The organism is Bradyrhizobium sp. SRS-191 (genome assembly GCF_024586915.1).
GTDB lineage: Bacteria > Pseudomonadota > Alphaproteobacteria > Rhizobiales > Xanthobacteraceae > Bradyrhizobium.
Genome location: NZ_JANBVS010000032.1, coordinates 1 through 45,160, shown reverse-complemented (window position 1 = coordinate 45,160; position 45,160 = coordinate 1). Strand labels below are relative to the sequence as shown.

32 protein-coding genes are annotated in these 45,160 nt (G+C 66.5%); 11 read left to right on the top strand and 21 right to left on the bottom strand.

Annotation, left to right across the window (positions count from 1 at the left end; translation table 11 throughout):
* Positions 1–1,132: 1,132 nt before the first annotated feature.
* Both NLR35_RS32965 and NLR35_RS32960 read right to left on the bottom strand, forming a co-directional pair.
* A complete protein-coding gene (locus NLR35_RS32965) occupies positions 1,133–3,583 on the bottom strand; it encodes an adenylate/guanylate cyclase domain-containing protein (RefSeq protein WP_257170722.1) in 2,451 nt (816 codons plus the stop codon).
* Between the two features lie 252 nt (positions 3,584–3,835).
* On the bottom strand, positions 3,836–5,947 hold the full coding sequence (locus NLR35_RS32960) for an AsmA family protein (protein WP_257170721.1): 2,112 nt from the start codon (positions 5,945–5,947) through the stop codon (positions 3,836–3,838).
* 212 nt (positions 5,948–6,159) lie between these two features.
* On the opposite strand from NLR35_RS32960, the gene NLR35_RS32955 reads away from it, so the two are divergent.
* Together NLR35_RS32955 and NLR35_RS32950 are read left to right on the top strand one after the other, a co-directional pair.
* Positions 6,160–6,834, top strand: coding sequence for a Crp/Fnr family transcriptional regulator (locus NLR35_RS32955; RefSeq protein ID WP_257170720.1), 675 nt, complete (start codon positions 6,160–6,162; stop codon positions 6,832–6,834).
* Positions 6,835–7,172: 338 nt separating this feature from the next.
* Positions 7,173–8,807, top strand: a complete 1,635-nt coding sequence (locus NLR35_RS32950) for a glycosyltransferase family 39 protein (RefSeq protein WP_257170719.1) — start codon at positions 7,173–7,175, stop codon at positions 8,805–8,807.
* A 39-nt stretch (positions 8,808–8,846) separates the two neighbouring features.
* On the opposite strand, the gene NLR35_RS32945 is transcribed toward NLR35_RS32950, so the two are convergent.
* From NLR35_RS32945 to NLR35_RS32930, 4 genes are all read right to left on the bottom strand, one after another.
* Positions 8,847–11,969, bottom strand: a complete 3,123-nt coding sequence (locus NLR35_RS32945) for an efflux RND transporter permease subunit (protein ID WP_257170718.1) — start codon at positions 11,967–11,969, stop codon at positions 8,847–8,849.
* Positions 11,969–12,895 (bottom strand): efflux RND transporter periplasmic adaptor subunit, encoded by a 927-nt coding sequence (locus tag NLR35_RS32940; protein ID WP_257170716.1) that lies wholly within the window; start codon positions 12,893–12,895, stop codon positions 11,969–11,971. Before NLR35_RS32940 ends, NLR35_RS32945 begins: the two co-directional genes overlap by 1 nt.
* 173 nt (positions 12,896–13,068) lie before the next feature.
* The gene (locus tag NLR35_RS32935) at positions 13,069–13,746 is read right to left on the bottom strand and encodes an OmpA family protein (protein WP_257170715.1); all 678 of its coding nucleotides are present in this window, start codon (positions 13,744–13,746) and stop codon (positions 13,069–13,071) included.
* A gap of 142 nt (positions 13,747–13,888) precedes the next feature.
* On the bottom strand, positions 13,889–15,385 hold the full coding sequence (locus NLR35_RS32930; protein WP_257170723.1) for a caspase family protein: 1,497 nt from the start codon (positions 15,383–15,385) through the stop codon (positions 13,889–13,891).
* Positions 15,386–15,706: 321 nt separating this feature from the next.
* Between NLR35_RS32930 and NLR35_RS32925 the strand changes: the two genes are divergently transcribed.
* Entirely contained in the window at positions 15,707–16,510 is an 804-nt protein-coding gene (locus tag NLR35_RS32925) for an N-acyl homoserine lactonase family protein (RefSeq protein ID WP_257170714.1), read from the top strand.
* A 687-nt stretch (positions 16,511–17,197) separates the two neighbouring features.
* Here the strand turns inward: NLR35_RS32925 and NLR35_RS32920 are convergent.
* Positions 17,198–18,175 (bottom strand): L,D-transpeptidase family protein, encoded by a 978-nt coding sequence (locus NLR35_RS32920; protein ID WP_257170713.1) that lies wholly within the window; start codon positions 18,173–18,175, stop codon positions 17,198–17,200.
* 201 nt (positions 18,176–18,376) lie between these two features.
* Between NLR35_RS32920 and NLR35_RS32915 the strand changes: the two genes are divergently transcribed.
* Positions 18,377–19,252, top strand: a complete 876-nt coding sequence (locus NLR35_RS32915; protein WP_257170712.1) for an efflux RND transporter periplasmic adaptor subunit — start codon at positions 18,377–18,379, stop codon at positions 19,250–19,252.
* A 361-nt stretch (positions 19,253–19,613) separates the two neighbouring features.
* Here the strand turns inward: NLR35_RS32915 and NLR35_RS32910 are convergent, their stop codons facing one another.
* Positions 19,614–20,477, bottom strand: coding sequence for a caspase family protein (locus NLR35_RS32910; protein ID WP_257170711.1), 864 nt, complete (start codon positions 20,475–20,477; stop codon positions 19,614–19,616).
* Between the two features lie 441 nt (positions 20,478–20,918).
* Between NLR35_RS32910 and NLR35_RS32905 the strand changes: the two genes are divergently transcribed.
* The 4 genes from NLR35_RS32905 (at position 20,919) to NLR35_RS32890 (ending at position 27,242) form a co-directional block, all read left to right on the top strand.
* A complete protein-coding gene (locus tag NLR35_RS32905; protein WP_257170710.1) occupies positions 20,919–22,643 on the top strand; it encodes a hypothetical protein in 1,725 nt (574 codons plus the stop codon).
* A gap of 388 nt (positions 22,644–23,031) precedes the next feature.
* Positions 23,032–23,757 (top strand): thermonuclease family protein, encoded by a 726-nt coding sequence (locus NLR35_RS32900; protein WP_257170709.1) that lies wholly within the window; start codon positions 23,032–23,034, stop codon positions 23,755–23,757.
* A 189-nt stretch (positions 23,758–23,946) separates the two neighbouring features.
* Positions 23,947–25,134: an alanine--glyoxylate aminotransferase family protein gene (locus NLR35_RS32895; RefSeq protein ID WP_257170708.1), complete on the top strand. Its 1,188-nt coding sequence runs from the start codon at positions 23,947–23,949 to the stop codon at positions 25,132–25,134.
* Positions 25,135–25,142: 8 nt separating this feature from the next.
* The gene (locus tag NLR35_RS32890; protein WP_257170707.1) at positions 25,143–27,242 is read left to right on the top strand and encodes a S9 family peptidase; all 2,100 of its coding nucleotides are present in this window, start codon (positions 25,143–25,145) and stop codon (positions 27,240–27,242) included.
* Between the two features lie 247 nt (positions 27,243–27,489).
* Here NLR35_RS32890 and NLR35_RS32885 read toward each other — a convergent pair whose 3' ends face one another.
* The 5 genes from NLR35_RS32885 to NLR35_RS32865 form a co-directional block, all read right to left on the bottom strand.
* Positions 27,490–28,209, bottom strand: a complete 720-nt coding sequence (locus NLR35_RS32885; protein ID WP_257170706.1) for a ribonuclease activity regulator RraA — start codon at positions 28,207–28,209, stop codon at positions 27,490–27,492.
* 101 nt (positions 28,210–28,310) lie between these two features.
* Positions 28,311–30,047, bottom strand: a complete 1,737-nt coding sequence (araD, locus tag NLR35_RS32880; protein ID WP_257170705.1) for an L-arabinonate dehydratase — start codon at positions 30,045–30,047, stop codon at positions 28,311–28,313.
* Positions 30,044–30,904: an ABC transporter permease gene (locus NLR35_RS32875; protein ID WP_257170703.1), complete on the bottom strand. Its 861-nt coding sequence runs from the start codon at positions 30,902–30,904 to the stop codon at positions 30,044–30,046. Before NLR35_RS32875 ends, araD begins: the two co-directional genes overlap by 4 nt.
* 12 nt (positions 30,905–30,916) lie before the next feature.
* Positions 30,917–31,681 carry an ABC transporter ATP-binding protein gene (locus NLR35_RS32870; protein WP_257170702.1) on the bottom strand — a complete coding sequence of 255 codons (765 nt, stop codon included), beginning with the start codon at positions 31,679–31,681 and terminating at the stop codon, positions 30,917–30,919.
* Entirely contained in the window at positions 31,681–32,712 is a 1,032-nt protein-coding gene (locus tag NLR35_RS32865; protein WP_257170701.1) for an ABC transporter substrate-binding protein, read from the bottom strand. Before NLR35_RS32865 ends, NLR35_RS32870 begins: the two co-directional genes overlap by 1 nt.
* A gap of 124 nt (positions 32,713–32,836) precedes the next feature.
* On the opposite strand from NLR35_RS32865, the gene NLR35_RS32860 reads away from it, so the two are divergent.
* Complete coding sequence (locus tag NLR35_RS32860) at positions 32,837–33,547, top strand: GntR family transcriptional regulator (RefSeq protein ID WP_257170700.1); 711 nt, start codon at positions 32,837–32,839, stop codon at positions 33,545–33,547.
* Positions 33,548–33,575: 28 nt separating this feature from the next.
* Here the strand turns inward: NLR35_RS32860 and NLR35_RS32855 are convergent, their stop codons facing one another.
* Positions 33,576–35,771 (bottom strand): methyl-accepting chemotaxis protein, encoded by a 2,196-nt coding sequence (locus NLR35_RS32855; RefSeq protein WP_257170699.1) that lies wholly within the window; start codon positions 35,769–35,771, stop codon positions 33,576–33,578.
* 459 nt (positions 35,772–36,230) lie between these two features.
* On the opposite strand from NLR35_RS32855, the gene NLR35_RS32850 reads away from it, so the two are divergent.
* Positions 36,231–36,665, top strand: coding sequence for a response regulator (locus NLR35_RS32850; protein WP_257170698.1), 435 nt, complete (start codon positions 36,231–36,233; stop codon positions 36,663–36,665).
* Entirely contained in the window at positions 36,646–40,257 is a 3,612-nt protein-coding gene (locus tag NLR35_RS32845) for a PAS domain S-box protein (RefSeq protein WP_257170697.1), read from the top strand. The genes NLR35_RS32850 and NLR35_RS32845 overlap by 20 nt, the downstream gene beginning before the upstream one ends.
* A 52-nt stretch (positions 40,258–40,309) precedes the next feature.
* Here NLR35_RS32845 and NLR35_RS32840 read toward each other — a convergent pair whose 3' ends face one another.
* The 7 genes from NLR35_RS32840 to NLR35_RS32810 form a co-directional block, all read right to left on the bottom strand.
* Positions 40,310–40,945: a response regulator transcription factor gene (locus NLR35_RS32840; protein WP_006612093.1), complete on the bottom strand. Its 636-nt coding sequence runs from the start codon at positions 40,943–40,945 to the stop codon at positions 40,310–40,312.
* 455 nt (positions 40,946–41,400) lie between these two features.
* Positions 41,401–41,910 (bottom strand): response regulator, encoded by a 510-nt coding sequence (locus NLR35_RS32835; RefSeq protein ID WP_257170696.1) that lies wholly within the window; start codon positions 41,908–41,910, stop codon positions 41,401–41,403.
* A 196-nt stretch (positions 41,911–42,106) separates the two neighbouring features.
* Positions 42,107–42,430 carry a PilZ domain-containing protein gene (locus NLR35_RS32830; protein ID WP_257170695.1) on the bottom strand — a complete coding sequence of 108 codons (324 nt, stop codon included), beginning with the start codon at positions 42,428–42,430 and terminating at the stop codon, positions 42,107–42,109.
* A 35-nt stretch (positions 42,431–42,465) separates the two neighbouring features.
* Entirely contained in the window at positions 42,466–43,329 is an 864-nt protein-coding gene (locus tag NLR35_RS32825) for a protein-glutamate O-methyltransferase CheR (protein WP_257170694.1), read from the bottom strand.
* Positions 43,330–43,359: 30 nt separating this feature from the next.
* Positions 43,360–43,749 carry a PleD family two-component system response regulator gene (locus tag NLR35_RS32820; RefSeq protein WP_257170693.1) on the bottom strand — a complete coding sequence of 130 codons (390 nt, stop codon included), beginning with the start codon at positions 43,747–43,749 and terminating at the stop codon, positions 43,360–43,362.
* A gap of 30 nt (positions 43,750–43,779) precedes the next feature.
* Complete coding sequence (locus NLR35_RS32815) at positions 43,780–44,253, bottom strand: chemotaxis protein CheW (protein ID WP_257170692.1); 474 nt, start codon at positions 44,251–44,253, stop codon at positions 43,780–43,782.
* Between the two features lie 24 nt (positions 44,254–44,277).
* Positions 44,278–45,160, bottom strand: an 883-nt coding sequence (locus tag NLR35_RS32810; protein WP_257170691.1) for a hybrid sensor histidine kinase/response regulator, incomplete at its 5' end; no start/stop codon positions are given.

Here is a 45,160-nt window from a genome sequence, read left to right as displayed (position 1 = left end):
ATCTCTCCGGGAGTGAGACGTGTGGAGAGATACCCCTCACCCAACCGAGCTTGCTGCACTGTCCTACATGCCCTCTCCCGCAAGGGGAGAGGGCGCTGCATTGAACAGCGCATCGACACACTCCGCTGTCATCCCGGCGCACGCCGGGATCCATAACCACAGGGAGCCGTTTGAGGCAGGCGCGTGGTTGGCATCTCGGGTCTCATAATGGCTGCGGAGTATGTGTCCCGGATCAGCGCTGCGATGCGCTACGCGCGTCGCGGCTTGTCCGGGACGACGGTGGAGCGAGAGGACGGATTCACGGTTCAAACAGCTGCGGCGGAGTTGGGACATGCCGGCGCACTCTCGCGGCCATCAAGCCCGAGTCATGCGATCAGTTCGTCCCTCGCAAATCGTGCAGAGGGCGCAGGGAATGCCGGGTGAAGGCCTCACCCATGGCCCGCCTGCGAAAAAGAATGCAGGCGGCAGGTACCACAGGCAAAGCCGAACACGCCGGCATTCCCTGCGCGACGGGTTGACGGCTGCTTCGCGATCTCCCCGGTGCGCCGGCTTGTTGGCCACCGTATCGCGACAATGCGCTTGCACGCATTGCGCGGACCTCAGCTTCGGGAGGCCAGGACCACGCGACTTGACCGTCCGTGACAGCTCGTTCGTCCGCACGTCACAAGGACATGCTGCGAGCTATCGCGGCCATCGCATCCCCGCCTCGCGTGTCGTGACGATCGCGCGCAACGCCCCTTCTGCGGTGAGGCGGGATGGGTGGAGATAATCATGATTTCCGAAAAATAGCAAGATGATTATTTTTTACGGAATTCAACGCGCCGACCCGCGGCTGCTTCTCCTCACCCTGAGGAGCCCGCCGCAGGCGGGCGTCGCGAACGGCGAGGCCACCGGCTGGACCTCATGGTTCGAGACGCGCCGCGAACGAATATCTTGCCCCAGCACGGCAGGAGGGGCGCGGCGATCCTCACCATGAGGTTCTGGCACCCAAGGGGGTCCTGCACACCGACCATGAACACGCCGGTCGGCGTGTTCATGGATATGTTAAGCGCTGTAGCGGGCTCTGCACATGGAGAGGGTTTGTCAGTTGACCGCGCACATGGAGCATCGGCCCGCGCGGGGAAGCTGCACCTCACGTCACCGCCGACCGGCGCGGCTCCGTTATGGCATCCACGGCCTCGGCGCCCTCGCCGCGCCAGTGCAGGATCTCCATCGCCAGGACCGGATGGTTGAAGCCCTTGAGGTGCAGATCGTCGATCGGCCTGGCGTCGACCTGGTGCTCGACCACGCCGTAGACACGGCGCGACGCGATCACCTGGCCGGCCTTGGCGGCGTCGCAAAGGCGCGAGGCGAGGTTGGTGACGCTGCCGATGGCGGCATATTCCAGCCGGTTCTCGAAGCCGACCTGGCCGAGCGTGGCGTAGCCCACGGCGATGCCGACGCCGAAGCCCAGGCTGTGGCCGCGGTTCTTCCAGCGCTCGGTCAGCCCGCCGATCTCCTCGCGCATCTCAAGCGCCATCTTCACCGCGCGCGTGGTGTGGTCCTCGAACGGGATCGGCGCGTTGAACAGGATCATCACGCCGTCGCCGGCGTAGCGGTCGAGCGTGCCTTCATATTTGAAGATCAGCTTGCCGAGCGCGGCGTGATATTCGCGCAGCACGTTCATCGCCTCTTCGGGCTCGGTCGTCTCGGTGAACGCGGTGAAGCCGCGCAGGTCGCAGAACACGACCGTGACCTCGCGGCGATGGCTTTCGAGCAGTGCATCGTGGCCGTCGGACGACGCGATGATCTGCGCGACCTGCGGCGCCAGGAAACGCTCGAGCCTGCGGATGCGCTCGATCTCGGCGAGCTGCGTCTCGACGCGGTCCTCCAGCGACTTGTTCCATTCGCGCAGCTGCTCGGTCTGCTCGGTGAGCTTCTCCGCCTGCTGCTGGACGGTGGCGTGGGTCAGCGCCAGCTCGCGGCCCTTCTGGTCGACTTCGGTGAACAACCGCGCATTGCGCATCGCCAGCACCGCCTGGTTGGCAAAGGTGCGCATCAGGCCGATCAGGTTCGGCGGGAAGGCGCCGGCGGATCGCCGGAGCACGACGAGCGCACCGAGCACGCCCTGCTGGTCGACCAACGGCGTGAACAGCACGGCATGGAAGCCGGCGGCCACCGCCACCGCGCGCAGCGGATGCTCCGGCGCAGTTTCGAGCTCGGCGATCGCGATCGGCTCACCGCTGCGCACGGACTCCGACAGCAGGCTGGTCTGCTCGTCGAGCACCTGATGCGCGCCGTCCTGGTCGACGCCCTTCGCCTCCACCAGCTTGAAGCGGCGTTCGGCGGCATCATAGGAATAGATCAGCACGGCGTCGGCCGTGGTGATCTCCAGCGCGCGGGCCGCCACGGTCGGCAGCACGGAATTGAGATCGAGCGAGGACGCGACCGCGCGGCCGACCTCCTCGAGCACCTTCAGCTCGTTGATCGATTGCGCGAGATCGCGCGTGCGCTCCTCGACCTTCGCCTCCAGCTCGGCATAGGACTGCGCGAGCTGGCCGGCCATGCTGTTGAACTGATCAGCCAGCTCCTCCAGCTCGTCATGGGTCTTCACCTCGATGCGCTGACCGAAATCTCCGGCGCCGAGCCGGCGCGCGCCGGCGCGCAGCGCCGTGATCGGCACGAGCATGCGCCGCGCCAGCAGCGAGCCCGCGAAGATCGCCACCGCCAGACCGAGCGCGATCAGGAGCGCGCCGCGCAACAACTGATCGCGGATCGGGGCCAGCGCGTGCGCGGTGGATTGCTCGAAGACCACGACCCAGCCGAGCTTCGGCAACGTCGCCGCCGCCGTCAGGACGGAGTGCCCGGTGCTGTCCGTGCCGGACGCCAGCGGCTGGCCGTCCGGCGTCAGCATGGCGGCGACCTGCGGCAGCTTGGAAAGATCCTGTCCCACAGGCGGCCCCTTGGCGGAGCTCGCCAGCACCTGGCCCTTGGGATCGACGACATAGGCGATGCCGACCTTGCCGACCTGCGCCTCGGTCATGAAGTCTTCGAGGAAGTCGAGATCGATGTCGGCCACCGTGACGCCGGCATTGAAGCCGGAATGCGCGACCGAAATCGACATCATCGGCTGCGCGCCCTTGAAGGTGACGGCCGAGAAATTGCTGCCATGGGTGACGGTGTCGGTGAAGCGCAGATCGCGGGAGAGATCATTGCCCGAGGAGAACGAGATCGAGGTGCGCGACACCCGGAGCTGCTCATGGCCCTGGCCGTCGAGCTGATAGAGCTGCCGCACCGCCGGCGCCTGGCTCAACAGCTGCACGTAGTCGGCGCGGCGCAGCTCCAGCGTATTGGCGCTCGCCCGCGTCACCCAGCTGATCTGGCGCTGCAGGTCCGACAGCGCCTGGTCGATGCGCCGGGCGCTGGCATCGGCCTTTTCGGCCATCGCGGCGGTGAGGCTCGCCTTGGTGGACTGATAGCTGATCCAGGTTTCGGTCGCGCCGTTCACCGCCAGGACGAACACGACGAGCCCGACCAGCGACACGACATATTTGGCGAACAGGCCCTGCCGCAGCGACCAGCCTCTGTTCTCGACCCCGTTCATCCGGACCCCTCGCGCGGCATCGCCGAGGTGAGACCCCCGGATGAGCGCGTCCGCCGCCATCCCTACGGCAGCGACACATCAGAAACGGGCCTCTCATGCGCTGAGCTGCTCCGCCACTGACATCCGTCTAGCACAGAATGCGGTGCAATACGGCTCAGATGCGGGAGCCACCCACATCAGGCGATGATGGCTCAAATGGCGGCCGACATCCTCCTCCAAATGGAGGAGGCGAGCCAGATAACAGGTCTTATTTTACCGATTGAAGATGCGCTTCAGCACATCGTTCATCGGCTGACTGTCCGCCGCGCTGTCCTGCGGGCCTGCGGGATTCCCGCCCGCAGAGGGCCCCTGGCCGGCATCAGTCGGAGATGGCGCCGGCGTGGCCTGGGGAGCCTGCAGCAGCGGAGCCGCGCTTTCGTTCGGGTTGAGCGTCCGACCACGGCTTCGCGCCGCCGGCTGTGTGCCCTGCTGCAGCCCTTGCTGGATCAGACTGCCGATGGCCGCGCCGAGGTCGCCGCCGAGCAGGTCGGACTGGCCGGCAGCCGGCGCCTGCGGGTTGGATGTCGAAGGCGCAGTGCCGGGACTTGCGCCTCCGCTCCCCGGCGTCGCGCTTCCGATCAGGCCGCCGATGCCGTTGATCAGGTTGTTGAGCCCGGCGCCGTCCTTGCCGAACAGGCCCTGCCCCATCTGCTTGAGCTTGGCATAGGCCGCCTCGGGATTGTCGAGGATGCCGGCCATGTCCGGATAGAACCGCGGCTGGCTCCAGGGGCCGTCGATGACGACGGGAATGCCGAGACCCACGGGATCGGCGGTGCGGCCCTGCCCTTCGGTGGTCATCACCAGCTTCGGCTCGACCCGCAGCGCCAGCGCGCGGTTGCCGAGGTCGATCGTGCCGGCGCCCGTGACCTTCACCAAAGGCCCGACCAAGGTGAGATCGCTCGTCACCGCCTGCCCGCGCTCGACCTGGAACGAAGCCGAGAGCTGGGTGAGATCGGTGGTCAGCTCCTTGGAGTCCTGCCAGCCGGACAGCGGGTTGGTGGTCAGCGAGCGGATCATCTGGGCGACGTTGATGCCGCGGATCGCGCCATCCTGGAACAGCAGGAAGGCCGAGCCGCTGAGATTGCTCATGATCGCCTGCTGGCTGGCGCCGCTGGAGCGCAGCGCGAGCTTGCCCTGCAGCCGCGCCGCGAGCTTGTCGAAATCCGCGATGCTCGTGAGCAGCGGCAGCGCCTGAAGCCCGGTGAGGTCACAGTGCATCGCATAGGCCGGATTGCCGGTGGAGGCGTCGACCACGACCTCGCCGCTGACCTGGCCGCCATAGGCGCCGAGATTGGCGACCGTCGCCTTCAGCAGGCCGCCGGCCAGCGAGGCCTCGAGATCGAGCGGCCCGAGCCGGGCGCCGGCGAGACCGACATCGGTCGCCGACAGCTTCACCCGTGCGTCCAGATAGTTCAGGCCGCGCAGATCGATCGCTGCCGTGCTCCATCCGGACGCCCGCGACGAGGTCTGCGCGGCGGGGCTCGCCAGGTCCAGCCGGCGGACGTCGAGGTCGACCTTCACCAGCGGCTTGCTGGCGAGGTCGACCGAGGCCCAGCCGTTGAAATCGCCATCACCGAGCGTGCCGCTGAGGCCGTTGATCATCACCAGCGGCCCGTTCAACCTGATGTCGGCACGACCGGCCAGAACGCCGGAGAATGCGCTGGCCATACCGATCTTGAAATCGACCGGCACGGTCTGGCGATCGACCGGCAGCGACGGGGCAGCCGCGGTGAGGTCGAAGGTGACCGGACGATCGCCGGCCCGCGCCGTGCCGTCGATCCTGATCTTGCCGTCGTCGTTCAGCGACGCCGTCGCGGCGATCGCTTCGAGACGGTTCTCGACCCGGTCGCGCGGGTTGGAGAGAATGACGGCGCCGTCCTTGACGGTGACGCTGGTGATCCGGACCGGCGGCGCGGCGTCCGACTTGGCCGCGGCGCGGGTGCGCGGCGCATTGTCGCGCAGGCGCTCACGCAGCAGCGGCAGATAGAGCGTCGGTCTGTCGATGACGATCTCGCCGATCTCGGGCCGGCCCGACCACAGGCTCGACAGCGCCATGCCGGCCTGCAGCCTGGCGATCGCCAGCCGGTTGTTGCCGTCCTTGTCCTTCGGATCCTGCAAGGTGACGTCGCTCAGCGTCGCCTGCAGCGACGGCCACAGGCTGACGCTCGCCGAGCCCGCAATGGTCAATTTATAGCCGGTGTCGCGCTCGACGCGGTCCTGGATCGCCACCGTCAGGAAGCTCGCCGGAAGTCCGAAGGCGAGCGCGAGTGCGAGCACGACGATGACGGCGCCAAGCAGAACGCCTGCGATCTTCACTGCTTTCATGTCGATGTCCCAAGCGCTGCGGCCGAGCGGTCTCCACGGGTTAGCATGCGGCAACGCCGACCCGGTTCAATCTGAATTTTCCCGGAACGAAGATCGCCCTGAGAGCGACCAACCTAGTCGTAAGCCCATGCGCCGTTATGTGACTTGTGACACACTTCCGCCAGCGCGGATTTTGTAACTGGGGCCCTGAAACCACCGCCGAAGGTATAGTGATGAGCAAGCAGGCCGAATTTGCGGTCATTCTGAAGATGAACCCGATGTTCGCGGATCTCGGATCCGACGAGCTGCAGCGCATTTCGAACCTGTGCCACACCCAGCATCTGTCGTCGGGCGAGGTGTTGTTCCAGAAGGGTGATCCCGGCAATGCGCTGTTCGGCGTCCGCCGTGGCCAGATCCGCATCGAGACCGGCGCCACCGACGGCTCGCGCTTGACGCTCAACTTCATGGGCCCCGGCGATCTGTTCGGCGAAGTCGCCGTGCTCGACGGCCAGGAGCGCACCGCTGACGCCACCGCGGGTGAGACCACCGAGCTGTTCGTGTTACGGCGCGAGGATTTTCTCAGCTTCCTCGAGCGCGAGCCCAAGGTCGCGATCAAGATCATCCAGCTGTTGTGCCAGCGCATCCGCTGGCAGAGCGAGCGGATGGAGGAATCGGTGCTGCAGCCGCTGCCGATCCGGCTGGCGCGGCGGCTGTGCGCGCTGGCGGAGGATTTCGGCTCCGAAGTGCACATCTCGCAAGAGCAGCTCGGCGTGTTCGTCGGCGCCGCCCGCGAGAGCGTCAACCGTCAGCTCCAGTCCTGGCGCAAGGACAAGATCCTCGACCTGCAGCGCGGCCGCATCCTGCTGCATGACCTCACCAGGCTCAACACGATCGCCCGCAACGAATAGGCGGCGAGCCACGTCGCCAAGCGCGCCCGCCGGCGTCCCGCCTCGGTTCCGTCGCCCCGCACCAAAGCCCATCGCTTCGCGCCGACCGTCGCCCCGCCCCAATCTTGGCCAATCCGGGTCCGCCGCAGGGCGAGACCTGCGGGTCGTGCATCGTTTCGTATCGACGTCGGCCAAACATGATCGCAATTGGGCCACCGCACCTCACAATTTGCGACATGAACTGTTTTTAACAATTCTAACAGAGTGAGTTCGGCAATCGAAGCGCCGTCTGCCTGCGCGCGTGTCGCGTGCGGGACGTGGCTCGTCGTGCCGGAGCAACGTCGGTTGGAAGCGAATTCATGAGTCTTGCGTTACCGGCGATCGGGATCGAGACGAGCGGCTCGATGGCCCGCTGGCGTCGAGGTCTGGCGATCTGGATCGATGCCGTCGAGGACGGTTGGGCGGTGCCGTTGCTGATCGCGAGCTTCGTCGCGATCTGGATGGTGTATTTCTCCATCGCCTATATCGACGGCGATCTGCATCAGGACGTGATCGAGACCTGGTCGCTCGGCCGCAGCTTCGACTGGGGCTCGACCAAGCATCCGCCATTGATGGGCTGGGCCGCGCGGGCCTGGACCATCGTGTTTCCGCTGACGAACTGGTCGTTCAACCTGCTGGCGCTGACCAATGCGGCAGTCGGATTGTGGGCGGTCGACCGCATCACGCGGCACTTCGCGCGCGGTGACAAGCGCATCATCGTGCTGCTGTTGCTGATGCTGCTGCCGATCTATCAGCTGCACGCGCAACGCTTCAACGCCAATGCGGTGCTGCTGTCGAGCTGGCCGCTCGCGACCTGGTGCTTCCTGCGCTCCTTTGAGACCCGTCGCGCCGGCTGGGCCGTCGCCGCAGGCCTGACCGCCGCGCTCGCCATGCTCGGCAAGTACTATTCGATCTTCCTGATCGCGAGCTTCGCGGTCGCCGCGCTGTGTCACCCCGAGCGAAAGCGCTATTTCACCTCGCAGGCGCCGTGGATCGCCGCGCTGACGGGGCTCGTCGCGCTGGCGCCGCACCTGGTCTGGCTGGCAACGACCGGCGCGCAGCCGTTCTCGCACGCGATCGAGCATCACACCGGCAAGACCAGTGCTGCCGCGCTGATCGAAGGCGGCGGCTTCCTGCTCGCGATGTCGGGGATCGCCGGCATCCCCGGCCTGATCTGGCTGGCCATGGCGCGGCCGCGTCCCGCCCGCGTGCTGAACGACGCACTCAGCCTTGCGCGGGGACTGCGTCTGCTGGCGGTGATCAGCATCGGCACCGTGGTCTTCCCGGCGCTGACCTCTGCGATCTTCGGCACCGACATGCCGCCGCTGTGGGGCCTGCAGGGTGTGTTCCTGTTCGTGGTGGTGATCGTGTGCGGCGCCAGCTACCAGGCTCCGCGGGAGCTGACGGTCAACCTCGCTGCCATCGCCATCGCCATCGCGGCGTTCGCGGCCGTCATCGTGGCGCCGTTGCATGCGCTGTACCGCAACTACGTCCCGCTGAATGAAGGCCGCAACTTCTATCAGCCGGCCGTAACCGAGCTCGACCGGCTCTGGCGGAACGCAACCGATAGCCCGCTCCGGGCGGTCGGCGGCGACGACGGCCTCGCTTTCGCGGCCGCGTTCTACGGCACCGATCATCCGCAATATGACATGGGCCTCGTGCATCCGCGTGAGCTGCAGCCCACCGGCGACGTGCGGCGCCCGGAGGGCTGGGCGGCGCTGTGCTACGACGCCGACATCTCGTGCGTTGCCGGCATGGAGGCCGCAGCCGCGCGGGCGGGACATTCGGTCCGCGTCGACTTCACGCTGCGAACCAATTTGTTCGGCTGGCAGGGCGCCAGCCAGGGCTTCGTCGCCCTGATCGTGCCGCCCGAGGCCAGCCCGCCGGCACCGACCACGCCGGGCGTCGCCGACGATCTCAGCGCGCGGCGGCGGCTGCCTTCGCAGGCGAACTGAATCCGCCAATTTCGGTTGTGCGCAGCGATGATCGCTGCGCTACGGCTTCGGCTCATGCACCGCGCCCGGCACGTGGTCGGCATGCGGCACGTCCTCGGCATCGCCGGATGAGACGATCAGCCTGCGGCCGAGCCGCGCGGACAGCGAGCCGACATCGTCCATCACCAGGAACATCGCCGGCACGAACAGCAACGACAGCACGGTGGAGAACACCAGGCCGCCGATCACCGCGAGCGCCATGGGCGAGCGGAATTCGCCGCCGGCGCCGACCGCGAGCGCACTCGGCATCATGCCGGCGACCATCGCGATGGTGGTCATCACGATCGGCCGCGCCCGCTTCATGCCGGCATCGATGATCGCCTCGTCGCGCCTGACGCCGGCATGGATCGCCTCGATCGCGAATTCGACCAGCATGATCGCGTTCTTGGTGACGATGCCCATCAGCATCATCATGCCGATATAGACGGGAATGGTCAGCTGCTTGCCGGTCAGCATCAGCGCGCCGATCGCGCCGCCGATCGACAGCGGCAGCGAGAACAGGATGGTGATCGGCTGCAGGAAGGTGCCGAACAGGAGCACCAGCACCGCATAGACGATCATCAGGCCGGCGGTTATCGCCGTGATGAATCCCGAGGCCAGCTCGTTCAGGCTCTCGGCATCGTCAGACGGGATCAGCTTGACGCTGGCCGGCATCGTCTTTCGCACCGGCAGATCGTCGATCAGCTTGGTCGCGTCGCCGAGCGCAGCCAATCCGACGAGATCGGCCGAGACGGTCGCCTGGCGGCCGCGATCGTAACGGCTGATGCTGGTCGGGCCCTGGTCGAGCTTGATGTCGGCGACCACAGCCAGCGGCACACCGCCCTTCTCGCCGAACTGGCCGAGCGGCACCCGCAGCTGCTCGAGGATCTTCACGTCGCTGCGCGCGGCATCTTCGAGCTGCACCCTGATCGGAACAAGGCGGCCGCCGACATCGTACTTGGCCAGCGCCGGCCCGACGTCACCGATGGTGGCGACGCGGATCGTCTGCGACAGGCTCTCCGTGGAGACGCCGAGCCGCGCGGCGAGATCGGCACGCGGCTGCACGCGCAATTCCGGCCGGTCGAGCGAGGTGTCGGACACCACGTTGGAGATGATCGAAATCCGCTTCATCTGCGACGCCAGCTCGCTGGCGACATTGTCGACCAGCTTGGGATCCGAGCCGGTCAGAACCAGCTTGATCGGGCGCAGGCCGTTCTCGTCGGTGAACCAGAAGCGGATGTCGGGGATCGTCTCGAGATCCTTGGAGATTGCGAGCTCCAGCTCCTTCTGGGTGATCTTGCGCTCGGTCTTCGGCGTGTAGTTGACGATCATGCCGGCGCGGCGGACCTCCATGGCGCCCTGCAGGCGGCCGCCATCGACGAACACGCTGCGCACCTCGGGCCGCTTGCGCAGCTGCGCTACGATGTCCTCGGTGACCTTCTCTGTGTAGGCGAGCTGCGCACCGGGCGGCAGCTCGATCGCGAGCAGCGACCGCGCCGCGTCCTGCGCCGGCAGGAAGCCTTTCGAGAGCAGCGTCGTGCTCCAGATCGACGCGGCGAAGATGCCTACGCCGAGCAGGATCGTGATGTAGTAGTGCTTCACCGACCAGGTCACGATGCGATGATACGCCCGCAGGATGAAGCCCGGCGGCGGATCGTCGTGGTCGTGATGCTTGAGGAAATACGCGGCCAGCATCGGCGTGACGAAGCGTGCCGCCAGCAGCGAGAAGAACACCTGCACCGAGACGGTGATGCCGAACTGCTTGAAGAACTGGCCGGCGATGCCGGACATGAAGCTCGCGGGCGCGAAGATCGCGATGATGGTCAGGCTGATCGCGATGACGGCCAGTCCGATCTCGTCGGCGGCATCGAGCGCCGCGCGGTAGGGCGACTTGCCCATCCGCATGTGGCGCACGATGTTCTCGATCTCGACGATGGCGTCGTCGACGAGGATGCCGGTCGACAGCGTGATCGCCAGGAATGACACCATGTTGAGCGAGAAGCCGAGGATGTCCATCGCCCAGAACGCGGGGAAGATCGACAGCGGCAGCGAGATTGCAGCGATGATCGTCGCGCGGAGATCACGCAGGAACAAGAGCACGATGATGACGGCGAGGATCGCGCCCTCGAACAAGGTCGAGATCGCGGCGTCGTAATTGCCCTTGGTGAACTCCACCGACGTATCGATCAGCTTCAGCTCGACATCGGGATGTGCGGCCTTGACCTGATCGATGCGTTTCTGCACGGCGGCCGCGACGACCACGTCGCTGGCGCCCTTGGCGCGCTTGATGCCGAGCGCCACCACCGGCTCGCCGTTGAAGCGCGCGAAGGTGCGGCGATCGGCGATGGTGTCGGTGACCGTGCCGAGATCGGCGAGCCGGACCTCGCCGCCGCCGAACAGCGGGATCATCGTGTTGGACAGCTCGTTCAGCGTCTTCGCGCCGGCCAGTGTGCGGATCGCCTGGTCGTTCTTGCCGATCTCGGCGCGGCCGCCGGCGACGTCGACATTGGTGCCGCGCAGGCTCTGGCTGACATTGACGGCCGTGAGGCCCATCGCCTGCAGACGATCGGGATCGAGCGAGACCAGGATCTCGCGCTCGACGCCACCGATGCGCTCGACCTGGCTGACGCCGCGCACGCCCTGCAGCTCACGCTTGACCACGTCGTCGACGAAGAACGACAGCTGCTCCGGCGTCTTGCCCGGCGAGATCGCGGCATAGGTGACGATCGGCAGGCCGATCTTGTCGACGCGCGAGATCAGGGGCTCGGTGACGTTCTGCGGCAGGTCGGAGCGCACCCGCGTCACGGCGTCCTTGACGTCGTTGATGGCGCGGTCGGTGTTGGTCTCCAGTGCGAAGGTGATGGTGGTGACCGACAGGCCGTCGGTGATCAGCGACTGGATGTGGCGGGCACCCTCGACGCCGGAGACGCCGTCCTCGATGATCTTGGTGACCTGCGATTCAAGCTCGGACGGCGCGGCGCCGAACTGCGCCACCGCGACCGAGATCACCGGGATGTCGGCGTTCGGCAGCCGCGTCACCGCGAGCTTGGTGAAGCTCATCCATCCCAGCACCAGCAGGATGATCGAGAAGAGGATCGAGGGCAGCGGGTTCCGGATCGACCATGCCGAGATATTCAGTGCCATCAGCGTACCCGCGTGCGATCGATGTCTTCGGCGAACATGGTCTTGATCTGGTCGCCGTCATGCAGCGAGCTGCCGGCGTCGGCCACGACGACCTCGCCCTCGGCCAGACCTTCGAGAATTTCGGTCGACGTATCGGACACCAGGCCGACCCGGACCCGGCGGGTCTCGACCACATCGCCCTTCACGACCTGGACGGTGAGATGGTCGATCGCCGTGTTGGGAATGGCGACACCGCAGCTGCGCCGGGCATCGATATTGGCGCGCGCGAACATGCCGGGCTTGAGCGTCGGAGTGCTGGACAGCGCGATACGGACGTGGCCGAGCTGCGTGGTGCGGTCGACCTGGGGCGACACCACCCGGACCCGGCCATTGAGATCAGGCGTGTTGTCGCGGCTGATCCGCGCGGGAACGCCCGGCGCGAGCTTCAGCAGATGGACGCTCGGCACCTCGGCATCGAGCTCGAGCTCGTTGTTGACGGCAATGCGGAACATCGGGCCGGCCTGCGGCGAGGCCGGCGCGCCGACGATGGTGCGGACCTCGGTGACCAGACCGGACGCGGGCGCCCGCAGCGATACCGGCCGTCCGGCCGCAGCCGCCGGTGCGCCCGGTTGCGGCGGCGGCGGGGTCAGCCGCGCGAGCTCCTGGTTCTCGGTGACGGTGTCGCCTTCCTTCACCAGGACGTCGGTGACGCGCGATCCCTCCTGGTCGGCGCCGACCACCGCCTCGCGGCGCGGCACGACGAAGCCGGTAACCCGGACGAGATCCGAGAAGCAGGCCTTGCCCGCCTTGGTGACGAGCACCTGGGCCTGCATGCGCGGCTCCTCGGCCGCCTCATGCGGGCGGTGCTCGTACCAGTAATAGCCCGCGAACAGGGCCACGAAGACGATCGCGGTGGCTGCGGTCTTGAGGGATTTCGGCAGCTTCATCGGCAGGCAGATCCGGTCGGCGCGAGGTGCGGTGTGACGATGGGGCGGATGTTCCGACGGAGACGGCGATGACCTGCCCGACAAGACGATGCGCCCCGCAGGCCTGCGAGACGCATCCGGTCAGTTCGATCTCCTGCCACGCGGCCCCCGACGGCGGTTGTGCAGAGGCGGAGCTACTTGGCCGCCGCCGTCTTGCTCTGCATGTTGACGACCTGCACGCGGCGGTTCACCTCGGCCAGCGGCTGGGCCGGATCCTTCAGCTTGCTCTTGCCGTAGCCCACGGTGACGAGGTCGCTGCCTGCGATGCCGAACTTGTCGACCAGATAGCGCTTGATCGCATCGGCGCGGCGCTCCGACAGGTCCTGATTATAGGCGTCCGCGCCCGCGGCATCGGTGTGGCCGGCGACGACGAAGGTCGATCCCTTCAGCTCGGGGCTGGTCAGCGCGCGGCCGAGCGCCTGCACCGAGGCCATCGACTTCTGGCTGATATTGGCCGAGTTGTAGTCGAAGGTGATCTCGAGATCGATGTTCGGCTTGGTCTGGGCGACCGCGGCGATCTCCTCGCGCTCCGCCGTCGACAGCGATCGCGTCGCGCGGCCCCGGATGCTCTGCAGGAACTTGTCCTGCGCCGGCGTGACCGCAGGCACAGCCTCCGCCGGCGGCGACATCGACAGGCCGCGGGTCAGCGGCTTCTTCGGACCGGCCAGCGCGCGGACGATCTGATCCTCGGTCACGTCCTCGGCCGCGAACGCCGTGGTGACGCTCAGCGTGGCCGCCGCGGTCAGCATCGCGGCAACCAGGAGGCCGGTCAGCCCGGCGGCCTTGCTCGGATTCGTGTTCGGTGCGGTCATTGCCAATCCCTCCTCGCGCGCAAACTCACGCGAACTCATGTCCCGCCTCATCGCGAACGCCCGCTCACGATGTCGGCTGTTCGCGTTTATGTCGGCCCGGCGCGCCCGATGGTTCGAGGCGGCCGGCTCGCTGCGCCAAAAATCAGCGGACGCCGTAGCTTTCGAACTCGCGGACGACGTTCGGATCGATCGCCTTGGCATTGGCGATGTCGAGTGCGCCCTCCTGCGCCGCGCCATTGCGCTGCTTGGCGAGGCCGCGCCCATACAGCGACGACGTCAGCCGCGGATTGACCTTCAGCGCGGCATCGAAATCGGCGATCGCATTCTTGACCGCGCCGCTCTTGAGATTGACCAGACCGCGGCTATCGAGCGCATCGACGAAATTCGGCCGCAGCCGCAGTGCCTCGTTGCAATCCCGCAGCGCCGGCTGCAGCTCGCCGACCACGGTGCGGGCCCAGCAGCGATTGTTCAGCGCCTCGACATCCTTCGGATTGATCCGGATGGTCTCGTCGAAGTCGCGGATCGCCTGCGCATAGGCGCCCTTGCTGGCATAGACTTGGCCGCGCTTGTACAGCGCTGCCGCGTCGTCCGGATTGGCTGCGATCTTGGCCGTCAGGCTCTTGATGGTCGGATCGTCAGCCAGCGGATCCGCCGGCCCATTGGCGGTGGGGGAATTGGCCGGCGCGGGCGTCGGCACGGGCGGCAGCGGCGTCGGGATCGGCGGCAGCGGCGGCGCCAGCTCCGTCTTTGGCGGCGGAGGTGGGGGTGGCGGTGGCGGCGCTGGTGTCGGCGACGGAGTTGGCGCCGACGTCGGTGTGGGCATCGGCGTGGGAGTCGGCTGCGGCAGCGGCGTGTTGTCCGCCGTGACGGTTGGACGCGCACCGCCGGTCCCCGGCACGAACGAGAAATCCTCCGCGAGCGACGACGAGATCCACGGCACCTGCTCGCTGCGCGAGGCGCGCGTCACGCCGACGCGTGTCCTGTTCAGCGTCTCCTCGGCGGTGAGGTCGGGAACACGGATCTCCTTCAACAGCTCCTGCACGAACAGGCTGCGGTCGCGGCCGGTGTCGGAGACGACTGTGGAGAGCGCGGCAGAGTACATGACCAGAGTACCGCTCGGCGCGATCACCGGCGCAAGTCCGGACGATGCGGTGCGGAAGCGGCGCTCATAGGGATTGCGGCGGGAGGCATCGAGCAGCGCGATCTTCACGCCGGCGCCGCGGCTGTTGATCTCCTGCAGCACCTGCTCGAGGCTGATGCCGTCGCGCCGCACATCGGCCTCCTGCCAGATCTGCGCATCGACCGGAATCATGTAGCTGGTGCGGCTCGACTGGATGCCGTAGCCGGAGAAGAACAAGAGCGCGACCGAGCCCGGCTTGATCTTGCCGTAAAGCCGATCGAGGCCGCGGCGCATCGCATCGCCAGTGGCATTCTCCAGCGTATCGACGGTGAAGCCGTCGCGCTTCAGCTCGTCGGTGAGGTCGCGCGCGTCGTTGACGGGTTCCTTCAACGGCGTTTCGGCATCGGGGTACTTCGCATTGCCGATGACGAGGGCGAAGCGGTCGCCGGCCGCGCGAGCGGGGCCAGACCACGCGACTGAGAACATCAAACCGAGCAGCAGCAGCAGGCGAAGCGTCATCACGATGGCGGTCCAGCGGTCCAGCAAACAGGCGCCGTCCAGCTTGCGCCGCGGCGAACATATCCCACGCGTCAGGCATTATCAAATCGCCGTGACGACACGTCAACCGCTTGCCGCAGTTGAAGAATCGCCAGAGCGGGCGGATGTCGCCGCCGTCCTTCGATCGCCACGCCGGAAACAGTGCCAGGGGAGCAGAGGGTCGGCGGTGAGCTGCCTCACACTGTGTCGGCGGGGGCCGCGATCCGGTTCGCTCCACGGCGATTGACCGCAGCGCGCGGCGATGGCTCGATATGGTCGGACCGCGAACAACGAGAACCGCTCATGGAGAATGCCGAGATCTACGCGCTGCGCTATGCGACGATGTCGCAGCGCACGCTGCACATGAACTTCCTGCAGCCCGATCCGCACGACACCGCGGCGCAGGACCTCGATTATTTCGTCTGGCTGATTCGCAGCGACGGCCGCGACATCCTGGTCGACACCGGCTTCAATGCCGCAGAGGCCGCGGCGCGCAGCCGCAAGCTGCGCTGCAACCCGGTCGACGCGCTCGACGCCTTCGGCGTCAAGGCGGCCGACATCCGCGACGTCATCGTCACGCATCTGCATTACGACCACGCCGGCAATCTCGACCGCTTCCCGAACGCGCGCTTCCATTTGCAGGAGCGCGAGATGGCCTATGCGACGGGACGCTGCATGTGCAACGGCCTGCTGCGGCATCCGTTCTCGGTCGAGCACGTCACCACCATGGTGCGCCACGTCTATGGTGAGCGCGTCACCTTCCACAATGGAGACGGCGAGATCGCGCCCGGGATCACCGTGCACCGGGTCGGCGGCCATTCCGACGGCCTGCAGGTGGTGCGCGTCGAAACCGCCCGCGGCCCGGTCGTGCTCGCTTCCGACGCCGCGCATTACTACGCCAATCTGCAGCGCAAGAGCCCGTTTCCGATCGTCTATAATATCGGCGACATGGCAAAGGGCTGGGACACCATCGAGCGCCTCGCGGGCCATCCGGATCGTTTCATTCCGGGGCATGATCCTCTGGTGACGGAGCTCTATCCGCGCGTCAGCGAGGCGGCGGATGCCTATGCGCTGCACGTGGCGCCGAAGCGGTCGTTTGCGAAATAGCGGCGCGTCTGAGTTCGAATCTCGATGAGCCCACAGCTGCTCATCACATCCTCGAACTTGTAGGGTGGGCAAAGGCGCGTTGCGCGCCATCGCAGCGGGCACATTCTTAAGCGCGCCGTGCCCACCATCGGCATCACGGATGTGAATGGTGGGCGCGGCGCGCGATATGTTTGCCGCTCAACTAACAGCATCGGGCGCGCCTTTTGAATGCGAGCAGCAAGCGCGTTGCTAGATACAGCGCCCTCTCCCCTTGCGGGAGAGGGCATGTTCGGCCGGTCCGCACACGCGGTTGGGTGAGGGGTCTCTCTCCGCGAACGACGCTCGTGGAGAGATACCCCTCACCCAAGTGAGTTTGTTGCTCTAGCGTGCATGCCCTCTCCCACAAGGGGAGAGGGCACATTCATGCGCACCGCACTGTATGCCGCACCGTTAGTAATTCACCCACCGCGTCGTCCCGGGCCAGTCACGATGCGCGATCGCGCGGCGTGGCACCGACCTAGGACCCATACTAAGCGGCGGTTGTGGGGAGCGGAATGCAACGGCGCGCCTGCCTCAAACTCTTCCCTGGGGTTATGGGTCCCGGCTCGAGGCCGGGACGACGGCGGAGGTTGGCGAGGCGGCTGGGCTCCGTTGAAGCGGTTTGGCTTCATTGAAGGGTGGTGGGCATCGCAGCAACAATCGCTGCGCTCACCGCAGCTCCACCACCGCCTTCTTCGACAGATGCTGGCCGAGGAAGGTCACGTCCCAATTGGTGAGGCGGACGCAGCCGTGGGATTCGGTCTTGCCGACCTTGGAGGGCTCGGCGGTGCCGTGGATGCCGTAGCCGTTGCCGATGGAGAGGCCGATCCAATAGGACCCGACGGGGTTGTTGGGGCCGGGCTTGATGTCGAACGGCTTGCGCGCCTTGACGCCCTTGAACTTGTAGTCGGGGTTGTAGCGGTAGTTCGGGTTGGCATCGATCGAATCGACCTTGAAGCTGCCGACCGGCGTCGGCTTGTCGTCGCTGCCGACGGTGGCGGGAAACACCGCGACCGGCTTGCCGTCCTTGTCGAAGGCCTGCACCGTCTCAGTCGTCTTGTCGATGTCGAGCCGGGTGATTTCCGGCACCTTCTCATCCGGCTTGATGACGTTGGCGACGGCGATCTCCTCGCCCTCCTTGTCGAAACTGCTCTTGGGATTGAGCGCCTTGAGCAGCGCCTCGCTCATGTGGAATTTTTCCGCCAGCGCCTCGCGCGGCGAGGTGTAGCCGATCCGCGGCAGGTCCTTCATGTCCTCCATGCGCTTCGGCAGCTTTTCGAGGAACGGCCCCTTCACATCGTTGCGGGTGATCTTGTAGGTGACGATCGCCGGGGCCTGATCGCCCTGGCGCAGCGCGTCCCACAGCTCCGGCGTCAGCTTCGATCCGCTCGGCTGCCCCTTGGCGCGGGCAAAGGCGGCGAGCGCGTTGCGGGCGTTGTCGCCGAAGCGGCCGTCGATCTCGCCCGGCGAAACATGGGCGCGGTCGAGCAGCACCTGGGCGCGGATCGCCACCGGGTCCATCTTCTCCTCGGCCGGCGGCCGCTTGCGCAGCTCGGCATTGTTGACCGCGTCTGCGGTCAGCTCCGCAGCACGCGCGGGCATCGCGAGCGCAACGAGGAGCAGGAGCGGTATCCAAGGCCGAAGCATGATTCGTGATCCTATCAGGCGGGAAACGGCATCAACGTGGCGGCCGGGGATAAGTTCGCACCCGATGAGCGCGGGCGCTGAACGTCGTCAGGGGCTGCCGCGACTATGCAAGGAGACGGGTCTGCTGGCCCGGCGGCCGCGCGTCTGCTATCTGCGCCCAGGGCCTGCTCGACGAATGGCGTTGCAAGGAATCGGTGTCGCATGGGGAAGTCCGGATTGGCTGTCACGGCATTTGGCATCTCGGTACTCGCCGTCATGGCGCTGGCGCAGGCGGCGGCCGCAGCTGACAACACCGATGCGCCGAAAGGGGCCGCGGTGAGCGTGCTCAAGGCCAGCAAGGCCTGCTTCGACAATACGGTCGAGGTGTCCGGCCTCGTGCTCGCCCGCGACGAGACCTCGGTCAGACCGGACCGTCCGGGGCTCAAGGTGGCGGAGGTGATGGTCGATGCCGGCGACACCGTCACCGCCGGACAGAATCTGGCGCGGCTGACGCCGCCCGAGGGCGGCGCGATCATGATCCAGGCGCCAGTCGCCGGCACCATCCTGACATCGACCGCCACGATCGGCGCCTTCGCCTCGGGCCGCGGCGAGGCGCTGTTCTCGATCATCGCCCGCAACGAATATGACCTGGTCGGCCTGGTGCCGTCAGCGCAGATCGGCAAGCTCGCGGTCAACCAGACGGCGCGGATCCGCATCGTCGGCGCCGGCGAGCTCGACGGCAAGATCCGCCGCGTCGCGCCGACCGTCGAGCCGAACAGCCAGCTCGGCCAGGCCTTCATCGGCATCACCGGCAATGCGAAGCTGCTGGCCAATTCGTTCGGCCGCGCGATCATCAAGATCGGCCAGAGCTGCGGCGTCGCGGTGCCGCTGACCGCCATTCTCTACGACGCCGATGGCACCGTCGTGCAGGTGGTGCGCGCCCAGCGCATCGAGACCAAGCGCGTCGAGATCGGCCTGATGGCCGGCGGCCAGGTCGAGATCAAGGACGGCCTCGCCGAAGGCGATGTCGTCGTCTCCCGGGCCGGCGCATTGCTGCGCGAAGGTGACCCGGTGCGGCCGGTGATGGCGAGCAATTGAGGGGAGCGGCAAGGACGGTGCGCTCCCTCTCCCCGTTCTTACGGGGAGAGGGTCGGGGTGAGGGGCAGCCACACGAGTGGTGCAGCGGTCCGCGCGCCCAATCACCTTGGAGCCATCGTGCCCGTCCGATGGAGTTCAGATCTGGATTGCGCTCGTGCCATGCCCCTCACCCGGATTGCTGCGCAATCCGACCTCTCCCCGCAAAGAGCGGGGAGAGGTTTGCACCGGCCCTGAACGGCTCGGGCGGTCGGCACCTCTCGGCGCTTGGCAGCGAGCAAGCCGCACGGCCTGCGCGCCACAACTAACAAGAGCGCGAGTCGAGATATTGCAGAGACGATGAGAGGGACTGCGTGGCCGCCGCTCAGCTGCCCGCGTTCGCCACGTCGGCGCTGAGGCGGACGTCCTCGACCAGCGAGGACGACACCATCGGCACCTGCTCGCCATCCGTGCTGCGGGCGATGGCGTTGCGGGTCTTGGTGAAGACGGCCTCCGCACTCGGGCTGCGGCCGATCTGGTTGAGCAGTTCGGAGACCAGCATGCTGTTGCTGCGATCCCGGGGATCGTCGAGCACCTTGCCCGGCGTCGCCGACGACAGGATCAGCGCGTTGGCGGGCGCGTTGATCGGGGCAAGGCCGTGCGAATAGGAACGGAAGCGGCGCTCATAGGGATTGCGGCGGGAGGCGTCGACCACGACCAGCTTGGCGCGGGCGCCCTGCTCGCGAACGGCGTCGAGCAGACCCTCGATGCTGGTGCCTTCGCGGCGCACGTCGGATTCGCGCCAGATCTTGGCGTCGACCGGGATCATGTAGCTCTCGCGTCCGGCCTGGATGGCGTAGCCGCCGAAGAACAGCATCACCACCGAGTCCGGCCTGATGCGCGAGGTCAGGCGCGCGACCGCGCGCGCCATGTCCTCCTTGGTCGCGTCCTCGACGACGTCGACGTCGAAGCCGTCGCGGCGCAGCGCGCCGGTGAGCGCGCGGGCATCGTTGATCGGCTGGGCGAGCGGCGCATTGGCGTCGGGATAATGCGCATTGCCGACGACGAGCGCCAGGCGCGCGCCGTTGCCGGTCGTGCCGGTGCTCTGCTCGGTCGCAGCCGCCTTGCCGCCGTCGGGCACGCGCTTGTTCAGGGCAGCGTGCGCGCCAAGCGCGAGCGACACCGTGCACAGAAGCGCGGCGGCGATCACGGCCGAACGGCGAGAGAGAGAAGTCTGCCCTGCGGTCATCACGTCAATCCTGGTCCGAGCCGATCCAGTCGGTCCAAAGGGTCGCACCCTTTGGTCGCGCCGGCGCCTCTGAGGTTTGAGGGGTTGCGAGACGATGTGTCGTCGAATTGCGCGCAATTTGCGGCGCCGCAACGAAGAAAGGCTTAACCCGATCACGCCACGAGGGCAACATCGGAACACCATTGACTTATCAAACACTTGGAAATTAAGGCGAATTTAACCATGGCGCTGATCTCCAAAGGACCCCGGCAGGACCGTCCGGCGGCCACATTGCCGCCAAATCCACAGCCGCTGCAGTGATGCCGGTCACGTTGTCTTTGGCCGCGCCGCATGTCAGTTTGAACGTCCGTTTCATCGGTGCATGCGCGTGACGAGCCGTTTGCCGGGCGTTTCGAGCAAGCACAGGCCGTCTGCCCCCGCCCCGAACCGCGAGTCCCGACGTTGAGTTTGCAATATTTCGCCGGAGCGGCCTGTCGCGCGCTCACGGCCCGGAAGGACGGCCCCTCGCTATACGAGGTCTGCGATCCCATCCTGCGCCAGCCCGGCAACGGCGACCCGCACCTGTCGAAATTCTACCGGACCGCGCTCGGCAATCCCGCGCTGCGGACCCTGCTGCGCCGCGCCGGCCTGCCGGAGTTGAACGATCCCGCCCGCCTCAATGCGCTGCGCGAGGCGCTGGTTCATGCCCGCGACAATCCGACGCCGGATTGGGAGGCGGCCGGCCGTCCGGTTGCCGAACTGGTCGACAGCGTGGCGTTGAGCCACCCTGCCCCGCCGCGCCGGACCGGCACCGTGACGATGCCGCCGGCCGGCGAGATCGACCGGGTGATCCGCGCCTGCGGCGCCGACCTGCTGGGCTCGTTCCGCCGCAACGGCTTCATCCCGACCTATGCCGCGTTCAACCTGATCGGCGATCCCGATATGACGGGGCGCGACGTGCTTTTGGCCCTGCAAGGGCTCGATGCGCGCGGTTACAAGAACTCGACCTTGCTGTTCAACCTCGCCCGCGTGTTCATCGCCCGCTCGCCGGCGGCCGCGGTGATCAACCCGCCCTGGCGCGGCATCGCCGAGCCGATGTGGGAGCCGGTCCAGATCCGGCATCGCTCGGCCTATTACGACGCGTTCTTCACCGAGGCGCTGCTGAGCTATCTGGAGACCGGGCTCGCCTCGTCCGAACAGACGAGCGCGGCGCGCGGCGCGGTATCGGCGATGGTCGAGTTCTGCCTCAAGACCAGCCGCGAGGAGGTGCGGGGCGCCGACGGCAACAGCTACAATGTCGTGACCGCGCTGGCGCCGCACCCGCATCCGCGGTTCTCGCGCTTCTTCACCCAGATCAAGCAGGACCTTGGCTTCGGCGTCTACGTGCCGGATTGCGACACCACGGCGTGCTCGTTCTCGGCGGCGACGCAGGCCGGCTCCGACGATCCGATCCTGGCCCAGCCGCTGGTCGATTTCTATGCGGGCTATCAGGTGCGGGCGGGAAGCAACGAGCCGCGCGTGACCGTGCCGATCAACGACAACATCGATTATGACGGCGGCGTCGCGACCTGGATCGACAGCATGGCCGGTGAGCGGCCGTACGGCAACGATCTCGATCCGACCTTGAATCTCGACGTGCTCGAGGTCTCGTTCCGCAACCTCGGGCGCTGGCAGATCCTGGAGACGCAGGCCCGGCTGGACTTCATCAGGCGCGTCATCGGCTTCCAGCTGCGGCTGGTCACGAGCGGCGCCTTCGCCGATCCGCGCTCGCACATCTATTATCTGCCGGAGCTGTACTGCGCCTATTTCGGCCGCTGCTACCACGCCTTCATGGCGCTGCCACCGGCCGCGCGCCAGGCGATCGATCCGGACGGCGCTTTCGAGCTCATACGGCTGCGCGTGCTCGCTTATGTCGAGGACGAACTGGTCGGCCGCGAGATGAACCCGTTCGACGCCGCGCTGGCGCTGATCGCGCTCGGCCATCTCGGCGGCAACCCAGCGAGCTTCGCGCCGGCGGCGCATTGCATCGTGACGAGCTTCGGCGAAGGCGGCCGGCGGCATCCTTATCGCGCCTATGAGTGGAACAAGATGAAGACCCCGACCCGGATCCTCGTCGGCGGCCCCGAGGTGACGTCGGCGTTCGTGCTGATGGGGCTGGCGCTGGCGCGGCGCGTGGTGGTGCGGTGAGGCGAGCCTGCAGCCACAACGGCGGTCGGCTCCCCTCCCCCTTGCGGGGAGGGGTCGGGGGTGGGGGTCCACGAGTCCCGCTTTCAATGAGATGCGTGGTCCTGCTGAGCGCGCGACCGTCGAATCGGGGCCGTTAGGAAGCTCGTTAAATTTCGTATACGGCAGAGCTCCGCGCCCGCGGACCCCACCCCGGCCCCCTCCCCGCAAGGGGGAGGGGAGCACACCGTCGTCGCGACGACAGCTCCCCCTCGAACTTTAAATGTAGATCCAGCCTCAGCCCCGCATCGCGCGAAGTTGAGCAAATCAGGCAATCACGGCGCTGGAACCGGGAGCCGATCCACAGCACAATTGCTGGCATTGCCCATCCCAAGGACGACCGCGCCCGTTCATGCCCATGAAACCCGCTCTCCTCGCGCTGCTCCTGCTGCTGCCGTCCGTTGCATCCGCCGCCGACATCACCGGGGTCGCCAAGGTCCGCGAGGCGGACAACGTGCTGATCGGCACCACCCGCATCCGGCTCGGCGGCATCGACGCGCCGTCGGTCGACCAGCTCTGTCTCAACCCGCACGGCGAACGCTGGACCTGCGGCGTGGCGGCGCGGGACGAACTGATCAAGCATGCCGACGGCAAGAGCTGGGTGTGTCACCCCCGGTCGATCGACCGCCGCGGCCGCCAGGTGGCGCGCTGCGACGTCGACGGCGAGGATATCCAGAAATGGCTGGTGCGTAGCGGCTGGGCGCTGGCCTACCGCACCGTGTCGCACGACTACGAGCCGGACGAGGCCGAGGCGCGCGCGGCCAAGGCCGGCATGTGGCAGGGCGCGTTCATCGCGCCGTGGGATTGGCGGGTGCGCAACAAGAAGACCACCATCCTCGGCGCGACCAAGCCGCCGGAGGGCGCCAAGGCCATCCTGCTTGCGTCGGCATCGGGTCCGGTGGCGCCCTCGCCCGACTGCACCATCAAGGGCAACGTCAACGGCGCCGGCGAGTGCATCTATCATACGCCCACCAGCCGCTGGTACGCGCAGATCAAGATGCACGTCGCCAAGGGCACGCGCTGGTTCTGCTCGGTCGAGGAGGCCGAGGCCGCCGGCTGCCGCGAGACCCGGCGCTAGGCGAGGCGCACCGGCCGGGCGCACTGGCCGGCCGGGGCATGCCAGCCCCCCGGCTTCCCCGGCTTTTCATTCGCAGCCGCGCCACGTAAAACCAGCTTGAAACGATCTTGGGCCCGCCGCGTGCGAGGGCCCGTCACACCCCAATCGCAAGACCGCATCGCCCAAATCACATTGCCAAGGACACTGACAATGACCGTTCGCGCGGGCCGGGAGTTTCTGGCCATCCCGGGACCCACCACGATGCCCGACGAGGTGCTGCAGGCCATGCACCGCCCGGCACTCGACATCTACTCCAAGCAGATGGTCGAGCTGACCGACGGCATCCTGTCCGACCTGGGCCGGCTGTTCGCCACCAAGGGCAAGACCTACATCTACATCGCCAACGGCCATGGCGCCTGGGAGGCCGTGCTCTCCAACGTGCTGTCGCGCGGCGACAAGGTGCTGGTGCTCGAAAGCGGCCGCTTCGCGATCGGCTGGGGCCATGCGGCCAAGGCGATGGGCGCCGAGGTCGAGGTGCTCCGCGGCGATTGGCGCCGCGCGGTGCGCCCGGCGGAGGTCGAGGCGCGGCTGCGCGCCGACAAGGAGCACACCATCAAGGCGATCGTGGTTGCGCAGATCGACACCGCCTCGGGCGTCGTCAACGACGTCGAGGCAATCGGCCGCGCCGTCAAGGCCTCGGGCCACCCGGCCCTCTACATGGTCGACACCGTCGCTTCGCTCGGCTGCATGCCGTTCGAGATGGATGCCTGGCACATCGACGTCGCGATGTCCGGCTCGCAGAAGGGCCTGATGACGCCGCCCGGCCTCGGCTTCGTCGCGGCCAATGACCGTGCACTGGAGGCGCACAAGCGCGCCAACATGCGCACGCCCTATTGGGACTGGAGCGAGCGCGAGGGCACCGAGCACTATCGCAAATATGGCGGCACGGCCCCCGTGCATCTGTTGTTCGCGCTGCGCCAGGCGATGGACATGCTGTTCGCCGAAGGGCTGCCGCATGCGTTCCGCCGGCACCAGCTGCTCGGCGAGGCCGTACGTCGCGCGGTTGCGAAGTGGAGCGAAGGGCAGGTGATAGGCTTCAACATCGAAGAGCCGACCGAGCGCTCCAACACCGTGACCACGGTGCTCGTGGGCGGCGGCTATGATCCCGCGGTGTTGCAGACCTATTGCAAGGAGCAGTGCGGCGTCGTGCTCGGCACCGGCATCGGCGATCTCAGCGGCAAGGCGTTCCGCATCGCCCATATGGGTCATGTCAACGCGCCGATGGTGCTCGGCACGCTCGGCGTGATCGAAATGGCGCTGGTGGCGTTGAAGATCCCGCATGGCCGCGGCGGCCTCGACGCCGCGATCCAATGGCTCGGCGAAAGCGTGACCCCGTAAAGGACGACATGACCGATAGCAGCACCAAGGCGCCGGTGGCGCCGCGCCGCCCGTATTCTTTCACCCGTCACGGCATCACCGTCCAGGACGATTATGCCTGGCTGAAGGATGCGCGCTGGCAGGAGGTGCTGCACGATCCGTCGCTGCTCGACGCTGATATCCGCGCGTACCTGGAGGCCGAGAACGGGTATGCCGAGTCCGTGCTCGGCCACACCGCGCCGCTGCAGAAAAAGATCGTCGCGGAGATGCGCGGCCGCATCAAGGAGGACGACTCCTCGGTGCCGTCGCCCGACGGTCCCTATGCTTACTTCCGCAAGTACCGCGAGGGCGGCCAGCACGAACTGTTCTGCCGCACTCCGCGCCACGGCGGCGCGGAGACCATCGGGCTCGACGGCGATGCGCTGGCGCGCGGCCATGACTACTTCAAGTTCGGCGGCAGCCGGCATTCGCACGACCACAAGCTCGTGGCGTGGAGCGCCGACACCAAGGGCTCGGAATATTTCACCATCCGCGTGCGCGACTGGGATGGCGGCGATGATCTTGCCGATCTTGTCGAGGAGACCGACGGCGGCGTGGTGTGGTCGCGCGACTGCAAGAGCTTCTTCTACGTCAAGCTCGACGACAATCACCGCCCGATGCAGGTGTGGCGGCACAAGCTCGGCACCAAGCAGGCCGACGACGTGCTGGTGTATGAGGAGAAAGACACCGGCTGGTTCACGCATGTGCACGAGTCGACCTCGGGCCGGTTCTGCGTCATCGCCGGCGGCGATCACGAGACGTCGGAACAACGGCTGATCGACCTCGATCATCCCGAGACGCCGCCGCGTCTCGTCGCCGCGCGCGAGAACGGCGTGCAATATTCGATCGCCGATCGCGGCAACGAGCTGTTCATCCTCACCAATGCCGATGGCGCGATCGACTTCAAGATCGTCACGGTGCCGCTGGCCTCGCCGGAGCGCGCCAACTGGCGCGACCTCATCCCGCATCGCGCCGGCATCTACGTGCTCGATCACGATCTGTATTCAGGCCACCTGGTGCGGCTGGAGCGCGCCAATGCGCTGCCGTCGATCGTGATCCGCGATCTCACGTCAGGCGAGGAACACGCAATCGCGTTCGACGAGGGCGCCTATTCGCTGGACGCGATGGGCTCCTACGAGTTCGACACGACGAACCTGCGCTTTGCCTATTCGTCGATGACGACACCGTCGGAAGTCTATGACTACGACATGGTGACGCGCGCAAAGACCCTGCGCAAGCGCCAGGAAATCCCCTCCGGGCACAATCCGGCCGACTACGTCACGACGCGCATCATGGCCAAGGCCGATGACGGCGCCGAGGTGCCGGTGTCGCTGCTGCACCGAAGGGATTTCAAGGCCGACGGCGCGGCGCCGCTGCTGCTCTATGGCTACGGATCCTACGGCCACGCGATGCCGGCGTCGTTCTCCGCCAACCGGCTGTCGCTGGTCGATCGCGGCTTCGTCTACGCCATCGCGCATATCCGCGGCGGCACCGACAAGGGCTGGGGCTGGTATCTCGACGGCAAGCGCGAGAAGAAGACCAACAGTTTCGATGATTTCGCGGCCTGCGCGCGGGCGCTGATCGCGGCGAACTACACCAGCGCAAAACGCATCGTCGGCCATGGCGGCAGCGCCGGCGGCATGCTGATGGGCGCGGTCGCCAACCGCTCCGGCGAGTTGTTCGCCGGCATCGTCGCCGAGGTGCCGTTCGTCGATGTGCTCAACACCATGCTCGACGACACCCTGCCGCTGACGCCACCGGAATGGCCGGAATGGGGCAACCCGATCGAGAGCGAAAAAGATTTCCGCACCATCCTGTCCTACTCGCCGTACGACAACGTCGCCGCGAAGGACTATCCCGCGATCCTGGCGATGGCCGGCCTCACCGACCCGCGCGTCACCTATTGGGAGCCGGCGAAGTGGATCGCGCGGCTGCGCGCGACCATGACGGGTGGTGGGCCTGTCGTGCTCCGTACCAACATGGGCGCCGGCCACGGCGGCGCCTCCGGCCGCTTCAACCGGCTCGATGAAATCGCGATCGTGTATGCGTTTGCACTGTGGGCCGTGGGGTTAGCCGATCGGACGGCGTGAGCGCTGACGGCCGCAGTGAGATGTGTGCCGGGATCGAGCTTCACCACCGGTGTCGTCCCGGCCTTGAGCCGGGACCCATAGCCCCCACTGTCCGCTTTTTGAGAACGCTGGAGCTACGTCCTTCGCAATCACACCGCCCTGTGGTTATGGGTCCCGGCTCAAGGCCGGGACGACAGCGGAGTGCGTGGCTGGATCTCGCCTCGCTAGCGGCCTTGGGCTCAACGCACGACAACGGTGTGTGTAGTCACTACCTGTTGTTCTTCGCCCGCCATGCGGCGAAATCGGCCGGGGTCTGCGGGTCGGTCGGTGGATAGAGGCCGAGGATGGAGCGGCCTTGCGCCACCTGCTCGGCGACGAAATCCTCGAACGCGGTCATTTCAAAAGTCTCATCCGCGATCTCGTCGGCGATGCCGGCGGGGATGACGATGACGCCGTCGGAATCGCCAAGGATGACGTCGCCGGGAAACACCGGCGCGTCGCCGCAGGCGATCGGGCCGTTGATCTCGATGGCGTGGTGCAAGGTGAGATTGGTCGGCGCGCTCGGGCGCTGGTGAAAGGCGGGGATGCCGAGCTTGGCGATGTCGGCGGCGTCACGGAAGCCGCCATCGGTGACGACACCGGCGACGCCGCGCTGCTGCAGGCGGCTGACGAGAATCGCACCGGCTGAGGCGGCGCGTGCGTCCTTGCGGCTGTCCATCACCAGCACGGCGCCGGGGGGACAGTCCTCGACGGCCTTGCGCTGCGGATGGCCGCGGTCGCGGAAGACCTCGATCGTGTTCAGATCCTCGCGCGCCGGGATGTAGCGCAAGGTGAACGCTTCGCCGACCATGGTCGGCTGCTGCGGACTGAGCGGATGGACGTTCTGGATGCACTGGATGCGCAAACCGCGCTTGAACAGCGCGGTGGCAACGGTGGCCGTCGAAACGGTCTTGAGCTTGTTGCGCGTGGCGGTGCTGAGTTTGGTCATGTTGGATCCCTGAGGTCATTCCGGGGCGGGCGCGCAGCGACCGAACCCGGAATCTCGAGGTTCCGGGTTCAGGCTTCGCCTGCCCCGGAACGACAGTTGAACTAATAAATCGCCGGCTCGCCCACGGGCGTGCCGAAGCCGGTCTCGAGGAAGTCGAAGTCGCAGCCGTCATTGGCCTGCTTGATGTGGCGGGCGAACATCCAGCCATAGCCGCGCTCGAAGCGCGGCGCGGGCGGCGTCCAGGCGGCGCGGCGGCGGGCCAGTTCGTCCGCGGGCACGTCGAGGTTGATGGTGCGGGCGGCGACGTCGAGCGTGATGAGGTCGCCGTTCTGCACCAGCGCCAGCGGACCGCCGATGTAGGATTCGGGGGAGACGTGCAGGATGCAGGCGCCGTAGCTGGTGCCGCTCATGCGCGCGTCCGACAGCCTGACCATGTCGCGGACGCCTTCGCGCACCAGCTTGGTCGGGATCGGCAGCATGCCCCATTCCGGCATGCCAGGCCCGCCTTGCGGACCGGCATTGCGCAGGATCAGCACGTGGTCAGCGGTGACATCGAGATCGGGATCGTCGATCGCCTTCTTCATCGACGGATAGTCGTCGAACACCAGCGCTGGACCGGTGTGCTTGAGATAGCGCGGATCGCAGGCCGAGGGCTTGATGACGCAGCCGTCCGGGGCGAGGTTCCCCTTGAGCACGGCGAGCGCGCCCTCGCGATAGATCGGGTTCGACTGCGGGCGGATCACGTCGTCGTTGTAGACGCCGGCGCCGGCGATGTTGTCGCCCAGCGTGCGGCCATTGACGGTGAGGCAATCGAGATGGAGGTGCTCCGTCATCAGGCTCATCAGCCCGGGCAGGCCGCCGGCGTAGTAGAAGTCCTCCATCAGGTAGGTGTCCCCGCTCGGCCGGACATTGGCGAGCACCGGCACCTTGCGGCTCGCGGCCTCGAAATCATCGAGGCCAATGTCGGCGCCGGCGCGGCGCGCCTGGGCGATGACATGAATGATCGCATTGGTCGAGCAGCCCATCGCCATCGCCACCGCAATCGCGTTCTCGAACGCGGCCTTGGTCTGGATCTTGGACGGCGTCAGATCCTCCCACACCATCTCGACAATGCGGCGGCCGCATTCCGAGCTCATGCGGATGTGCTCGGCATCAGCCGCGGGAATCGACGACGCGCCCGGCAAGGTCATGCCGATCGCTTCGGCAATCGCTGTCATGGTCGAGGCCGTGCCCATGGTCATGCAGGTGCCGTGGCTGCGGGCGATGCCCGCCTCCATCGCGGTCCAGTCGCTGTCCGACAATTTGCCGGCGCGGCGCTCGTCCCAGTACTTCCAGGCGTCGGAGCCAGAGCCGAGCGTCTTGCCTTTCCAATTGCCGCGCAGCATCGGCCCGGCCGGCAGATAGATCGCCGGCAGGTTCATGCTGGTGGCGCCGAGCAGCAGCGCCGGCGTGGTCTTGTCGCAACCGCCCATCAGCACGACGCCGTCGACGGGATGGCTACGCAACAGCTCCTCGACATCCATCGCCAGCATGTTCCGATAGAGCATGGTGGTCGGCTTCAGCAGCGATTCCGACAGCGACAGCGCCGGCAGCTCGATCGGGAAGCCGCCCGCCATCAGCACGCCACGCTTCACGTCGTCGACGCGCTGCTTGAAGTGCATGTGGCAGGGCTGCGCGTCCGACCAGGTGTTGACGATGGCGATGACCGGCCGGCCCTTCCACTCCTCCTGGGCATAGCCCATCTGCATCACGCGCGAGCGGTGGCCGAAGGAGCGGAGATCGTCGGGCGCGAACCAGCGCGCGCTGCGCAGCTGATCGGGAGTCTTGCGTGTCGTCATGATTGGGTGCCCCAGGTCAGCACGGTCCTGCGCTCGATGGTGCGGAAGATCAGGTTCTCGACCACGAGGCCGATCAGGATGACGGTGAGAAGTCCGGCGAAGACAGCGGGAATTTCCAGCAGGTTGCGGTTCTCGAAGATGAACCAGCCGAGGCCGCCCTGCCCCGAGGAGACGCCGAACACGAGTTCAGCGGCAATCAGCGTTCGCCAGGCGAAGGCCCAGCCGATCTTGAGGCCGGTGAGAATGGCGCCGAAGGCCGCGGGAATCAGAATGCGGATCACGTAGGAGAAGCCGGTGAGGCCGTAGTTGCGGCCGACCATGCGCAGCGTGTTCGACACGCTCTTGAAACCTGAGTGAGTGTTGAGCGCGACCGGCCACAGCACCGAATGGATCAGCACGAACACGAGGCTGCCGCTGCCGAGCCCGAACCAGATCAGCGCCAGCGGCAGCAGCGCGATCGCCGGCAGCGGGTTGAACATCGCGGTGACGGTCTCGAGGAAATCGGTGCCGATGCGGGTGGAGATCGCCAGCACTGTCAGGATGGCAGCGAGCGTGATACCGGCGGCATAGCCCATGAACAGCACCTTCAGCGAGGTCCAGGCGCGCATGGGAATGGTGCCGTCGCGCACCTTTTCCCAAAGCGCCGCGATCGTCTCTGAGAAGGTCGGGAACAGCAGGGGATTGTCGAGATAGCTGCCATAGGCCTGCCAGATCGCCGCCAGCACGACGATGATCAGGCTCTTGCGGACGAAGCCATCGTTCCACAGCAGCTCGAGCACGCTCAGCTTGCGCTCGACATCAGCAGGTCCCGCGCTCGCCGTCGACGTGTCGCGCAGGATGATCTTGGCGTCAGCCATGTCCGGGCCTCCTCAATGCGCCGTTGCGGGTTCGGAGAACAGCAGATCATGGATCTGCTTCTCCAGCCGCGCCGCGCTGCCGTCATCGGCAGACACCTTGTCGACGTCGATCACCTCGGCCTTGACCCGGCCGGGATGCGGCGACAGCAAGAGGATGCGGTTGCCGATCTTGATCGCTTCCGCGATCGAATGCGTCACGAACAGGACCGTGAACTTGGTCTCGCCCCACAGCTGCAGGAGCTCGTCCTGACAGGTTCGCCGCGTCAACGCGTCGAGCGCGGCGAACGGCTCGTCCATCAGCAGGATGTCCGGCTCCATCGCCATGCCCCGGGCGATCGCCACGCGCTGCTTCATGCCGCCGGATAGCGTGTGCGGATAGGCGTCGACGACGCGCGTCAGTCCGACCTTCTCGATATAGGCGCGAGCACGGCTCTCGGCCTCCTTGCGCGGCATGCGCCGCGCCGTCAGCAGCGGGAACATCACGTTGGCGAGCACGGTCTTCCACGGCAGCAGCTGATCGAACTCCTGGAAGATCATCATGCGATCGGCGCCGGGACCTGTGATCTCGCGGCCGTTGATCCGCATGCGGCCTTCGCTCGGCTTGATGTAGCCGCCGACGGCCTTCAGCAAGGTCGACTTGCCGCAGCCGGAGGGGCCGAGCAGCACGAAGCGATCGGAGCGGTCGACAGAGAAGCCGACCCGCTCGGTCGCCGTGATGACCGCGCTGGAGGTCTTGTAGCGCAAGGTGACGCCATCGACATCGAGGAGCGCGGACATCAGTTGCCCTTCAGGTCATGCGCGACCGGCAGATAATAGTCGGTCCAGGCCTTGGGCTGGGCCTTGATGGTGCCGATCTTGGCGAGATGCGCCGCGAACTTCATCGTGCCCTGCGGCTCCAGATTCCACTCCATCATGCCAGGCTCCTTGAGCCAGGCCAGCAGATCCTCGACCGAGGTCTTGTCGCCCGTGATCTCCTTGTAGATCTCGACGGCGGTCTTGGTGTCGCTGCGGATCAGGTCCTGCGCCTCCTTGGTGGCGTCACGCACGGCCTGGATGATCTTCGGATTGGCGTCGGCGAATTTCGTCGTGGTGAAGAACTGCGCCTGGCTGAGCGGCCCGCCCATCACGTCGGGCGAATTCAGCACGACATGCGCGCCGGGCACGCTCTTCAGTTCGAGGAACGTGTAGGGCGGGATGGAGAAGTGGTTGTGCACCTCGTGCTGCGGATTGGTCAGCGCGGTGTAGGCGTCGGGGTGACCGAGCTGCACCGTGTTGGCGTCGAGCTTGTTCCACTGGTCGGCGCCGAACGCCTCGGCGGCCGCGATCTCCAGCACGATGGCCTGCGTGGAGACCTTCACCGTGGGCACCGCGATCTTGTCGGTCGGGCCGAAATCCTTGATCGACTTGATGTTGGGATCGCGGCTGATCAGGGTCATCGGCTGCGCCGAGGTGGCGACGATGCCCTTCACGCCGCCGCGGGTGCGGTCCCACAGCAGCAGCAGATTGCCGGTACCGGTGTTGAGGATGTCGACGCTGCCCGACAGCAGCGCGTCGGTCTGCGCGCCACCGCCGGAGAAGGTCAGCCACTTCGTGGTCACGCCGGACAGGCCGAGCGCGGCCGCATGCTTCTCGATCAGCTTCTGCTTCTCGATAATATGGCTCGGCATGTAGAAGATGCCGGGTTGGCGTGACAGCGACACCTCGGTCTTCTGCTGCGCATCCGCCCGGCCATTCCAGGTGACCGCGACGAGCAGCGTGGCCAGCAGACCGGCGGCCCGTGTGGCCGAGCGCCCGAACTTCTCAAACATGGGACATCCCTCCTCGCACGCCGGCGGCTTCTTGACGGCCCGGCATCAGATGCACTAATGCATTAGTGCATCTCTGACAAGCGCTGTTCTTCGCCTGCGATATTCCAGCCGGACGTCCGCCCCGATGGCCCTGCCCGCAACGCCACCTGCCACCGTCCCGCCCGAACGGCTCGACCCGAGCCGGCGCGCCGCCCCGCAGGTGTTCGAGCGACTGCGCGACCAGATCATCGGGCTGGCGCTGCCGCCGGGGGCTTCGCTGTCGCGGACCGCGCTGCAGTCCGAGTTCGGCCTGAGCTCGACGCCGATCCGCGACGCGCTGATGCGGCTGGCCGAGGAAGGGCTGGTCGACGTTTTCCCGCAGCATGCGACGCTGGTCAGCCGCATCGATGTCGGCCGGGCGCAGCAGGCGCAGTTCCTGCGGCAGGCGCTGGAGCTCGAGATCGTCCGCCTGCTGGCGCTGACGCCGGCCGCCGCTCCGACCGATGACCTCTATGCGCTGATCGCCCAGCAGCGGCGCTATGCGAAGGACGGCGATTTCGCGTCCTTCACCGTGGTCGACAACGCGTTCCACGAACGGCTCTACACCGCCGCGGACAAGCACGAGCTGTGGACGCTGGTGCGCAGCCGCAGCGGTCATATCGACCGTCTCAGGCGGCTGCATCTGCCCTCGCCCGGCAAGGGGCAGACCATCCTGCGCCACCACAAGCAGATCGTCGACGCCATCGCGGCCGGCCAGCCTGACGAGGCGCAGGCGCACCTGCGCGAGCACCTGACGGGCACGCTGAGCGATCTCGCCACCATCCGCAGCCTCTGGCCGGACTATCTCAGCGGCTAGCGCCGCGCGGAGGCTAGCGCCGCAGATGTCAGGCCACCCGCCGGCGCCCCTGCCCGGTGCCGGCGCGACGTTCAGGGCCGCGGTAATTTGGATCCTCCGCGACGCGCCGGTCGAGCGCGCCACTGCGCAGCCGGACGAAGAACTCCTGGACCTCCGCCGCGAGATTCTCGGCCACGCGGGAGACGTTGCTGGACGCATTGCGGACACTGTCCGCCGACTGGCTGGTCTCCTCGATGGCCGCGCTGACGGTGGAGATGTTGGAGGCCAGGATCTTGCTGCCCGATGCCGCCATCTGGACGTTGTGCGAGATCTCCCGCGTCGCGGCGCCCTGCTCCTCCACGGCGCTGGCGATGGCGGTGGTCACGTCGGCCATCTGCCGCATCGCCGTCGAGACCTCCTTCACCGAGGAGACCGCGTTGCTGGTCGAGCTCTGGATGCCCTGCACGTGCTGGCTGATCTCCTGGGTCGCCTTGGCCGTCTGCTCGGCCAGCGACTTCACCTCCTGCGCCACGACCGCGAAGCCGCGACCGGCTTCGCCGGCGCGCGCCGCCTCGATGGTTGCATTCAACGCCAGCAGATTGGTCTGCGCCGCGATGGCCTGGATCAGGTCGACCACGGTCGAGATGCTCTGCGCCGCCTGGGCGAGTCCCTCGATCTCGGCCTCCGACCGCGCGGTCGTGGCATTGGCGTTGCGCACGGTGGCGTTGGACAGCTCGATCTGCCGGCCGATCTCGACGATGGAGCTCGTCAGTTGCTCCGCGGCGGCAGCGACCGTCTGCACGTTGACGGCGGTCTTTTCCGACGCGCCTGCCGCGGACGCGGCCTGATCGGTGGCATGACCCGCGATCCCCGTCAGCGACTCCGCCGTGTTCCTCATCACGCCGACATTGTCGTCGACCTCGGACAACAGCTCCGTCGACTTGATCCGGAACGCCTCGACCGCCGCTTCCATGTTGCGGTTCATCGCCTCGCGCGCTTCGGACTCGCGCACATAGTTGGCCGAGGCCTGCTGCTGGGCAATGACATTGTCGCGGAATTTCGCGACCGCCTTCGAGACGTCGCCGATCTCGTCGCCGCGGTCGGCGGTCTTGAACGCGACCGTCGTGTCGCCGTCGGACAACCGGGTGGAATCCGTCACGAGTTCCCGGATCGGCCGCGTGATCGAGCGCGCAACGGCGATCGCAATCCCCACCCCCAGCGCGAGACCAACAGCCAGCAGCGTCCATTCGGCGAACAGCAAGCCCTGGATCGTCGCGGCGACATCGGCAGAATCCTTGACCAGCACCTCCTGCTGGTTGGTCTTCAGCCCGCCGCCCAACGTGCCATCGGCGCGGCTCTTGCCGTCCAGCAGTTCGAGAAGCCTGTTGGCGCGCGGCGCCGCCTCGGTCGCCAGCATGAACACGGCCGCATTCCACTGCGGCGACTGCCGGATCGCGAAGATCTTGTCCGGCAGCGGCGCGAACGCCTCGCTCGCCTTGGCGATCTTGTCGAAGGCCACCTTCTGTGACGGCGTCAGCAGGCCGGATTGCGCGGCGACGGTCGCCACCGCATTCTTGTAGTTGGTGTAGGGGCCGGCGAACCTGTCGCGATCGGCGGCATCGCCCGAGGCGACATAGAGGCGGAGTTGCGAGCCCGCGGCGGCGAGATTGCCGCGCAGGTCGGCCATCGTCTTCAACAGGCGCTTCCGCTCGGGCGTCGCCTCGAGTCCGTTCTCCTCGTCGATCATCCTGGTGACCTCTGCGAACATCGTCGCGATCAGCGGCGAGGCTTCAGCCCCGAGCAGCTTCGTCGCCGGATACGCCTCAGCCGTGAAGGCCACCGCTTCGGCCTTGTCCTGGGCGGCCCTGAACTCCGCGAGGAGCGGCTTGGCCTGGTCCCACAATGCGCGGTTCTCCGCCACCCGGAAGCCTGTGGCCAGACGGTCGAATTGCTGGATCGTGTTGTCGAACTCCGTCCACAGCGCGGCGCGGCGCTGCTTCATGGCGGGATCTCCGGTGAGCAGATAGCCGCGGAGCGCCGCGAGCGTCGCGTGCAGATCGGCCACCAGCTGGGTACTGCTGATCGCCACGGGCGATCTGAGATCGACGATCTTGCGGAATTTGTCCGAGACGTCCGAGACGGCCCAGGCCGAGTAGCCGACGGCGCATGCGAGCAACATGCAGATCAGACCAAAGCCGGCGAGCAGCCGGCTCTGGATCTTCACATTGGAAACGAAGCCAAACATTGTATCCCCCAAAAATTCCAGACCGCCCGGCGCATGGCCGCAGCGGCCAACTCACGCAATCGTCCTCGCTTGCCGGCGATCCCATCCCAAATCGCAGGTCTTCGACAATGTGCTTCCGGGGGCCGTGCATTCGGCTTCAACGGCCGAGCACAAGCACGACGGGAACTTGTTCGACTTTTCTATCGACCGCATTAAGCGACTGTGAAGGGTTCCGGCCGTACAACTACGGCGCGAGTGCCTCAAATGCAGGCAGGGCTTGGTTCCGAGCAAGCTCGCCCGCCGCGTCTGACGCCCGGCCCCCGAATGTGCGGCTTTCGCCCATCTTTCCCCGCCTCGTTCCCGAGCCGTCGATCCAGCATGTGACTTGATTCGTGAAGCGCTTGCGGCCGGCCCCGAATTAGGCAAAACCTTTACAACTGACCGTTGGTCTTGCTGCCAGCCATTCGGGGAGCGCGGAGCGTGGCGAAGATACTGGTCGTGGATGACGACCCTGTCATGCAGCTGACGATTCAGCGCGTGCTCGAGCAGCACGGCCATGTCGTGACGGTTGCGGGCGACGGCCAGAAGGCGCTCGCACGGTTCAACGGGGAAAGCTTCGATCTGGTGGTGCTCGACATCTTCATGCCGGGCATGGATGGGCTGGAGGCGATGCGCCTGATCCTCAAGCGGGCGCCGAACGTTCCGATCATCATGACCTCGGGACGGCCGCAGACCCCGAGCGCGGTCGCGGAGCCCGATTATCTTACCATGGCCACCAAGCTGGGAGCCGTGTCCGCATTGCCGAAACCGTTCAAACCAGCGACCCTGCTGACCATGGTTTCCGATTGCCTGGCCTCGGCAGGCCATCAGGCTGCTCCACCCCGGCCAGGCCAAGATGCTGTTCCGAACTCCTGACAGCCGAACCGGCGCACCCTCGATGAGCGGCGCCCGCGGCGGGAGCGAGGCCGTCGGCCTCGGCCGCCGCATGACGCTGACGACGCGGCTGGCGATTGCGATGATCCTGCTGGTCGCCATCGCCGTGTTCGCGGTCGGCTGGCTCGGCTACCGCAGCCTCGAGCGGGCGCTGCTGCCGCGCGCCTTGGACCGCATCGAATCGCATTCGCGGCTAATGGCGACCGAGCTCGAGAACTATGTCGGCAGCGCGCGCAACGATCTCACCGCCTATCGCTCGACCCCGAACCTCGCGACTCTCATCCGCACGCTGAAGACCGGGATTCCCGATCCGCGCGAAGGACTGCCCGCGCAGTCGTGGCGCGAGCGCGTCGCGATGCGCTACTTCGCCGAGCTGCAGGCGAAGCCGACCTACGCGATGATCCGCCTGATCGGCACCGAGAACAATTATCGCGAGCTGATCCGCGTCGACCGGCTCGGGCCGGACAACGCCGTCCGGATCGTTCCCGAGAGCGAGCTGATCGCGCGCGGCGAGCGCAACTACATCAAGGAGACGCTGGGCCTTGCGCCCGGCGGCATCCGCATCTCGCCGATCGTCCTCGACGGCAACACGACCGATCCGAAGACCGGCGTGCCGATGCTGTGCGTCGGCACGCCCGTCCTCGGGCCTGACGGCAAGCCGTTCGCGATCCTGGTGCTCGATCTCGACATGCGCCCGATCTTCGCGCATCTGCGCAACGCCGCGCGTCCGGGCGGCCAGATCTACGTCGTGAATGCGCGCGGCGACTATCTGTTTCATCCCGAGTCCGACCGGGAGTTCGCCTCGAAGCGCGGCCAATCAACGCGCTGGCAGGACGACTTCCCGGCGCTCGCCAGCGCCACCGGCGCAGCGGACGGCTTTGCGCGGATCGTGCACGACGATGCCGACCGGCCCGGCGGCGTCGCCTTCGCCCCGGCGCTGCTGGCCGGGCAGGAATGGATCGCGGTGATCGAGACCATCCCGAACACGGCGTTCATGGCGCCGGCGCTGGCCATCCGCAAGACCGCGATCGAGGTCGGCCTGATCGCGATGCTGTGCGCCGCCGCGCTCGCCTTCGTGGTCGCACGCTCGCTGACGCGGCCGATCAACCAGCTGACGCAGGCGGTGGAAGGCGTCGGCCGCGGCGAAGCGGTAAAGATCCCGCTCGAGGCGGTTGGCGAGACCGGCGTGCTGGCGCGCGCCTTCGCGCGCGTGCTGGACGAGGTCCGCGCCAAGACCGCCGAGCTCGAACGCGAGGTCCAGGAGCACTACCTCACCGAAGCGGCGCGGGATCATTTCGCCGCGCGCGAACGCCTCTACAGCGCCGCGGTGGAATCGTCGAACGACGCGATCGTGACGATGGCGCTCGACGGCAGCATCACGGCATGGAACCCGGCCGCCGAGACCATGCTGGGCTACTCCGCCGAGGAGGCCGTCGGGCGGCAGGCCGACTTCGTGGTGCCGCCGGACCGCATGGCCGAGGCGCAGGACATCCTGGTGCGCGTGGCGCGCGGCGAGCGGATCCAGCATTTCGAGACCGTGCGCATCCGCAAGGATGGCGAGCCGGTGCTGGTCTCCCTCAGCGTGTCTCCGATCAAATCGCCGACCGGCCAGATCATCGGCGCCTCCAAGATCGCGCGAGACATGACCGAGAGCCGCAGGACCGAGCAGGCGCTGCGACAGCAGACCGAAGAGCGCCGGCGTATCTTCGAGACCTCGCAGGACCTGATCCTGATCGTCGATCGCCGCGGCATCCTGGTGCAGGTCTCACCCAGCGCGGAGGCCATTCTCGGCTATACGCCGGCTGAAATGATCGGACGCAGCGGGGCTGATTTCATCCACCCTGATGATCTGCCCAGAGCGCGCGAGGAGCTTCGCGCCTCTCGCCTCGGCCAGCGCGCACGTAACTCCGACGGACGCTACGTTCACAAGGACGGCCGCGTGGTCACACTGTCCTGGACATCGAACTGGTCGGAACCGGTGGAGCGCTACTTCCTGATCGGGCACGACATGACCGAGAGCAGGCTCGCGCAGGAGACCCTGCGCGAGAGCGAGCAGCTCGCCCGAAACATCATTGAGACCGCGCTCGATGCCTTCGTACAGGTCGACGACAAGGGCGCCATCCTGAATTGGAACTCGCAGGCCGAGAAGATCTTCGGCTGGTCACGCGCCGAGATCGTCGGCAAGGACGTGTTCGACATCATTACGGTCAAGGGTGAGGGCCAGGAATTGCGCGCCGCACTTGGCCGGATCGTGATGACCGGCCAAGCCTCTGCACTCGGAAGCGGCCGGCGTCGCGAAGTCATGGTGAAGCGGCGCGACGGCCGCGAGTTCAAGGCGGAGCTGAGCGTCACCGCGCTGAAGACCCGCAATGGGTTCGTGCTCAACGGCTTCTTCCGCGACCTGACCGACAAGATCGCGACGGAGGAGCGGATCCGCCAGTCGGAGAAGATGGAGGCCATCGGCCAGCTCACCGGCGGCATCGCGCATGACTTCAACAACATTCTCACCGTGATCACCGGCACGATCGAGATCCTCGCCGCCGCCGTCGCGAAGGAACCGCAGCTGGCCGCGATCACCCGGATGATCGACGAGGCCGCCGCGCGCGGCGCCGATCTTACCCAGCACCTGCTGGCCTTCGCACGCCGACAGCCCCTGCAGCCGCGCGAGATCGACGTCAATATGCTGATCATCGACACCGCCAAGCTGCTGCGGCCGACGCTCGGCGAGCAGGTCGAGATCGAGTCCGTGTTCCAGGACGAAGCCTGCGTCGCGCATGTCGACCCGAACCAGCTCGCCACGGCCATCATCAATCTGGCGCTCAATGCCCGCGACGCCATGCCGAACGGCGGCAAACTGATCCTGGAGACGGGGTGGGCCGATCTCGACGAGCACTATGCGAGCCTCTACGACGACGTCAGGCCGGGCCGCTATGCGATGATCGCGGTGAGCGACAGCGGCAGCGGCATTCCGGCCGGGATCATCGACAAGGTCTTCAATCCGTTCTTCACCTCGAAAGGTCCAGGCAAGGGCACCGGCCTCGGCCTGTCGATGGTGTACGGCTTCGTGAAACAGTCGGCCGGTCACATCCGGATCTATAGCGAGGAAGGGCACGGCACCACGATCCGCATGTACCTGCCGCCCGGCAGCGACGGCGCCGTCGTGTCGTCAACGGGAACCGCGCCGGCCATCGAAGGCGGCCATGAGACGATCCTGGTGGTCGAGGACGATCGGCTGGTGCGCGGCTATGTTCTCGCTCAGCTCCATGCGCTGGGCTATGCCACGCTCGAGGCCGGCAACGCTGCGGAGGCGCTCGCGATCACCCATGCCGGCGAGCGCTTCGATCTGCTGTTCACCGACATCATCATGCCGGGGACGATGAACGGGCGCCAGCTCGCCTCCGAGGTCCAGCGGATCCGCCCTGGCCAGCCGGTGCTGTTCACGTCCGGCTATACCGAGAATGCCGTCGTGCATCACGGCCGTCTCGACGAAGGGATCCTGCTGCTGCCGAAGCCCTATCGCAAATCCGAGCTGGCCAAGATGGTCCGCAAGGCGCTCGCGACGAACAACGCTTGACGCGGCAGAGCCGGCGACAACAACCAGTTCGCCGGCAGCCCTGCTGCTGGTCTCAATTGGCGCGCGAGGCGGTCATCACGATGCGGATGAGGTCAGCCGCATTGCGCGCGCCGAGCTTCTTCATGATGTTGGCGCGGTGATCCTCGATCGTGCGCGGGCTGATGCCGAGTGTGCGCCCGGCCTCCTTGTTGGAGGCTCCCGCCGTGAACTGCTCCAGGACTTCGCGCTCGCGCCGCGTCAACGGCTCGCGGCCGGGGAAATGCAGCGATCCGATTTTCGGCGAGGCGTTCTCCTTCTGCCGCCGCGCAAAAGCGCCGATCGCCTCGTTCAAGCGGGCCACGATCTCACTGCCGCGGAACGGCTTCTCGATGAAATCGAGCGCGCCGTTCTTGATCGCATTCACCGCCATCGGAATATCGCCCTGGCCCGAGATCATGAAGATCGGAGCCGGATAGTCCTCGCCGTGCAGTTCCCTGAGAATGTCGAGCCCGGATTTTCCGGGGATATGCACGTCGAGCAGAATGCAGGACGGCGTCCGGCTTCGCGCCACCGCCAACAACGCGGCCCCATCCGCAAAGCAGATCACCTCATATCCACCCGCCGACAGAACCATCGACAGGGTGTCGCGCACGGCTGGGTCGTCATCGACGACAAAAATCTCACCGCGGGAAGTTGTTTGTTCGGCCATGGGCGAGTGCTCTTGCAAAGGGAGAAGAAACAATGAAAGCGCGTTTTATGATACCATACTCGTGCGGTGTTTTGGGCACCCGTATTTGTACGGCTTATGACCTGAACCCACAAGTAGTAGCTGCGGATCGCAACCGCCATCACGAGAACACGATCTGAACACGATCACAAGGCAGTCCTTGTGGATCGCATGCTGCCCTGCAAAACACATCGGCGCCGGCGCGATCATGATCGAAGTCAAACCGAAGCAGCGAGCATCGTGCGCGCGCGGCAATGGCTGCCGCGTTCCCGTCGATGACCCGTGCTGTGGCTGATTGGATTTCTGCACGACATTCGACACAGGGGGCAGGAACGCCCGCCTGCATTGCCCTTGTTTTGATCACGCTGCGATGAGGTCGCAGCGTTGCCTATCTTTTACGACTCGCGGCCCCCCCCAGGCGGGCCACGTCGTCTGCTTCAAGACCGATGCTTTGCGGCAACACCTTCGGCGGCGACCCCGCCCCAGGTGTGAACCACCGGCAGGCCGAGCGCCGTCTTGCCGAGATTGGCGAGATAGATGCGCAATGCGGCGAGGTCGACCGGCTTCGGCAGGCTCTGCAGATCGATCCCGAGCGAGCGGGCATAGAGCCGGGCCGCGATGCGTCGGGCCGCATCCATGCCGCTGATGACGATCACGGAGCCGGCGAAGCGGCTGTCGGCAATCGCCTTGAGAACCTCGGTGCCGTCTCCATCCTCGAGCATCAGATCGAGCGTCACGCAATCGAAGCGCTTGTCGCGCACTTCGCGGATGGCATCATTGCAGGTGGCAACGACGGTGACCGCATGGCCGGCCTGCTTGGCCGCCAGCGCGATCAACGTCCGCTGTGCCGCGTCGTCATCGACGACCAGAAGCTGGAGGGCGCGCCGATCGCCTTCCTCAACAGCCCCTGACCGGCTGGTCGCAGGTTCCGAACTCATGACCGACATTGGTCGTTCCTGGCAAAATTGACTGACTTCATCGTCATACACATCCGATCCTGCGGCCAAGTAAAAGCCGTGTCCGAAAAACGGCCTGCTCACTTAGGCCTTGCGCAGGAGGTTGGGCAGTTCGTCGCGCCATCGCTCCGTGCCGGACTCGTCACACGCAGGCCGCGGACGATCCGCCGGACCTCAAACAGGAGAACTAGTTGACGGTCGTTTCCTGGCCGGCGGATGCGCCGCCGCGCTTCTTCTTGTTCTTCCCCTTGATGAACTGAATGTCCATCTCGGCGCCGTTGACCCGAACCAGCTCGCAACGCCTGTAGGCGAGGCCCGTCGAGGACAGCAGCAGAAAGAACTCCTTGAGGTTCAATCCCTGAATCGAGCCCTCGACGGTCAGCACCGCGTCGTTGTCAGAGATGGCGTTGAGCTGACAATCGCGCCGCCAGGTGCCGTCGATGCCCATGATGCAGACATCGTAGCCCCGGCTGAAAGTGACGCGCTCCGTACCTTTGTTCTCTTCAGACATCTTTGTGTCCTGCTCTGGCGCCGTGACGGCGAGATCTAGTTGCCGACCGCGACCCTGGCGCCCGGAAGCGGCGCCTTCGCTGTTGAAGCCACCCCGCTCGGACGATACAGGCCGCGACGGTCCGCAAGCGGCTTGAACACGTCGGTGAGACCGACCACCGTTTCCGCCGCACCGAGCACCAGGAAGCCGTCAGGCTCCATCAGCTTGGCGAGCCGGCCGAAGATGTTGATCTTGGTGTCCTGATCGAAATAGATCAGCACGTTGCGGCAGAACACGACATCGAAGGTGCCGAGCTGTGAGAAGTCGTGCAGCAGGTTGAGCTGGCGGTGCTGCACCATGCCGCGCACGTCGGAATTGATCTGCCAGAGCTCACCCGCCTGCTTGAAGTACTTGACCAGAAGCTGGATCGGCAGGCCGCGCTGCACCTCGAACTGGCTGTAGAGGCCGGCCTTGGATTTCTCGAGCACTTCCTGGGACAGGTCCGTGGCGACGATCTCGACGCGCCATCCGCTCAGCGCGCCGCTCATCTCCTTGAGCGACATCGCCAGCGAATACGGCTCCTGGCCGGTCGAACAGGCCGCGCACCAGATCCGGATCGACTTGCGATTGGCGCGCGCCTTCAGCAGCTCCGGCATGATCACGTCGCGAAAGTGATCGAACGGAACCTTGTCGCGGAAGAAGAACGTCTCGTTGGTCGTCATCGCTTCGACGACCTGACTGATGAGCGTGCTCGATCCGTCCTTCAGCTTCTGGACGAGGTCGCTGATGCTGGCGAGACCGGCCTTGCGCGCGAGCGGCAGCAGGCGGCTCTCGATCAGATATTGCTTGTCGGCAGACAGGTCGAGACCTGACTTGTCTCGAAGCAGCTTGCGCAGGAATTCATAATCTGGCTGGTTCACGGACGGCCTCTTCTGGGCAGACGAAGGGGATCAGGCGGATTCGGCTGAGAGCGCCTGGATGAGACCGACTTCCTGGAATTTCGCGGCGACAATTTCCTTGTCGAACGGCTTCATGATGTATTCGTTGGCGCCGGCATTGAGCGCGCGCGAGATGTGGTCGATGTCGTTCTCGGTGGTGCAGAACACCACCTTGGGGGTCTCGCCGCCCGGCATCCGGCGCAGACGTCCGAGAAAATCGTAGCCGTCCATCACCGGCATGTTCCAGTCGAGCAGGATCGCGTCCGGCAGGCTCTTGGTGCAGAGCTCCAGCGCCTGCTCGCCATCCTCCGCCTCGACTACCGAGAAACCCAGCTCCTCCAGGATGCGGCGCGCAATCTTGCGCACGACGCTGGAGTCATCCACCACCAGACAGGTTTTCATTGTTGTCTCTCCTATGAGACGGTTGACGGGCTAGGCGGCGATCGCCGCCTTGGGCATGAGTTCGAGCACGCGATCGACATCGAGAACGACCATCAGCTGGCCGTCGAGGCGGTGTACGCCGCCCGCAAACTTCGCCATGCGCGGATCGAGATTGACCGGGTTCTCCTCCCGGCCCGCCTCGGGCAGCCGCAGCACCTCGCCGATCTGGTCGATCAGGAGGCCATAGGACTCGCCGCGCAGGTCGACGCCGACCGCCATCGGCGGCTTGCCGTCATCGGCGCGGGCAAGGCCGAGCCGCGCCCGCATGTCGACGACGGTGACGATGCGCCCGCGCAGGTTCAGGACGCCGGCGATCTCGGCCGACGACAGCGGCACCCGCGTCACCCGCTCCGGCATGAACACGTCCTGTACCCGCGAGATCGGCAGGCCGAACAGCTGGCCGCCGATCACGGCGGTCACGAATTCGGACGCTGCGCCCTCGGTGGTTTCGATCTTGCTGCTCATCGCGCGCTACTCCTGCCCGTCGTGTTAAGCGGCCCGCCGATTGGCTTCGGCACGCGCCCGTTCCTCGATCTGTTCCTTCATCGCCGCGATCAGACCCGGACGGTCGAACTTGGCGATGTAGTCGTAGAGACCGGCCTGGCGGCCGCGCTCGATCGCCGCCGGCGACACCAGCGACGACACCGCGATGACGGGCAGCTGTTGCAGGTTCTGGTCGGCGCGGATGGCTTCGGTGAACTCGAAGCCGTTCATCTCCGGCATCTCGATGTCGGTGACGACGATGTCGAAGGTGTGCCCCGAACGCAGCGTGGCCAGGCCCTCGAGCGCCGACGAAGCCGTGCGCACCTTGTAGCCGGCCGACTTGAGCACCGGCGCCAGCATGTTGCGGAAGAACGGCGAGTCGTCGACCAGCAGCACCGACTGGGTCAGCGATTCCGTCGACATCTCCTTGCGGATGAACCAGTCGGCGAAGGCCATCGGCAGGAAATGGCCGACGTCGATCACTTCCGTGGCTTGGCCCTTGATCACGGCCGAGCCGAGGATGCCGTCCCTGGCGCCGGACACCTGGATGTTGAGGCGCTCCTCGACGATGTCGATGATCTCGTCGACCACGAGGCCCATCGCGCGGGTCTCGTCGGCGAACACCAGGATCGGCTGCGATCCCGTCGTCTGCACCGAGACGCCTTCCATCTGCACCAGCGGCATCAGCTGATCACGGTACTGCACCATGTAGCGGTCGTTGGAGATCTCGATCTTGTCGGCCGCGATCTCCTCGAGCCGCGTGACCAGCGCCAGCGGCACTGCCTTGGGCTGCGCCGTGCCGGCGCGGAACACCAGGAGCGAAGTGAGCTGCTCACCGCCGATGGCATGATGCGCGGCATGTTCGTCGGCGACCGCCTGCGAGGCCGTC

Bases quoted from the DNA above. Each gene is read 5' to 3' on its own strand.
- NLR35_RS32965 (WP_257170722.1), bottom strand. From the start codon at position 3,583: ATGAACGGGGTCGAGAACAGAGGCTGGTCGCTGCGGCAGGGCCTGTTC.
- NLR35_RS32960 (WP_257170721.1), bottom strand. From the start codon at position 5,947: ATGAAAGCAGTGAAGATCGCAGGCGTTCTGCTTGGCGCCGTCATCGTC.
- NLR35_RS32955 (WP_257170720.1), top strand. From the start codon at position 6,160: ATGAGCAAGCAGGCCGAATTTGCGGTCATTCTGAAGATGAACCCGATG.
- NLR35_RS32950 (WP_257170719.1), top strand. From the start codon at position 7,173: ATGAGTCTTGCGTTACCGGCGATCGGGATCGAGACGAGCGGCTCGATG.
- NLR35_RS32945 (WP_257170718.1), bottom strand. From the start codon at position 11,969: ATGGCACTGAATATCTCGGCATGGTCGATCCGGAACCCGCTGCCCTCG.
- NLR35_RS32940 (WP_257170716.1), bottom strand. From the start codon at position 12,895: ATGAAGCTGCCGAAATCCCTCAAGACCGCAGCCACCGCGATCGTCTTC.
- NLR35_RS32935 (WP_257170715.1), bottom strand. From the start codon at position 13,746: ATGACCGCACCGAACACGAATCCGAGCAAGGCCGCCGGGCTGACCGGC.
- NLR35_RS32930 (WP_257170723.1), bottom strand. From the start codon at position 15,385: ATGACGCTTCGCCTGCTGCTGCTGCTCGGTTTGATGTTCTCAGTCGCG.
- NLR35_RS32925 (WP_257170714.1), top strand. From the start codon at position 15,707: ATGGAGAATGCCGAGATCTACGCGCTGCGCTATGCGACGATGTCGCAG.
- NLR35_RS32920 (WP_257170713.1), bottom strand. From the start codon at position 18,175: ATGCTTCGGCCTTGGATACCGCTCCTGCTCCTCGTTGCGCTCGCGATG.
- NLR35_RS32915 (WP_257170712.1), top strand. From the start codon at position 18,377: ATGGGGAAGTCCGGATTGGCTGTCACGGCATTTGGCATCTCGGTACTC.
- NLR35_RS32910 (WP_257170711.1), bottom strand. From the start codon at position 20,477: ATGACCGCAGGGCAGACTTCTCTCTCTCGCCGTTCGGCCGTGATCGCC.
- NLR35_RS32900 (WP_257170709.1), top strand. From the start codon at position 23,032: ATGCCCATGAAACCCGCTCTCCTCGCGCTGCTCCTGCTGCTGCCGTCC.
- NLR35_RS32895 (WP_257170708.1), top strand. From the start codon at position 23,947: ATGACCGTTCGCGCGGGCCGGGAGTTTCTGGCCATCCCGGGACCCACC.
- NLR35_RS32890 (WP_257170707.1), top strand. From the start codon at position 25,143: ATGACCGATAGCAGCACCAAGGCGCCGGTGGCGCCGCGCCGCCCGTAT.
- NLR35_RS32885 (WP_257170706.1), bottom strand. From the start codon at position 28,209: ATGACCAAACTCAGCACCGCCACGCGCAACAAGCTCAAGACCGTTTCG.
- araD (WP_257170705.1), bottom strand. From the start codon at position 30,047: ATGACGACACGCAAGACTCCCGATCAGCTGCGCAGCGCGCGCTGGTTC.
- NLR35_RS32875 (WP_257170703.1), bottom strand. From the start codon at position 30,904: ATGGCTGACGCCAAGATCATCCTGCGCGACACGTCGACGGCGAGCGCG.
- NLR35_RS32870 (WP_257170702.1), bottom strand. From the start codon at position 31,681: ATGTCCGCGCTCCTCGATGTCGATGGCGTCACCTTGCGCTACAAGACC.
- NLR35_RS32865 (WP_257170701.1), bottom strand. From the start codon at position 32,712: ATGTTTGAGAAGTTCGGGCGCTCGGCCACACGGGCCGCCGGTCTGCTG.
- NLR35_RS32860 (WP_257170700.1), top strand. From the start codon at position 32,837: ATGGCCCTGCCCGCAACGCCACCTGCCACCGTCCCGCCCGAACGGCTC.
- NLR35_RS32855 (WP_257170699.1), bottom strand. From the start codon at position 35,771: ATGTTTGGCTTCGTTTCCAATGTGAAGATCCAGAGCCGGCTGCTCGCC.
- NLR35_RS32845 (WP_257170697.1), top strand. From the start codon at position 36,646: ATGCTGTTCCGAACTCCTGACAGCCGAACCGGCGCACCCTCGATGAGC.
- NLR35_RS32840 (WP_006612093.1), bottom strand. From the start codon at position 40,945: ATGGCCGAACAAACAACTTCCCGCGGTGAGATTTTTGTCGTCGATGAC.
- NLR35_RS32835 (WP_257170696.1), bottom strand. From the start codon at position 41,910: ATGTCGGTCATGAGTTCGGAACCTGCGACCAGCCGGTCAGGGGCTGTT.
- NLR35_RS32830 (WP_257170695.1), bottom strand. From the start codon at position 42,430: ATGTCTGAAGAGAACAAAGGTACGGAGCGCGTCACTTTCAGCCGGGGC.
- NLR35_RS32820 (WP_257170693.1), bottom strand. From the start codon at position 43,749: ATGAAAACCTGTCTGGTGGTGGATGACTCCAGCGTCGTGCGCAAGATT.
- NLR35_RS32815 (WP_257170692.1), bottom strand. From the start codon at position 44,253: ATGAGCAGCAAGATCGAAACCACCGAGGGCGCAGCGTCCGAATTCGTG.